The organism is Bartonella sp. CM31XJBT (genome assembly GCF_028618555.1).
GTDB lineage: Bacteria > Pseudomonadota > Alphaproteobacteria > Rhizobiales > Rhizobiaceae > Bartonella.
The window spans coordinates 1-57,671 of record NZ_JAQITD010000008.1 but is presented as its reverse complement, the minus strand read 5'-3'; the positions used below and the strand labels follow the sequence as shown (position 1 = coordinate 57,671).

The window sequence follows — 57,671 nt, the reverse complement described above, 5'->3', positions numbered from 1 at the left end:
TGATCATAACCATGACCAATCTGTGTAATCTCTTTGTGAACCGTTGCACGCGGTAAACCAATAACCGAAAACAAAGGTGCATCTTCACGCGCAGCAGCCCAATCCAATGCGCTTCCCTGTGGATCAACATCAATAAGCAATACCCGTGCACCGGTACGGGCAAAACTGGCCGCAAGATTAACACTCAACGTCGTTTTTCCGACACCTCCCTTTTGATTCAAAAGTCCAATAATCATTTATTACGCCTTTCAGCATTATCGTTTTTACGATTATACAGAAAGTAATAAAAGAAACAAGCATCCAATACGTGCAAAATAACCATTTCTCCTATTTTTAGGATAAATAACAATAGCCCGCAATTTTTTATAATATTCTTTTAGCATGAGCAAAAACATTATGAAGATGATATTCTTGAAAAGAACAAAATAAATTTAAAAGAGGCATGCTCTTCTTCCCCCTCCCTAAAACGAAGATTCTTAAATCCATGTCGATCTGTAAACAATGCGCTGTAAATGATCCAGCTTCTTATTTTGCGCCGGCCTTTTGGGCTTCTCCCTTCATGCTATCCACTTAATACAACTCTACAAGCAAGCTCCACTCTGAATATACAACAAACTATAAGGAGAATTCATTGTTTTGCACGTTGAATGAGAGAGCCGAAATCAGGAAGATTCTCTCATTTCATGCCTCTTATATTAAATTAATCAAAATCATATCTCTTGTACGTACAAGCAGGGCTGGCGTGTGGGCAAGAACTGTACAAAAAAGGATTTAAAATGCTTCTTATGCAGAATCTCCAGTACCAAGAACTATTACAATATTGGGGGCTGGCAAATATAATAGGTGCCGACTTCCTTCTTCATAAGCGTAAAAAGGGTGGTGATCCATGAATTTTATACTCTTTGACGCTCGACAGAGTAAAATGGGCTTAAGAGAAATAAGGGTGCCTCTAGCAAGCGCGTAAACAAGCAACACAATGAAATGTCTATGTTTAGTAAACACTATAGATTATCCATAAAGACCAAACATCCGTCTTTCATAAATCGCATAACGAACATGTTGCGGAGTGAGATATTTTGCATCTTATAGCTCATTTTTCCCAAATAGATTTTCTCGACAAAAAGAATATTTTTGTTAAGATGCCACTGAAAAACTTACCTTCATTATGTTCTTTCTATATACCAGACCAGAGGGTATCGTGAAGATCATGCAATTGGGAATAAACAAAAATGAATTTACAACAAATTGAACCTGATATTTTTATCAGCGCCCAACTTAGCATAGAAAATATCAAAACATTGGCACAAGCTGGTTTTAAAACAATTATCTGTAACCGCCCCGATCACGAAGAGCTCCATCAACCTGACTTTTCTAGCATTAAAACGGTCGCAAATGAATATGGCATAAAAGCCTATCACATTCCCATTTCTCCTCCAACTATAGAAAAGTCAGCTGTTGAAGCCATGCAAACAATTTTAAAAACAGCCTCTCTGCCTCTTCTTGCCTATTGCCATCACGGAGCACGCTCGCTGCATCTTTATCGTTTAGCGCGTCTTTAAACAGAGGGTTCGCACACTTCCTCCTCGCCTTAAAAGACGAAAATTCTTAAATACACATCGATTTGTAAAAAACAATCTGTCAATAATCTTTGTCTTGCGCCTTTCCCTTGGCTTGCCACTTCATAAAACTCTACAAGCAAGCTTTGCTCCTCAATATACAACAAGCATGCACACCCGACGCCATAAAAATGCGTGAAAATTCATATGATGATCAAAGAAAATTATTTTCACCTCACTTTTTATCACTGCTCCACCTTCTTTTTCTCTTCCTTTACCAATACGAGCTCATTCGTACGCCACAGACACCTAAAACGACAGTAAAACCACTAAGAAAACCCCATATTCCGAATAAAAGGCGTGCAGAGTATTTTATAAAAAAAGCCGTAAGCCATAATCTATGATTAACTACAACATATTGATTTATAACAATTAATTATTTTGCACGTTGAATGATAAATCCTAATACCGTAAGATTCTCTCAAGTCTATTTATAGTGAAGCAATCAAAAGCGTGTTTCTTGCATGTCACAAGCAGGAAGTATTCGTGTGAAATAAAACGAGTTAAGAACAAACTCTCATAAACGCTCTCAAATAGCCAAGACTGTACAAAACTGAAGGCTTGTCAATATAACGGATGGTGTCGGATTGCTCTTTTATTAGGCATAAAGATGATAGCGCTCAACGAAGCTTGCACGATACCATTCATGAGAGCCATCATGAAAATGAATATGGGAAGCGTTGAGAGATATTTCTTCAAAAGAAGCGCATAAATTAGCAAAACAAGGATATTCCAGTATTTTATTTTACCTGTGGGGCGTGATATCCTATTCAAAGAACAACAAAAGCCTGAAGCTGTTATTTTCATGATTTAAGAGATATTGCTCTGGACCCTTTTGAAAGTAGCAAAGCCGAATTTAAAAAAGACTGTCATCTGGACTGATTTTCCCCTTTATAACTTCATATTTTTTCCCAATAAGGCTGTAAACCGGTTTCAGAGATTACGCAAATGGATAATGCAATAGGGCTATCCTCATCTAGCATACAAAAGCTGTAACAGCAGGGAGAGCACTAAAGCGCTTTAATCTTTGTCTCAAACATACTGCTCGCGTTGGGGATCGCTAAAGAAAAAGTTTTATAAGAAAAACAACACGATAAAGTCACGAATAGACCGAACATAGATTGGAAAGATGTTCTAACTTTTATCCAATATTTCTATCAAAAAACAACAAAACATTATTGGCTTTGTGTTTTCATATCCTTACAAGACTGTCTTTCCTTTTCATTATAGGCGTTACATTTGTGAAAGACAAAGGAAATATATGGATAGTTTTTAACTTGAAAATCTGAAAGATTGACGTGTTACGACAACAAAATTGTGCCTTTATCCATCAAAAGCATTAGAAATTTTGAAACAAATACACCTGCTTTCTCGCAATGATTTCTTTTATCTACAATCAATCGCAGTCTCCTTAATATGCATTCCCCATCACAATATACAAGAGAAACGAAACTTAAAGCATTTTCCAGCAGCTTCATTCTCGTTTACGTGATTGGTTAGCACGAAAACTGCTGCTGAGCACTAAATCTTCTTCACAAGACTCGACAAACAAAACTTTTGTAAAAATATTCATTACATAATACAAAATATCACATGCGTAAGGTTACACGAACCAACTCTCATCATAAACGATGATACGGCATAAATGACATAATAAGCCAAATTAGAAAAAAGAAACAATAAACTTTTAAAATAAAAAAAGTCATCAATTAAATTTTATCAAACTATAAGCTTAAAATCGCAAGAAGTTTTAAAAACAGCCTTTCTCCTTCTTCACGTCTATTATTGCTAAATAGGCTGGTTGCTTATTCTTTACTGCATCTTTTATGATGAGTTTTAACGTATCAGAAAGAAACAAGCAGTAAAGTTTTGAATGACAACAAAAACCATAAAGTTAACTTTGAAAAAAATGATGCCAAAATCAGATCTTCAGATATTCGATTCTCCCTCTCAACAACGGAAAAAACATATATTCCACGATGTTTTGGAATATATGTTTGTGATTATAATCACTTTAAGTGCTATTTTTACAGCTCTTCTCTCTTTTTCAGATCAGTTTAGGACATATTTTTAAAAGTAAGCAGCCTATCCAACGTTGATAATGGTTGTACTGTCTTTAAAATTTCTTTTGCTTTTTTTTCATCACGATGCATTTGCGCAATCAAAGGTTCAAGCCCATCAAATTTTTCTTGTCCTCGCAAAAACTGGAAAAAAGAAACGGTACAGCTTTCCCCATAAAGGTCGTCGTTAAAGTCAAACAAATAGGTTTCCAAAAGGGGAGCACCATCTTTAACAACCGTTGGACGACAACCAAAGCTTGCAACACCATCATACAAAACACCGTTCGCACGACGCAAACGTACCGCATAAACACCATGAGCCAAACGAACTTGGGGAGGCAACATTTGATTAGCGGTAGGAAATCCCAAAAGACGTCCAAGTTTTTCACCTTGAATAATATTGGAGCGTATCCGATAGTGATACCCTAATAAATGGGCTGCTTTGTCCACTTCCCCTTGTGAGAGAAGTTGCCGAATAAAACTAGAAGAAATGATCAAAGGTTGTGAATCTTGAGAACGAGAAACGCAAGAAACTTGCACAACCTCAAATCCATATTTCTCTCCCCTTTGGCAAAGAAGATGTACATTTCCGCTTTTCTGATGACCAAATTGAAAATTTTCGCCTGTCACCACAACTGAAACATCAAAAACTTCCTTTAAAAACGACTTGATAAATTCGTCCGCTGAAAGAGCGGCAAACTGTGCATCAAACGGCTGTTCAATCACGCAGTCAAAGCCAAGGGTTTTAAAAATTTCAGCTTTTTCAGCTGCCTCTGTCAAACGATAGACAGGAGCTGAATGTTGAAAAAAACTTCTTGGATGGGGTTCAAAGGTTAAAACAACTGCTGGTTTCTTTTTTATACGGGCGAAATCAAGCGCTTTTTGCAACACCACCTGATGTCCGCAATGAACACCATCAAAATTTCCAAGTGCCAACACTGCTCCCCGCCAAGCCGAGGGAAACATATGAATTCCCTGAAGACGCAAAAAATTAGTCATTACTGAAGTGCCCACATGATTGCTTGTGGTTTATAACCATGACGTTCAAGAAAAGAATGCAAAGCTTGCTTATCAACCACACCATTTTGCGTATAATCATAATGATGAATCCCCCCCATAATATAAAGGGCATCAAGACCAAAATGAGCCGCCCCCTTAATATCCGTTAAAAGACCATCACCAATAGCTAAAACTTGACTTTTTTCTACTGTTCCCCGTACTTTTTGAAGTTTTTCAAAGGCACATTCATAAATAGGCGCGTGAGGTTTTCCAGCAATGCGCACCTCCCCCCCTAATTGTTGATAAAGACGAGCCAATGCACCAGCGCACCAAAATTCTTTATTTCCATAATGGACAATCACATCTGGGTTCGCACAAATAAAAGGTAAATTCCGCGACCGCATGCGACGAAACATCTCCTCATAAGCAGAGGGTTCTTCGTCAAAATCCTCAAGAAAACCGCTACAGACGACAACAGAAGCCTCCCATTCTTCAACAAATTCACACTCTAACCCTTCAAACAGCACCAAATCATGCTGTGGACCAATGAAAAAAACTTTACGCGGAGCAGTCAGAATAAGATCGCGCGTTACATCCCCTGAAGTGATAATGGCATCATAATAGTCGCTATGAACATTCATACTTTGTAATTGAGCAGCAACATCTTCCCGTAGCCGAGGAGAATTGGTCAATAAAATGACAGTTTTTCCCATTTGTCGGATTTTATACAACGCCTTCAACGCTGGTTCAAATGCATGTACACCGTTATGCACAACACCCCACACATCACAAAAAACAGCATCATAATGCGCTATAATAGTCTCAATATGGGTAACTTCATTCATGGTGCACCTATCTCTATTTGTCATTTAAAGCTGTCTTTTACTTCAAAATTACTTACCGAAAGATAATACTTGTGTCATCTGCTTTCTCAAACCATATCCCAACTTTTTATCGTCTATAGAGATCATAAGAAATGATAAAATAACTAAGTTATCATTAAGTTGTGCAAAATTCTAAAATGCTTGATAGCAAAAGCTTATCATTCCCCAATGCTCATTTTTCTCATAAAAATTTTAATTCTAACAACAACGACGTTGGTAGAGTTTTTTATCTAAAATACTCAAATTCTTCACTGAGAAAATAAACGTATCCCCCTCTTAAAAACATGCATCATGAGAAAGCCCAATATATTTTCTCATTTCAAATCTGTTTATATTGAATCAATCAAAACTATTGACTTGCACATTATAAGCGGAGAGCCTACAGATAAAAACACGTGAAGAAAGAAAAAATAGCTCTTATGCTCCCTTTCAAAGGCAAAAACTGTCGTAATATTTTGAACTGGCCGAGAGTATATGCCGTCCGAGCATCTTTTTTTCAATATAGCTTTTATCCCATTCATAGAGGCTTTTACACTACACACTTTACGAAGCACCATTGTAAAATAGGCGCTAACATTGAGAAATATCTTCTTAAAAAAATGTGTGAATATACAACAATCAGATCTATAATGTTTTGAGTTTATTTTGCATGAGGGCTCTTTACTCATAAAAGCTTTCCCCTATCATCATGATATCTCAGACGCATCAAAACAAGCCATTTTGGTATTGGTTAAGAGCAACACCGTAAGCGGTGCCTTGAGCTTAAAAACCAAGGTTTACCTTCGTAAAATGCATATCTGATGTCATGCGTTTAGTAAGCAAACCTTAAAAGTTTGAAAGGCAAACAACCTCTCATTTGGAAAAATCTTGTCCGTCTCAAGAAAAACTATTTTTATTGCCAATCTCCTAAAATTACTTTATGAGTCAGAAAGTGTCTTGGTCGCATACGCAACGACCAATAGGGATTAAAAGCCTGAAAACTCAAACATGAATTGACCCCGCTTTGCGGGTATCCCGGAATTCCGGGAGATTTTGCTATGTCCAAGTTCTTCTCAGCACTAAAAGCAAAATGCTGATTTGAGTTGAGTACTTTTAACTCCCGGAATACTCATGCGAGGGCGCTCGCAACCGGTGGGGGAAAAATGCAAGCTCCAAATCTTAATATTGATCTTTTTGTAGGCAAAAAGATTCGCTTTAGGCGAAAAATGCTAAAAATGTCTCAAAAAACATTAGGGCATTATTTAGGTGTCACTTTCCAACAAATCCAGAAATATGAAAAAGGCTTAAATCGCGTGAGCGCAGGACGTTTAAAGGAAATTTCCGATATTTTGAATGTTCCACTTGCCTTTTTTTTACACTGATATCATCAAAAAAGACAACACCCCGTACCATTATGATGAAATCGCCTCGAGCAAAGAGGAATATTTGCTTTTAAAAAGTTTTAGAGTCCTCACATCTGTCAAACAGAAAGCGATTTTAAACTTAATTTGTGATTAAAATTAAAACGCTTTAAAAGCATAGCTATAGGGTGCTACACGCCCTATTCTTAGCTTTCTCCCCACACGCCAAGATGCCCCCCTCCTTAAACCGGTTGATGAATAATCCGCCTTCTCAAAAATAGCTCCTTCTCAGATTCCCATTTCATATGGTTCCTTTCACAAAATTATACAAGCAAGCCCTCCCTTGAATATTCATCACACTCTCTCATCAAAACACCCCATGTATAAAGTCTTATGTCTTATATCACCACACCCGCAAACGATAGCGTTTTACAGCACAACAGAATAAGCATTTATCCGTATTTAAAGGAGCTACCTTTTCGCTATGGACGCTCTCTTTATTTTAGATGATGTGCATTAATATACCTGCTATAAAGACTTAGTATCTGTTATAAAGTTTTAAAGGCATATTTTTCCTTTAAAATCTCAATGCTACAGCAACTCCATCATAAGGCAACATGTTGATTTATAATGAGTATTCATTATTGTACATGTTAAATGAGAATCCAGAATATCGTAAGATTCTTTCATTTCAAATCTGTTCCATGTTGAATCAACCAAAACTATATCTCTTGCAGGTTACAAGTGGGAAGAGGCGTATGGATAAAAACTATTAAGTAAGAATTAAAAATGCCTCTAATGAACCGTCTCAAGTACCAAGAGCTGTAAGCAACACCCACAAGCTGACAAACTGTGTCATGTTGCAAGGCTTACTCCGTTATGAAGCGTAAAGATGGGGGGCTCAATGGATTTACCCTTATACCCCTTTACGAACAGCGTCGCAAAATAGGCTTGGATACCTTGAGAGATATTTCTATAAGACAATGTATCTAGTTCTCTCATGATCATAATCCTCAATCTGATAAAGTTGAAACAAACAATAGGATTGCGAATATGATTTAGGGAGCTCATCTGAAAGATGAAAAATGATAAAAAATTCCGCTATAACAATTGAAGAAGCGAGCATTCGTTGAGCCGTAACTTCTTTATTTTAGAATTTTTATATCACACTTTACTGTTGAGATGCATGACCACTGTCTGTAACATCAAGCTTTGGCGAGAAAAACATTTCAGTATCTGCTTGTAAGACATTTTGACAGTTTTTAGATTCCTTAACAGCTTGTCCTGAAAAAAAACACTTCATTCCCCATTCTTCTTTTAATTTTGCATCTTTTTTAAAATCTTCTACGCTATAGTTTTTTTCACACCCCACGACGAATAATAGAGCCGTGCATAATAAAATAATTTTTTTTCATTTTATCCCTCTTTAAATATCTTATCTGTTAATATCATCCCCCCAAATGAGGGTTGAATTTTCACACTGTATGAGAATACAGCCTCACTATCACTGACTTGCTTTCAAAGTGAACACTCTGAGTAAAATAACGCAAAGAAGAGCTCACAATAGCTATCATATGAGTTTTCATAAAATACAATGAGAAGGAAAGAGCCCAAACTAAACACAAATGACGAAATCAGAAGACGCATTAATGCTTTTGTCCAACTAATTTCAAATAGTTACATTGCAATAAGCATCGCCCCTAGCCCTATAGAAAGCCTATGAGCATTATAATACTTAAGTCTCACGATCATTGAACCACAAAGCCATAACAAAAAAGTATGAGCTCTTTTTACCTATTTGTATGTTGATTATTGTTCCCCCATCGAATGCTTAAATAGAAACGTTTTACGGTACATAGAAAACAATCAACAAGGCAAATCATTTTTACGAAGATTTCTTCGTGTAGAGTCTACTTGAAATCCATCCATCTTTTAGAAATCTGAATTTAGAAGCAGATAATTATGAAAGCTTTTCAAGGAATGCAACAGATTGATCACTTTTAAAGAAGTAAAAAACGTGATCCAATCCTGAAGATAAAATTCTGATGAAGAAAACTTTTGCTAGGAATTCTTTTAAGGCATTGTAAAATATTCTATCAGTTATATCAAACGTTATCCCATTTTGGGGGCTGTTCATTTTTCACTTTTTCAACTTCGCTCTAGAAATCCGTTTCTTGAGCGTTTTTTATCGTCTCACTTTCTCCTTCAAACACAAATACTCAAAAATGCTTTGCCACCAACAATGAAGTTTTCCTGCTTGTATAAAACACATAAGTAAAAATAGAAGAGCGATTTTGAGAGCAAACCTCCCTGAAAAAGGAAGTATCATCCATTTACTTCATAAACGAAAATAATCTCACGGTTTATTCAAATTTGCTCTATGGTTTGGTACAATTTTATTGATAAAGCTTTCTCTATAAAGATTTAAGTAAATATGTTCGTTAAAACCAATCACGGACTTGCAAAGGGGTTGTAAGATCCATTATCTCTCCGCCATTTTAAAGGTTCAGTGAAATCACTTGACCAAAGACCAATCTTGTTGCCACGTGCTTTTTCTTCCGCATGATGATACTGGGCTGGAATAGGATTTTTTCCCTCTTTTGAGAGTACCAACATACCTTCTGTAAGACCTGCCTCAGCTAAATCAACCCCTTGAACAAAACATTGCGCATAATAAACACCATTGTGCATCAAAGCCTGTTTACAGGATAAATCCTGCCCAAGTGTTTTGGTGACAAGCCAAGCCATTGTAACCACACCACAGGGCCATTCTTGATCATTTAATCTTGCTTTTTGACGGGGTGCACATGTGTCTACACCATAAAGATGAATATCACGGATGATATGTGATCGCCAAGATTGTGCAGAAGGCGTCAGTAATTTAAATGTAACCCCACTTGTAACAGAAGCCTTACCATGAAAAACAACAGCATTATTTGCAACATCGTTTAATGAAACACTCTTCTGCAAATCGAGATCTGATTCATTTTTTTCTAATTGCTGTTTGGTGATAGATTTACCCAACTTTTTTTCTTCTCGATAGAGATCGACAATATCTTGTATATCTTGCGTCTCAAATGTCTTAAGAATGCTGAAATCCATTTTATCTTTATATTGGCTTAATCCCCACACTATGGAACCCATAATGTAAACAATAACAATCAATTTAAATAGCATTTCTTAACACGCTCGCTCAAAAAATTCATTGTTTTTCTATCCTTTCACATTATTTATCAGCAATCCCCTTGTTTTTAAAGAAAAAAATCAAATATCTGTGTTGCATATTAACTACACTTTGTAAAGAATAATATTCCTTCTTGCATTGTTTTAATATTGTTGTTTTTACAAATGAGTACAACTTAAAATTGCCATTTTCATGTAGCACAATCTCAATTTGAAAAGACTTCTGTCTCTTTAAGAAGAAGAGCTTGAGAGTGAACAGATCCACGATCAAAGCTTTAAAAACAAACAAATGAGGAGAATTAAACTGTCATCAAATGACAACACTCTCCAGTTTGTTAGAGGCAATGGAATGTCGACATATGAACAAATATTATTTGTTAAAGAGAGGTAAAATGACAGATAATAGATTCCAAAACATCATTTTTATCGTGACCATGCTGCTTTTTACGGCAGTTTTTGTATCTGATCTTTCTTATGCTGCTCCTGCTGCTAGTGGAGGTGGTTTCGGGAATCTTGATGGTGTTTTAGGCAACATTGTCGCAATGATGACGGGTGCAACGGCAAAGCTTATTGCAATTATATGTGTTGCTGCTGTGGGGATTGGTTGGATGTACGGCTTTATTGACTTACGCAAAGCAGCTTACTGTGTTCTGGGGATTGCTATTGTTTTTGGTGCCCCTGCTCTCGTTGGTAAATTAGCGGGCACAACATAAATGAACGAAGATACTCTTTTCCTTGCCTGTACGCGCCCAGCCATGTTTGCTGGTGTTACAATGGAAGCGATGGCGCTTAATGTCATGGCGACATCCATTCTTTTCATTTTGACCAGTGATTTTACCATGTTTGGTCTTGGGATTGGGATGCACTTTATTTTGCGAGAAGTGACAAAGTATGATCACAACCAATTTCGCGTATTATTTGCATGGCTCAATACCCGAGGAAAACAAAAAAACCTCAACAGATGGGGAGGAGGTTCGACCTCCCCTTTACGCCTTATCCGCACTTATAAGGAACTAAGCTGAAGGAACGAAGCCGGTGAAACAGATGTCAATAATGAAACGGGAAACTTTGCCTGAAGAATATATTCCCTATATACGCTACATCAACCAACATGTCGTTGCTTTAAATTCACGTTGTTTAATGGTTGTGTTGGCTGTTGAGGGTATAAATTTTGACACTGCGGATATTGATCAATTAAATTCTTTACACAACCAATTAAACACCCTTTTAAAAAATATCGCAGACGAACGGCTTGCTTTATATTCTCACATCATCCGCCGCCGTGAAACGATATACCCAGAAGGTCATTTTCTTTCATCTTTTGCAACAACATTAGATGAAAAATATAAAAAGAAAATGGTTTCGCAAGAACTGTATAGAAATGATTTGTTTATTTCACTGCTTTGGAATCCGGCAGCGGATAAAACAGAAAAGCTGGTTTCATTTTTTCAGCGCTTGAGCAAAGCGAAGAAAACACAATCTGAACCCGATGAGGAAGCTATTCGTAAACTCGAAGAGTTAAGTCAAGATCTTATGCAAGGTTTGGAAGAATATGAAGTCCGTCTGCTATCAATCTATGAACATGAAGGACTTTTATTTTCCGAACAAAGTGAATTTCTCCACCAGTTGGTAGGGGGAAGACGTGAGCGTATTCCTCTCACATTTGGAACTATTGCTTCAACAATTTACTCAGATCGTGTTATTTTTGGGAAAGAAATTATCGAAATTCGCCATGAAAGCAATGAACGCTTTGTGGGCATGTTTGGATGGAAAGAGTATCCTTCTAAAACACGCCCAGGTATGACTGATGGTCTGCTTACGGTGCCATTTGAATTCATTTTAACACAATCCTTTGTCTTTAAAAGTAAGGCAGCCGCCAGTGCGATTATGAGCCGCAAACAAAATCAAATGATCAATGCAGCTGATCGTGCTAGCTCACAAATCGATGCACTAGATGAAGCGCTAGATGATTTAGAATCAAACCGTTTTGTTTTGGGAGAACACCACATTTCTTTAGCTGTTTTTGCTGATCATCCCAAAATATTGTCTGAAAACTTATCAAAAGCACGTTCCCATTTAACCAATGGAGGAGCGGTGATTGCCAGAGAAGATTTAGGATTGGAAGCAGCATGGTGGGCACAGCTTCCTGGAAACTTTAGCTATCGGGCGCGTTCAGGCGCCATTACTAGCAGAAACTTTGCCGCTTTATCGCCTTTCCATTCTTTTCCCGTTGGCAAACTGAAAGATAATGTTTGGGGAGCTGCTGTCGCATTGCTAAAAACACAGGCTGGTTCACCTTACTATTTTAATTTTCATTATGGCGATCTTGGAAACACGTTTGTTTGTGGTCCATCGGGATCCGGTAAAACAGTGATTGTTAATTTTCTTCTTGCACAATTACAAAAACACAATCCAACAATGGTTTTTTTTGATAAAGATCAAGGAGCAGAGATTTTTGTACGGGCTGGAGGAGGGAAATACAAACCTTTAAAAAACGGGCAGCCCACGGGTATTGCTCCCTTAAAGGGCATGGAATACACCGAAAAAAATAAAATCTTTCTTCGTAATTGGATCTTAAAGCTGGTAAGCGCTGAAGGGCAAATCGTAACAGAAGAAGAGCGACAAGATATCGCCAAAGCTATTGATTCCTTAGAAAACTTACCCCCAACCCAGCGCTCTCTTGGTGCACTTCAACTGTTTTTTGACAACACATCCAAAGAAGGGATTGCCATACGGCTGCAACGCTGGATTAGAGGCAATGATTTAGGATGGGTTTTTGATAATGATCAAGATGATCTCAATTTAAATGCGCAATTCATTGGATATGATATGACCGATTTCTTAGACAATGAAGAAATTCGGCGTCCCTTAATGATGTATCTCTTTCACCGCATTCTTGATTTGATTGATGGGCGGCGCATCATTATTGTCGTTGATGAATTCTGGAAAGCTTTGGAAGATGATTCATTCAAAGCTTTTGCTCAAGATCGGCTAAAAACAATCCGTAAACAAAATGGCATGATGCTCTTTGCAACACAAAGCCCTAAAGATGCTTTGAACTCAACAATCGCGCACACAATTATTGAGCAGTGCCCCACTCAAATATTTTTTCCAAATCAAAAAGCAAATTATAATGATTATGTCGAAGCTTTCAAACTTACTGAGCGTGAATTTGAACTGATACAGTCAGAATTAAGCAGAGAATCCCGTCGTTTTCTCGTCAAACAGGGGCAAAGTTCCGTTGTTGCAGAACTTAACTTACGTGGAATGAATGATGAGATCGCCGTTTTAAGCGGCACAACAAAAAACATTGAACTCATGAATGAAATTATCAACGAATATGGAGCTGACCCTGACAAATGGCTGCCCATATTTTATCAAAGGAGAAAAAATCAATGAAAAAATATGGCTTAGTTACACTGTTATCTTTTTCTTTTATTTCTCATGCAATATCACAAACGACACCCGATGCGGAGGAATATTATAAACAAGCACTCGAGAACACACAAAAATTAAATACTGCAAAATCAGAAACAGCTGAAAGCATTTATAAAAGTGCAACAGATACTGCAAAAAAAATTAAAGAAATAAGTAATCAACTTGAAAATATTAAATCAAAACCAGACACAAAACCCGAAGAATTGCAAGCCCTTCGACAAGAGATTCAAGTAAAGCTTTCTCTTCTTCAAGCAGGTCTTCAAGTAAGTTCTTTAAAACTTCAGTCTCTCGATATGATTCAAGCAAGAGATACGAAAACAAAAGATGAATTACGTGAAGAAAAGGAACAACAAAAGCATAAACATCTTGAGGCACAATTAAAAGAAAAAGAAAAACAATTAAAAGAAAAACTTGAAAGTACGAATACAAATGTCAGACTTTAGTTTTTCTCCCTTTGAAAGCGTTTCTGGGTATATTTTAAAACCCTTAGATAATGTGATGGACACAACGGTGAGTGGGCTATCTTCTGCTATTTCAGCGCCCTTAAATCTCGCTGCAATCATTTTTATCTTTCTTTATGGCTATAATGTTATGACAGGTCGCGTTGCGCTTTCCATGCATAGTCTTCTCAATAATGTTGTTAAAATCGTTGTTGTTACAACAATGGCAACGAATGCGGATACATTTAATACTTACGTCAAGGATATTTTCTTCAAAGATTTATCCAACGCTATTGGGAATGCGCTTAACAGCAATCCTGCAAGCTCCAATGTTTTTGATTATATTTTGTTAAAGGCAAGTTCGCGCTATCAAGAAGTCTTATACAATGCTTGGTTTTTTGAAAAGATCATTGTGGGTCTTCTTGGTTCTATCATGCTTCTCGCGGTTATTCTTTTTTGTATAGGTGGTTTTATTGTGCAAATGTTTGCACAAGTTGCACTCGTCATGATTATAGGTCTTGGTCCTCTATTCATTAGTTTGTATTTGTTCAATGCAACGCGAAAATACTCCGATGCATGGATTACAACTTTGATCAATTTTACCATTTTACAAGTTCTCGTGATCATGCTTGGAACCATTATATGTCAAGTTATCCTCCAGGTTCTCAAAGTTTCATATGAATCAATCTATGTTCTTTTCCCCCCTGTCATCGTCATTTCGATCATAGGGGTTATTATCTTCCGTGCGCTTCCCGGTATTGCAACAGCGCTGGCCTCTGGCGGACCATACTTTAACACTGCTGTCTCTTCAGGAGGACAGGTTTTCACAATGCTTGCCAATAGTGCAAGAGCGAGTGGGAATGCAATAAAAAGTGCCACTTTACAAATCTCAGGAGCTGCCGGTAAAGGTGCGGCAGGTGCGGCGGCAAAAGCAGGAAGATCCGGAGGTGGACGTGGTCGATTTTAAGATAAAGCACCTCTTTAAAAGAATAAGCATTTTTGTTTTTGCCTTGCGTGCGCCCTTTGGCGCACGCACCATGATCTTTTTCCATGAAAGATCTAGCATCTTGGGTCTTACAACAAAACCAATCAAAATCTTGCATCATATAAATTTGTAAAAATGTTCAGAATAAAGGCTCTCATGCATTGTATTCCAAGATATTTGTGAGTTCAAAAAATGAAACGAAAAATAACTTTTGTTATGGTCCTAACAATCGCTCTTACTGGTTGTGCCTCTTTGAGTGGCCCTAAAAAACCACCACGCTGTAATGGCAAACATACACGTGCTTTAAATAAAGATAAGTGGAATTGGGACAATAAAAACGTTGTCCACTCAGAAAAGAGCGTAAAGCCTGTTACCACTCCCATCATTCTCAATACTTTGGAAAGTGAAAAGGTAACAGCCAATTTGGCACTCAATTCAGCTTTATTAAAGCCGGTTATTCATGAAGCACGATCTGATAAAAAAGTGGAGGTTATGCGTGAAAAGTGATGCCCTTGAAGAATATATAAAAGAAGCGCGCTCATTTGACATTGATCGCATGCATAGCATGCGCGTGCGGATGAAAATTTCCATGGCTTTAACAGTGCTTTTGGGATTGATGACGATTGCGCTGGCTTTAGCTGTCGCAGCTTTGACGCCTTTGAAAACAGTAGAGCCTTTTGTTATCCGCGTTGATAACTCAACAGGCATTATTGATACTGTAAGCGCCCTAAAAGAATCCCCTAACGACTATGATGAAGCGATAACGCGTTATTTTGCCAGCCAATATGTTCGTGCTCGTGAAGGTTTTCAAGCATCCGAAGCAGAAAACAATTTTCGCTTAGTTTCTCTTTTATCTTCTCCAAAAGAACAAAACCGTTTTGCAAAATGGTACGCGGGCAATAATCCAGAAAGTCCGCAAAATATTTATCATAACATGATTGCTACGGTCACCATCAAATCAATCTCTTTTATAAGCAAAGATCTTATCCAAGTTCGTTACTATAAAACGATCAGAGACTTTAATGAAAAAGAAAATATTTCCCATTGGATTTCAATCTTAAATTTTTCCTACGTGAACGCACACATTTCAACGTCTGATCGTCTTATCAACCCTCTTGGTTTTCAAGTATCGGAATATAGATCTGATCCAGAGGTGATAAAATGATCAGACTTTTACAAACAATCTCTTTAATTTTTACGATCACTTTCAGCTTTCACACAGTTCTCTCACTTGCAGAAACAGCGCCTGTCAGTGCACGTAAAGATAACCGCATCAGATTTGTCAATTATGACCCCTACAACGTCGTACAAATCATTGGCTCCATTCGCTCTTCGGTTCAACTAGAATTTGCCGTTGATGAAGAAGTAACCTATGTAGGAATTGGAAATTCGGTTGCTTGGCAAGTTGCTCCGGCTGGACACTTTGTTTTTCTCAAACCACGTGAAGTCCAACCTGTGACCAATTTACAAATTGTCACAAGCCGCCAAGATGGAACACAACGCTCTTATCAATTCGAGCTACAAGTCCGTGAAGGTGATGTTTCAGCCGGCAATGAGACGTATTTCTTGGTAAAGTTTCGTTACCCAGAAGATGAAGCATTACGTAAGAAATTAGCCGAAGCAGAAAAAGAAAAACAACGTGAAGAAAACTTTGTCAATGATATTTTAAATATCCATGAAGATTTTGGACCACGCAATTGGGCTTATGAAGCCCAAGGCTCTTCCCTTATTGAACCCGCTTCTGTCTATGATAATGGGAAAACAACAACCTTTATCTTTTTAGGCAACATTGAAATCCCTGCCATTTACATTGTATCGCCTGATGGGCAAGAAGCGCTTATTCCCAAATCCATTAAAGGCAACAAAGTTATTGTTCATGCAACAGGTGCACAATTCACGTTACGACGTGGGAATGAAGTATTGTGCATCTTTAATAAAAGGTTCGTACCAGAAGGAATTAATCCTGAAACAGGTACGACATCACCATCTGTACAACGTAAAATGAACCTAGGAAGCAGCCATGAATAACACCGTGGATGAAAAAAGCATTAATGATCGCGATACAATAAAAAATGCTCAAGGGAAAAGTCAACAGAACAATGTGGGGAAAGCTATTGCTCTTATTATTCTTTTCAGTGTCTGTCTTTATTTAGCCTATTCAACACTTGTTACAGACAAAAAACAACCAATTGAATCTTCAAAAGAAGGAAACGTTATAAAACAAACAGAGCTTTTTCGCCCTGCAAAGCCTACCCCTCCCCCCTTTGAACAGCCTCAACGAAATAACGCTCTATTACCAAAAGTCGAGCTACCAACACCAAACATCAATCAATTAAATTCTGATAACTCACTGCTGGAAGCAGCACAACGTGCTCCTGTATTAGCTTATGCAAGTACACAACAAGGCAAAATAGATTCACAAACAAATAATGGTGTTTTGCCTCACCAACTTGAAAGCAAACCTGATGAAATAACACAACGTTTTAATCATCTTCTTAAACCTACAGTGCTTGAAGGTATTCGTGCTTCAACCCTTGGCAATCGAAACTACATCATCGCGATGGGAACGTCTATCCCTTGTATTTTAGAAACAGCCATAAACAGTGATCAACAAGGTTTTGCCAGTTGTATTGTTTCCAGAGATATCTTATCAGACAATGGTCGTGTTGTCCTTCTTGATAAAGGCACCCAAATTGTTGGTGAATATCGCGCCGGATTGAAAAAAGGCCAAACACGTCTCTTTGTACTATGGAATAGAGCAAAAACCCCCAATGGTATCATTATATCCTTAGCTTCACCGGCAACGGATGCTTTAGGGCGTTCTGGTATGGATGGAGATATTGATAACCATTGGCTTGAGAGGATTGGGTCTGCGCTTCTTGTATCACTAATAAAAGATGTAACACACTATGCCAATAAACGTTTATCAAAAAAACAGGAAAAAGAAGAAACTGAAACAGTCTCTTCAGGACAAAACATCGCAAACATTCTCGTAGAAAATTACGCCAATATTCCTCCAACATTATCCAAAAACCAAGGGGAAATGGTGAATATCTTTGTTGCCCGCGATTTAGATTTTTCCAGCGTTTATAAATTGAAAGTCATCGAAAACAAAAAACAGATTATCAATCGAGCTGTTTCAAGAAACTTTTACAAAAATTCGGCGGTAACTTTAGAATGAACTCAAACTTACATACCATGAGCGATGAAACCGTTGCGATTGTTCTCACAAAACTTGAACCCATCAGTACTTTTTTGAAAGATGATAGTCTCTTTGAAATTGTTATCAATCGTCCCTATCAAGTAATGACTGAAGGGTTTGATGGATGGAAAACAATAGAAGCTCCGGCTCTCTCTTTTAATGAGCTTATGGGGATTGCGAAAGTTGTCGCATCCTATTCCAAGCAAAACATATCGGACAAAAACCCAATATTATCTGCAACGCTACCAGGCAATGAGCGTATTCAAATTGTCATTCCGCCCGCTGTCGAAAAAGACACGATTAGTATGACAATTCGTAAACCGTCATCGCAGAGTTTTTCTCTCGAAGAGCTCGCAAATAAGGGCCTCTTCTCGCTATGTGAACGGGTATCTTTCACGCCCTTGCATGACTATCATTCTCGTTTTAACGAACTCAAAATCATCGAGCATAACTTAGCTCATGCCTACTGTAATAAAGACTTTGTCTCCTTTTTAAATCAAGCTGTAGAATGCCAAAAAAATATTTTAATTGCGGGAAAAACCGGTTCGGGTAAAACAACATTATCAAAAGCATTAATCGCAAAAATCCCTCAAGAAGAGCGTATTATCACCATCGAAGACACACAAGAATTGGTGATACCACACCCTAACCATGTCTCAATGTTCTATTCAAAAGATGGACAAGGCTTAGCCTCCGTTGGCCCCAAAGAGTTGCTTGAATCATCTTTACGGATGCGTCCTGATCGTATTCTTTTGCAAGAACTTCGAGATGGTACAGCCTTTTATTATATCCGCAATGTCAATTCAGGTCATCCAGGCTCCATTACAACGGTTCATGCCTCAACAGCCCTTGCAGCCTTTGAGCAGATGACCCTTTTGGTCAAAGAAAGTGAAGGCGGTGGTGATTTAGAACGTGATGATATTCGAGGACTGTTGATTTCAATGATTGATATCATCATCCAATGCAAACGGATTGAAGGAAAATTTAAAGTCACAGAAATTTATTACGATCCCTTCAAACAACGAAACATCTTTGGAGGGGACTAAAGGAAGATCACACCGGCTGCCAAAGGCTCTTTTAAAGAAACGATTGCAAATAAAAGGAAAAATGCGTGAAAACCAAAGAAACAGAAAACAGAGAAAATCTTTTATCGATGACAGAAGAAGAATTGAAAAAACGCCGTGAAGCCGTTGAAGCAGCCATCAGCACCCATGCAATAGAGGGAATAGCGCTTCATTCCAAAACGTTGAAAATTTTAGAAGAATACGCAAAGGGGAATATTTCACTCGAGGAATTTAATACTCTTATGGACAACACGACATTATAAGGAAGCTACAATGCCAAAAGAAAAATTAAAAAAAACAGATGTGACATCCACAGTGCCTTCCCCTGAACATTATATGTATCCTAAAAGCAAAACATTAAAAAATAAATATGGAATAACAAACCTTGACGCTTTTACGGCAAGATGTGCGCATGATTCAGCAAAAGCGATGGTTAATCTGCGTGAAGCCCCCTTACCAGAAAAGTTTGATAGCTCCTATCTATGCCTTATTCATCAATGTCTATTTGAAAATACCTTTGAATGGGCTGGACAAACCCGCAATGTTCCCTTTACATTTGAAGATGGTACTACTGCCGTCGCTCCAGTAATGAAAAAAATAACAAATTTTGCAGTCGGTAGCGAATTACAAGAAGGTTTACAAAAATTAGATCAAACGCTTGCCGAAAAAAATAATTTGCAGGATTTATCATGCAAAGAATTTGCTTATGAAGCAGCCAAAATATTTGCCTCTCTCAACTATACACACCCCTTTAGAGAAGGCAACGGACGTACACAACGGATCTTTTTTGAAAATCTTGCCAAAGCCGCAGGGCATCAGCTTGATTTTTCACTGGTTACAAAAGAACGCATGTTGGTTGCTAGTGTTGCAGCAATACAAAATGACAATCTAGAACCAATGCAACATCTGTTTGACGATATCTCTAATCCCAATAAAATACCTCTTTTAAAGGAATTCATGAGCAACACGAAAGAACTTGGGCGTAGTGTGAATGATCGCCCTGTTATGGTCACAAAGGAAGGTGAAACCTACACGGGCACCTATAGAGGTGCTGGTCTTAACAGCTTTGCCTGCAATGTAAAAGGAGCTTACATTATCGGCAATAAAGAACATCTCACACCAGAACAACTCAAAACATTAAAACCCGGTGATAAATTTACCTTTACCGTTCCCGAAACAAAAGAGCTTGAAAGCATTCTCATTCCAGAAGAGAAATTAGCCCCTTTGACAAAAAATGAAACGGCCCAAATGGTTGCAGAAGATGCCTGTGTCCACGTAAGCCTAAAACAGGTCCAGAAACTGTCAAAAATTGTTTATGGTAATACAAAAACATTAGACAAACAGATGGTAGAAATCATCAAAAATCCAAGCTTAGGCCAACAGCTCGCCAACAAGATTGAAAGGGCACCGAGCTCTGTTTCTCGTCTTGCAGGTTTCAGTTTATGTGGACTACAAAATCAGGCACGTGCAAACGCTAAAAATCATATTGGTATGCTCTGTACTGCCGTTGCAAATTTCGCGTATGCTGTAAAATATGCTGAAAAGGAAATCACGCAAGAACATGCAACAGAACAAAGTCGCCTTGCAAAAACAATAGAAATGCCAAGTCAAAGCTTGCAAGATCTCTTCGCCTTGCCAAAAGAATTACAGCAGGAAGCTTTAGCAAAAAATCCTTTATGTCAAAAAGAGCTTAGCAACTTTGTAAAAAAGATCAACACCCGTCTTTCACCAAATGAACATAAAGCAGTTCAAAATAATGATTATGAAACACTGGCTCAAAGCATTGGTGTATCAGAAAATAAAGCCAAACAAATTACACAAATTATTAAGCAAACCAAAGAAGTACATCAGCAAGCACAAATATGCACAATGCGCCATTCCAAAGCATTCGCTATGGCCTGCTAAGAATGGATAAAACCTTCCTCCTTGATGAGAAAGGCTCATAAACGAAAACTGTTTGGCGTTATCTGCACCTTTGCAAAAAGAGATGAGAGTTAATATCACGTACCTGAAAAAGAGCATTTCGCAACATATTCTGATAGAATTGAGAGTAAAATACAATGAAATATACCAAAACACAAATGGTACTTATTTTAACACCAATCGCTTTAGGTGCTTTAACGATATTCCTTGTCCCTCATTTTTTACTGTTAATAACAAATGGACTAAAGAGCGATCAAATTTATTGGACTCTTCGTTCTGAGCCTTTATTAGTCTTAGCACTAACGGCTGCTGTTTCATTGTTGTATAGTCTGTCGCAAAAACTGCACTTACGTAAAATAATCACTTTTGTCTCCGTTGTTTTTTTTGGAACAACTGCTCTTTACTATATTGGTGGTGAAATAAAACGTTTAAGTCCCTATGTTGGCCAACAAGGAATAACGTGGAGCTATGCGCTTCAATTCATGGACCCCATGGTTGTCTTTGGCATCATCATTGGTGGTTTTCTTTCCATCATTCAATTCATAACAACCTCTCCACCTAAAAATAAGGTCAAGCGTGCAAAAAAAGGTGTTTTTGGTGAGGCCTCTTGGATGAATTTAAGAGAGGCAGCAAAAATCTTTCCTGCCAATGGGCAAATTGTTGTGGGTGAAAGATACCGTGTTGATCAAGATAATGTGTGCAAAATTCCCTTTGCGCCTGGCAATAAAACAACATGGGGAAAGGGGGGAACAGCCCCTTTGCTAACCTTTAATCTTGATTTTGGTTCAACTCATATGATCTTTTTTGCTGGTTCTGGTGGCTATAAAACCACAAGTACAGTAGTTCCTACGTGTTTAACCTATCCAGGGTCTATTGTTTGTCTTGATCCTTCAACAGAAGTTGCCCCAATGGTCAAATTTGCGCGTCAAAAGATGGGGAATAGAAATGTCATTGTTCTCGATCCCAATTCATTTTTAACAAAAAATTTTAATGTCATCGATTGGCTTTTAGACGACAGCGTACCACGCACACAACGCGAAGCGAATATTGTAAGCTTTTCCAAGTTGCTCCTTACAGATAAAAAATCAGACAATTCTTCAGCAGAATATTTCTCGACACAAGCCCATAATTTATTAACAGCTCTTCTTGCTCACGTTGTATTTTCTGATGAATATGAAGACAGCGAACGCAATTTAAAAACATTGCGTGGCATTCTCTCTCAATCAGAAACAGCTGTTGTTAATCAATTACGCATGATTCAAGAAACAACACCTTCTCCTTTTATTCGTGAAATGGTTGGTATTTTTACAGAAATGGCAGAACAAACCTTTTCAGGAGTCTATACAACCGCCTCAAAAGACACCCAATGGCTTTCTTTGTCCAATTACGCAGATCTTGTCTGCGGAGATGATTTTTTTTCCTCAGATATTGCAAATGGCAATACAGATGTTTTTCTCAATCTCCCCGCAAGCATTTTAAACAGTTATCCAGCTATTGGACGTGTGATTATTGGCGCCTTTCTCAATGCCATGGTTACAGCAGACGGTAACTATAAAAAGCGTGTTTTATTTGTCTTAGATGAAGTTGATCTTCTAGGCTATATGAATATTTTAGAAGAAGCACGCGATCGTGGACGTAAATACGGTACATCCTTAATGCTTTTTTATCAATCCTCTGGTCAGTTGGTCAATCACTTTGGAGAAGCCGGAGCACGCTCATGGTTTGAAAGCTGCTCTTTTGTCAGCTATGCTGCCATTAAAGACCTCCAAACAGCCAAAGACATTTCAGAACGCTGTGGCCAAATGACCGTTGAAGTCACCGGAACAAGCAAATCAAGAGGCTTATCCTTAGGAAAGAGTTCATACAACGTCAATTACCAACAAAGAGCCCTGATTTTACCCCATGAAGTTATTCAAGAAATGCGTCAAGATGAACAAATTATTCTTATGCAAGGACACCCCCCTTTGCGATGTGGTCGCGCCATTTATTTCAGAAGAAAAGAAATGTTAGCCGCAGCTGCAAAAAACCGCTTTGCCCCACAAAAGAAAAACTAACCTCCTATTATGAGATCTTGACTATGAAAAGAACAACCACAAAAACAACATAGATTTCTATTTTTTAAAAACCCGTTAACAAAAAGTTTTTGAACGCTTCCTCACACATATAAGGAAAACATGATAAAAAAATCCGTGTTTTTTCCTTTTTGTATTTTGTGTATCGTTTTACCAGCGCCCATCATCTTTATAAAAATACCACCCCCTCAAATCACCTATAACTAAACCAACATCTCCACTTGGGAAAGTCTGCAAATACATTCCTACAAAGCTTTTTGTGTATAATTTATCCCCTACAAACAACCAAAAACATTTCACAACGCTAATCCCCAATATCAAGACTTAAGAAAAACAAAAGATTGATCTTTGAGACAAGAACTCTCAAAACACCCACACTCAAGAACATCGATTTTTTCCCAAAAAACATTTAAGATATACATCAAAATGAATAAATCATTCTTATACAAGCTTTTCCCCCTTTACGATATCATAAAGTGTTCTATTTTAGTGATAAAGCGCTGAAAAAGGCTTTTCTCCCAACCAAAGAAAGAGTTTTCTCTCTTATGGATCTTAGAGCAGCGCAATACAATAAGAGCAACAATACAAAATAAAAAACATTTTGTTGCAAAAATACACAAACAAGATGTTCGTATGGCAAGATATTCATATGGAGCAGTAAGAAAAACATAATGGAGAAAAATTCTTGATAACTGCTTTTACCCATAGATTCACCAATCTGAGTACTGTGTATGAAAAGTACCAGCACCATCCGCTAACCAAGAGCGATCGCACCCGCCATATCCACGCCCCTCATCAAAGCGCTCTTGCAAACAACTTTGTTAAAGGAAAAAAACAACAATTTTAAGCAACATTTTTCTTTTTGACCTCTTCCTTACACCTCAAAGAACGAAGATTTTACCCAAAGTCAATTTGTAGAAAATTCATTTTCTAACTACTCATGGGATTCATATCAAGGCCCTCAATACCAGTATTTTACAGCACAAGGTAATAAACAAAGGAACCATCAGAAAAACTTTTCAAAAATAAATGAAAAAAGAAAATAGGCATGAAAACAATCATAACAGAACATTTTGCATCTCTTACACCAAAAACCTTTCAAAAGTATCACAAAACGATTGCTACAACTATCTATACACTAGAGGGAAAAGTGCTTTCTCTCATAACAACCAAAATCTCAAAAGAATACGCGAAGGGGAATTTTTCACATGCAGCGTTTAAGACGCTCATCAACCACCACCCTACCTACTTAGGAGAGATTATATGTTAGAGCAAAATTATCTATATAAAGGTACCCCAACACTCAAAAATAAATATGGCATAAAAGACCCCAAAAAACTGTATGAACGCTGTGCTCATGATACCGCCAGAGAAGCCGTCAATTTTCGCCACGAACCACTTCCACAAAAATTTGATGCTTCCTATCTAAAACTAATCCACTGGAGCCTCTTCCACAAAACTTTTGAATGGGCTGGAAAAACCCGCGATACATCCTTTACATTTGAAGACGGCACCACTGCCCATATGCCGGCGATGCGTCCCAAAGGTTATGAAGTTCCTTTTGCTATCGGACCGCAGATTCAAAAACAACTAAAACAACTCGAAAAAACACTTAATGAGAAGAACAATTTAAAAGGTTTATCGCGCCAAGAATTTGCTGAAAATGCCGCAGAAGTTTTTATGGCGCTCGAGCACGCACATCCTTTTAGAAAAGGGAATGGGCGCGTCAATCGAATGTTTATGGAAAAACTTGGACAAGCCGCAGGACATACCATTGACTTTTCTTTCATCACAAAAGGACGCATGACAGCAGCTTGTATTGAAGCCGTGCAATATGGCAATCCCCAACCGATGAAAGATCTTTTTGAAGATATCACACATCCGCAAAAATCCCTTGTTTTAAAAGAATTCATCTCCCAAATGAGAAACGCGGGACTGGATGAAATTAACAATCGTGTTGTTGTTGCAACAAAAGAAGATGTAACCTACGAAGGCGTCTTTAGAGGTTTTTCAGCAGAAGGTTTTGTCATGGAAGTAGAGGGTGCTTTCGTCGTCGGCCACAAAGATGATCTCCCCCCAGAACTCGTCAAAACATTACAAAACGGTACTCGCCTCTGCTTTCAAAAAAACAACGTTCAAAATGTAAAAGAAATATTGATCCCAAAAGAAACATTAGAATCTCTCACCCATGAAGAGTTATTCACAAAGATTTCAAATGACGCTTATGTTGAAGCATGCCGAAAAGAAATCAAAAATTTATCAAAACTCGTTTATGGTAAAATCCACGCCTTAAATACAAAAATAGATATCTTAACGGCTGATCCAAGCTTAGGAAATCAATTTGCTGATGAAATTTTACAAAACCCTCAATCAATTTCTAAACTTGCAGGGAGAAAAATACTTGACATGAAAAGCCCAAATCGCAGACTGGCGGAACAAACTGCTCCACAACTCAGCCAAGCCCTTAAAAATTATGCCACAATAACACAACAAACAAAAGAAGAAATTTTAGAGCAACATCAAAGAGAACAAAATCGACTGAGTCACACTGTCGAAACACCTGGAAAAAATTTACAAAACCTTTTTACCTTACCAAGAGAACAACAAAAGGAAGCTTTATTGCATTCTCCAACACTACGACAAGAACTCCATCACTTTTCGCGCCAACTACACAATCGTCTATCCTCAGAAGAGCGTAAAGCCATACAAGAAAAAGATCATACCAGACTAGCGTGCCTCCTTGGGACATCGGAAAGCAAAGCAAAAGAAATTGCGAATACTGTAAAGAACACCCAAGAAGCACAATGTCAAGCCCGCAGCTTGAAAGTTAGTCGCTCTTCATCGCTTGCTCTTACCGGCTAAAAAGCGTGAACTTTTACCTTCCAACTAACTCTTAACGCAAATCATTTTATCTCCATTACGCTCACCAATTGTTTTAAAATGGTACAAAAAATAGTCCTAAAAATGAATCCTGTAATTTGATGTAACTTATTGATAATATTTCATAAAAAAACTGTATAAAAGACATAAATGTCCACTATATATCAATATGAATAGCGCGAAATCTTTGGAGGTCATTTAATTTGATATCTTACCTTATCCTAAAGTTGTTATCAAAAAATGGGGAATGCGCCAAAGAGGTTTTCTAAAAATATTGAAAGGAAACAGCCATGAAAAAAAGTCACCCACAACCAGCCCCCCAGAACCCACAACCCCAGAGCCAAGACCCCCTCTACGCCAAGGTTAATAAACCACCCAAAGAACAGCGCAACCCACAACACTATACACTTCAACAACCACCAGAAACGGTCTTTGCTCCCAAAAAGCCACTTGACCAACAAAACCTAGGATCTCCTAATGTAGAAGACCTCTACGCAAAGGTTAATAAACCACCCAAAGAACAGCGCAACCAACAACAATACACACTTCAACAACCAGCAGAAACGATCTATGCTCCCCAACAGCCACTAGGAAATCCCTATGACAGACTTGGTGGAAGACCAAGTGATGGGCGACGCACCAACAGACTCGTAGACCCCTATAAAATAACGGACTTGGAAGCGCAAGGTTGGCAAACACCCTATGACACAATTGGTGGAGGAGCACAGGGTGGAGGACACCGCCAAGAACCGGAACATCTCTATGCAGAGCTTGAGTTTGGTGAACGTGGTGAGCTCTCTCCCCAAAGACCACTCGAATCTGTCTATACAACGGTTGGCATGGGGGCTGAAGGCGGGCAAGAGTCTGAACAACTAGAAAATCCCATCTATCAAGGCGTTGGAGGAGGCAGAATCTCTCCTCCCAGAACCCAAAAAGATGTGGTTACAACAAGGCTTTTAAAAAACGTAGACTTTCAATATGGTGTGAGAGAAACGCAAGAGTGGTGCAGAGTTGTTTATGGTAACGAACATGCTTTGAATGACCACCTTGCTAAAATTCTTGACGATCCTCAAAATGCAGAGCAAATCTTATGGGGCCTTGCAGAAAATCCTGAAAGCGCTGGTAAGCTTGCAGGTCACAAAATACTTGGTGTAAAGTCTCCAAGCCGCAGAGAAGCTGAAGAGAGTTTTTCTCCCCTTTGCTCAGCTCTTGAGAGGCATATACATACGGCACAAAAGCTCCATAAACAGTTTACACGGGAGCATGAAAGAGAAAGAGGTCAAAGACAAGAAAGTCCAGAAAGAGAAGCAGAACACAGACACCACCATCATCATCGTCATGCAAGAGGACAAGAACAAAATAGTCCAGAGCACAGCCCACAAAGACAAAGACATGGAGAAAAAGGAATGGCTTTTGCCATGTAAGTGGACATAAACGTAAAAACAGATAGTTTTTGTTTTTCATGTAATTTTTTTCAGTGAGTTTCTTGGCGCAAATCATTTTATCGTGATTGCGCCAAGAGTTGTTTTAGAATGTTACAAAAAATAGTTCTAAAAGTGGATCCTGTAATTTATTGTAACTTATTGATAAAATTTCATAAAAAAACTGTATAAAAGACATAAATGTTCATTACATATCAATATTGAATAGCGCAGAATCTTTGGCGGTCATTCGGTTGGATATCTTCCTTTATATAAAAGTTATCAAAACTAAAAGTGGGGAATGCACCAAAGAGGTTTTCTAAAAATATTGAAAGGAAATATGTATGAAAAAACATCATCCACATCCTTCTGCAAATCCAGAAGCCCTCTATGCAACAGTTAATAAACCAAACAGAGGAAACCAGCGCGGACCAAAACCAGAAGAAGACGTTCTATACGCAACTGTTAGCAGTGTTTCTCCTTCAAGAGGGAGACATCCTGATCGGGGAAGAGAAAGTTCTGAAACCGATTACACAAAGGTTGCTCCCCCAAGACGCGAAGAGGAAGTTACATACGCATCAGTGAGCAGCGTTACCCCTTCTTCAAGAGGTAAACATCAAAGGACAGAAGATCCTGAAACCGACTATACAACGGTTGCTCCGCACCAAAGAGGAAAGCCTTCATCTTCCCTCACAGCTGATCAAATAAGTGTCATGCTTTTAAAAAATCCACACGTCCAAGCACATGCAGAAGAAGTCATACACTGGAGTAAAATTGTTTATGGCGATGATACGATTTTCCAGCAGCACTTGCAAGGAATACTTACAGATCCCACTAAAGGAAAAGACCTTTCAAATCAACTTGCTGAAAATCCTGAATCTATACATAAACTTGCTGGCCGCTCCACACTTGGCTTAAAAAATCAAACACGCAAAGCAGCTGAAGATGGTTTTAGATCGCTCGTTGATGCCGTTGATGGTTATACGAAAGCTGTACAAGACGCAGCAACAAGACTATCGCAAACCCCTCTAGCGGAACAAAGACGCCGTCAAGAAAATTCTCAGCAAGTTGAGAGACACCATCATCGTTATCATCATCATCACACAAGAGGACAAGAACAAAATAGTCCAGAGCACAGCCCTCAACGACAAAGACATGGAGAAAAAGGAATGGCTTATGCCATGTAAGGGGGCATAAACATAAAAACAGATAGTTTTTGTTTTTCATTTAATCTTTTTTTTCAGTGAGTTTCTTGGCGCAAATCGTTTCATCGCGATTGCGCCAAGAGTTGTTTTAGAATGTTACAAAAAATAGCCCTAAAAATGGCGCCTGTAATTCACGACGACTATTGATAACTTATTGATAATATTTCACAAAAAAACTGTATAAAAGACACAAATGTCCATTAAGCTGATTGCAAATAGCGCAGATCTTTGGAAGCTCATTCAGCTCGATATTTCTTTTGTCTCAAAGCGATCCAAGCATAAAAGGCAAGAATGCACCAAAGAGGTTTTCTAAAACAATTTTTGAAAGGAAACATGCATGAAAAAAAACCACCCTCATCCTTTTCCATCCTCTTCAATACAAGAACTTATAAAGCTCTATGAACAAGCAGCGGCAGAGGTCTCAGGCGCAGCCCCCCTTCCTAAAGAAACGCCTTCAAAAAGCAAAAGACTGTCATCCATACCGGAAGAAGATGAGGAAAGACAATCTCTTTTAAGCGAAGAAACTGTACATGCATCAACAAATCCAACAGCTTCGTTAACAAGAGGCAGCTCTACCAAAAGGCAGCAAAAAACTGAAACGACACACTCAACAGTTCCTTCACAAGTTACCCAAAGGACAACAAGAGTTCTCTCAGAGGAAGAAATCATTCTATTGCTTCCACACCATTCATTGGTTCGAACCTATCAAGAAGAAATCCAACGTTTATCCGCAAGTGCCTATGGTAACCCAAACATTTTGCAAGAAAAAATACAGGAAATTCAAATAAATCCCGCTGCAGGAGAAGAGCTCTCATGGCGCATGGCAGCCTATCCTGAAAGTATTGCTAAACTTTCCGGCACCAGCGCGTTGGGCTTTAAAAATCGAGTGCGTAGACAAGCGGAAGAGAGTTATTCCACTCTCAGTATCACCATTGATTGTTATACAGAAGCTGTAAAACAGGCAAGAGAGAACCTCTTACAATCTCCAGAGCAAGAACTCAAAAACTATGAACGCTTTATGGGGAAGGAAGCCGTCGCTAAACTTCTACAAAAACCAGATCAACGTGAAAAAGCAACGCTTTCAGAAGTAGAAATTTCTACCCAAATTCACCAACATTCAAAAGTCAAAAGACACCATGCCCAAATCCAATATTGGTGCGGTGTTGTTTTTGGCAACAAAAACATTTTGCAATCACAAGTGGAAACACTTTTCCAAAACCCTGAAACAATAGAAGCACTCGCACAGCAACTTGTCGGAAATCCTCAATCTTTTCACAAGTACGCTGGTCGTAACTTTTGTGGCTTTAAAAATCAAGCACGCAGGCATGCTGAAGCTGGTCTTTCTCACCTCATTGACGCCACTGACAATTATGCAACGGCTGTAACACAAGTAAGAGAGAGCATTTCACAAACCGAGCAGACAAAACAAGAACACAATGAAGCATCTTCTGAGAGATCGCAAAACTTGCATCAACAACAAAGCGTCTCACAGTCTGCTCAACGCCCCGAGCCTTCAATAGTAACGCATGAAGAAGCAACAACCTCTACGCAACAAAGAGAAACAGATATTCGTCCTCGCAAAACTATCGCCCCAAAAGCGATGGCTTTTGCCAGCTAAACAGGACATAAGTTTTCACATTAAATCTAACATCTTGGCGCAACACAGAACAGGGGTGTTTGCGCCAAGAAAGCCCCATCTTGTGAAACCATTCAGTTTCATATCTGCTCTCGTAAAGACCGAGTAAAAAAGCATAAAACAGAATAAAAACCAACGTACGTTTTTAAATAGTATTTAAAAACAATATTGGAAGAGTTTGAAAGGAACATGCATGAAAAAAAGAAATCCCTCCCCTTTTATCACCGAAATGATGGAAAAATTTCAACAACCGGCTGAACAATCCCCCACCAGAACCCCTCCTTCCCAAGTTTCTCAAAATTTGCCAAAACCAACTGTAGAAAAACGCCCAGAAAATTTATCACACCACCCAAAGGTTGCGCCACCGCCCCCCCCCCGCATGAGAGCAAACACTCAAACCAGCACAATGCCCTCCAGCGCTAAAATCCCCAGCACCAAAACCCAAGAGATACCTCCTCTCCAAACAAAAGTAGCTCCGCCCAAACCCCCACGCACAAAAGAAAATCTACAACCCAGCTCACAAATCCAAGAACGCTCCTCTCCGCACACAAAAACGCCTCCACAAAGACCACCACGTGCAAAAGATAGAGAACAAAACAAAACAACAGCTCAAGAGAGAGAACACCTCTATGCAACGCCTACTTCGCAAACACCCCCACGCATGAGGGAAAAAGCACAAACCGGCACAAAAATCCCCAGCTCACAAATCCAAGAAAACTCCTCTCCGCACACAAAAGCAGCTCCACAAAGACCACCACGTGCAAAAGATAGAGAACAAAACAAAACAACGGTTCAAGAGAGAGAACACCTCTATGCAACGCCTACTTCGCAAACATCGCCACGCATGAGAGACAGAGTGCAAAACGGTACAAAAATCCAAAATCCTGAAACATACGACCCAAGTGTTAGACCCAAAACACCATCACATATGAAAGTCAGACAGCAAAGCAGTTCATCATCACAAGACAGTGGAACATATGCCGTCCCTCCTTCAAGAAAACCGCTCCGTATGGGAAACAGAAAACAAAGCGATACTATCGTCCCAAAACCTGCCTCTCCACACACAGCAATTGAACAACCAAAACCGTCTCACGGACAAAAATCATCTATTAATACAATGGAAAGAGAGCTGTTACTCGTAGCATATCAAGAAGAAATACGATTTTTGTGCGAAAAGGTTTATGGCAACAGGCTTATTTTAGAAGAAAGAATAGAAGCAATCAAAGAAAACCCCAATATGGGAGAACAGCTCTTATGGGATATTACAGAACAGCCTAAGTCTATTTCTAAGCTTGCTGGTAGAAAAGTTCTCGGCATAAAAAATAACGCGCGCAAACAAGCTGAAGAAACTCTTCCTACCCTATGTGCTGCTATTAACGGTTATATGTATACTTCAAAATATACAAAAAGTGAAAATATTTCACAAGGTTCTCACACGGAACAACAACATCAGCGACAAGCACAAGAGAAAGATCCAATAAATCAACATTTACAAAATTCGCTCAATTCAGAAAAGAAAATAAAGCCTCTCTCAAATCAGGAAATTGCCCGCAGAGTTCAACAAGATCCATCGGTTCAATATGGTCAAAGAGAGATCCAATATTGGTGCCAAATTGTTTATGATGATCCATTTATTTTACAATATAGAATGGAAGATATGCACAAAATTCCAGAGATGGGAGAAGAGCTTGTATTTCAAATTGAAAAGGATTCTACATTTTTTGCTCCACTTGCTGGTAGAAAAACCCTTGGCATAAAAAACGGAGCACGCAAAGCCGCTGAAGAAAATATCCCTACCCTTTGTACCGCCATTAAGGACTATGCTGATACAATAAAACAGTTAAGAGAAACCATTGTGCAAAACCATCAGGAAGAACAACAAAAACGTCATCAACCACTTACCGATCTCGATAAAAAATTACAAAAGCAGCAAAGCTTATCGCAGCCCCCGAAGCTGCCTGAACGCTCAACAGTAAAGCGGCATCAAGAAGTTGCAGAAACTTGTAGACAAGAAGACCAGCCGCATATTCGACAGCGCAGAGCCGAAGCATCAAAAGCTATAGCTTTGTCGTAATAAATCTCCCAATTGTTGGCTTTTCATACAAAACTTTGGTGCAATTATCTTGCCAAGATTGCATCAAAGACGGTGTATAAAATACAGAAAACTTTGAATAAGACACCCCATTATTTTACAGAATTCATTGATAAAATTTCACGATAATACTTCATAAAAATTACACACTTTAACTTTGTTCCATGATTAACTTTGCTCCATGCGAATAAGGTCAATTTTTTCAATCATTCAAATAGGCATTCTTCTTTAAAGAAAACACCATAAAATAATAAAAGGCAAAAAATATAAAAAAGCTTTCAAAAAATAATGTTAACATTTGAAAGGAAATATGCATGAAAGAAAATACAGAACATTATGCCTCTTCCTCACAGGAAAAATTGCAAGAACAACACTCTGCAATTAGTGCAGCCATTTCTAAGCAAATCAATAAAGCATCGCAGAATTTCTTTTATCCCAATAGCAAGGTGCTTAAAAATAAATACCGCATCAAAGAGCAAGAAATATTAAAAGAACGATGTTGTGATGATGTAAAGAAAGAAATGATAAAACTGCGTCAAGAACCTCTACCTGAGCAGTTTAATTCCTCCTATCTAAAATATCTTCATCAACGCCTCTTTTCCCGTGCATTTGAATGGGCCGGACAAACACGCGAAGAGCCTTTTACATTTGAAGATGGTACTGTTGCTTCTATGCCCATTTTGAAAAGAAAAGAATTTACAAAACCTTTTGCGATTGGCAGAAAAATACAGAAGGGACTAGAAAAGTTAGATAAAACGCTTTCTGAAAAGAATAATTTACAAGGCTTAACGCGCGAAGAATTCGTTGAACAAGCCGCTGGAATAATGATAGATTTGCACCACTTGCATCCTTTCAGAGAGGGCAATAGACGCACAAAGAGACTGTTTGTTGAAAAACTCGCTCAAGCAGCAGGACATGAGCTAGACTTTTCTCTTGTGAGCAAAAAACGTAAAGACTTTGTCCGCGCCGCTGCCATGGAACATGGCGATCCAGAGCCTATGAAGCATCTGCTTGAGGATATCTCAAATCCAGAAAAATTGCTCATTTTACAAGAATTTACCAACTCTATGAGAAAGCTTGGATTGGATGAAAAAAATTATTATCTCACTGTCGTCGCAAAAGAAGGAGAAACCTATCATGGTACCTACAGAGGCAGTGGACCCAATGGCTTCATGCTTGATGCCAACGGGATTTTCATCTTAGGAAATAAAAAAGATCTCACCCCAGAGCAAATACAGACATTAAAAATCGGTGACGCCCTCTCCTTTACAGCGCCCAAAACTCAAAACCCAGAAAAAAACATTGCTTCCAGAAAAAAAAGAGCCGTTCTCACAAACGATGAAATAACTGAAAAGAGCAAAGACAACGCATCCATTCAAACAAAGAAAAAAGAAAAAGCCCATTTTTCACCATGGAGTGCCCCTCATGCTTTACATGACAGCATTGAAGTTATGCCCGAAAATTTGCAAGAACAAGAACAAATGACCAAACCAATTGCTCAATCTGCTTCCTCTATGAGGCAAATGCAAAAAGATTTCCAAAAAAACATTTTACAGACCAGCAATACAGCGACAAATAATCCAATATCTGTCCAAATGACAAAGGAAAAACGCTCTGATCATCAAGAAAGAATGAAACAGCCCCCAAAAAAAGCAATGGCATACTGGGACACTGGTACAAAAAAAACGGACACCGTCCCTCTCACCTTACAGGAGAAATTATCCTCATCGCCTCAAACCGAAGAAAATAAGACAATGTACCGTAATTTCTTTTGCCCTAATAGTATCACCTTAAAAAATAAATATGGAATAAACGACTATAAAAAATTAAAAGTGCAATGTGCCCATGATACAACAAAAGCAATCATTCATCTACGCCAAGAAGCGCCACCGCAAAAACTAACTTCCACATATCTCCAATATATTCATCACACCCTATTTAAAAATACTTTTGAATGGGCCGGACAAACACGCGAAAAACCATTTACATTTGAAGATGGTACCGTTGCTTATATGCCAATGATGAAAAAAGCTGGGATTTCTTTTGCCTCAGCAAAACAGATACAAGAGGGACTAGAAAATTTAGATAAAATACTTGCTGAAACGAATAGTTTAAAAGGCTTAACCCGCGAAACATTTATTGAACATGTCACTGAAATGTTGATACAGCTCAACTATACACATCCTTTCAGAGAAGGCAATGGACGCACGCAACGGACGTTTTTTGAAAAACTTGGGCAAGTTGCTGGCCACACACTCGACTTTTCTCTTGTAACAGAAAAACGTATGAATCTTGCCAGCATTGCATCGCTAAAACATAACGATAAAGAAGAGATGAAGCATCTGCTTGAAGATATCTCAAATCCAGAAAAAATACTTATTTTAAAAGAATTCATGGACAATATGAAACATATCGGATTTGAGAGTCTTCATAATCATCTTATTATAACAGCAAAAGAAGGTCATACCTATAAAGGCTTCTACAGAGGCAGTGGACCCAATGGCTTCATGCTTGATGCCAACGGGATTTTCATCTTGGGAAATAAAAAAGATCTCACCCCAGAGCAAATACAGACATTAAAAATCGGTGACGCCCTCTCCTTTACAGCACCAAAAGTTCAAAACCAGCAAGAAGTGCTTATCCCCGCACAAACAATAGCCCCCCTTACCAACAATGAAATTGCCACAAGGATAAAAAACAACGCATCCATTCAAGCAAGAAGAAAAGAAATAGAAACTTTGTGCCAAATCATTTATGGCAATCGTCATATTTTGCAGGAAAGAATTGAGATGATCCATGAAAATCATACTGAAGGAGAACAGCTCACCTATCAAATTACCACCTCTCCCCAATCTATTTCTAAGCTTTCTGGTAGCAATGTATTTGGCATAAAAAACAACGCGCGTGCCCATGCTGAAGCAAATATTTTGCCCCTCTGTAGAGCCATTGATCGTTATATCAATATTTTTAAACAAACAGAAAGAGACATTCTCCATACCCATCATGTAAAACAAAGGCGGTGTGAACAGTCGGTAAAAATTCCTGAGGCTTGGATGAAAAATCTCTTTTCCTTGTCAAAAGCACAACAGCAAGAAACTTTATCAAACTCTCCTGAATTAAGGGGGGAGATAAGGACTTATATCAAAAAAATCAATGAGCGCTTATCCTCAAGCGAGCATGAAGCTATAAAGGAAAATAATCCTGAAAAACTTGCGAAGAGTCTTGGTACATCAACCGTTAAAGCAAAAGAGATTATGGAAATAATCAAGCAGATAAAAGAGATAGAACAGCATATACAACCCATGTATTTTTATAACCATAAATTCGATGAGCGCTTAGCACTAAACCAGTATCAATCTATAAAGAAAAATAATGAAAAAAAATGTTCCAACACTCTCGATAAAGAAGCAATTAAAGTGCAAAAAATGACAGAAAACGTCAATCAGAGTCCTAAAAGACAAGAAAATATTCAACCTCACAAAACAGAGCACGCAAAAGCGATGGCAATGAATATCTAAAAGGTTCATAAACTTTAACTTTTTTACCCTCTCTGGTGAAAATGATAGCCTTTACCCCCCCTGCCTTCATCGGCAAATCAATCGACCTCAACGAGAATGGAAACCATGAGAGAGCAATTTTATCTTATTTTCTCAGATGTTATCCTCATCAACTGTGAAAAGAAACCTGAACAGGAAAAATAAAAGGATCAATCATTTTTGAAAATGATAATTAATCACTTTCATTACCTGTCGTGCTAAAAACAGACAAAATGCTGTTGAAAGATCACGTCTTCCTATCCTTTTGTTTATGTAATCTCTAAAACGAAAAGGCAGCCAAATTTGGAGAGAACATAAAGCCATAAAAGTGAAAACCAATCACCAGCTTTACCATCCCCTTTTAGCTCAACCTTACGACTTTTTAAAACATCTAAAGCGCTGTTTTTTAAATAATGGAAATTGCACATTGTTTCATGCTTTTATTTTATTTGCGTTCTTTAAATAGGGTCATGCCCCTCACGTAAAACAGTAAGGTATTGGGTTGCATTATTCACGACATCAAAACATAAAGAGAAATTATCATTATATATGCTTATATGTCTCTTAAAACTGTTATGATATTTCTCCCATATTTCAGTTTGAAAAAGAAATTTTAATTATTTTATGGCAACAATAAAAATTTTAATGCAACAGTAAACAAGGAGCATAAAAAAGTCTTCAAGCACCATTGTTGACAGAGAGATAAACACCGTCGTAAAACGCTTTCCAAAAGTATCCTTGATTAGGATAGAGATCAGATTTTTACGATTTAAAACGGTTTATTTCTCCTGTCATCGCTTCTCTTTTACAACAAAGTTGATATATCTTTATGACATTGATTAAAAAAATTGCAACAGTTGCTTCCGGAACCCTTATGAGCCGTATTTTTGGCTTCGTACGCGAAATGCTTATGGCAGCAGCCCTAGGGACAGGTCCTGTTTCTGATGCCTTTAACGCTGCTTTTCGTTTTCCCAACACATTTCGTCGTTTTTTTGCTGAAGGTGCCTTTAACGCTGCTTTCATTCCTCTTTTTGCAAAAAAAATCACTGAAGAAGGTCACGAAACGGCATGCAAATTTGCAGAAGAAGTCTTTGGCGTTCTCTTTTCGCTGCTCTTACTGTTAACGATTGCGATGGAACTGAGTATGCCTTTTTTGGTACGAACCATTATTGCCCCAGGTTTTACCGAAGATGCAACAAAATTTAACGCTACCATTCACTTTACTGCAATCATGTTTCCCTATTTAACCTGCATGTCGCTTGCTGCCATGATGGGGGGCATGCTTAATGCTCTGCGACGCTATTTTATTGCCGCCATTGCCCCACTCTTTTTAAACATTATTCTGATTGGTGTGCTTGCCTATGCTTGGATCTATAAACTTGACGCTTGGCATATCGGCTTAAATCTCTCTTGGGGTGTATTAGCAGCAGGGCTTCTTCAACTCACCTTAATTGCCCTTGCTTTGCGTCAAAGTGGAATGAAAATTTCCTTCCGCCAGCCCCATTTAAGTCCTAATGTTCGCAAGCTATTAACTTTAGCATTCCCAGCAGCCATTACGGGTGGCATCACACAAATCAATTTGCTCATTAATACCAACATTGCTTCTAGTCAATCGGGTGCTGTCTCTTCTTTGATGTACGCTGATCGTCTTTACCAATTGCCTTTAGGCGTAATCGCCATTGCCGTTGCAACCGTTCTTTTACCAGAATTAACACGCGCTTTGCGGAGCAAAAAGCATAAAGAAACCCACCATTTACAAAATCGCTCTATTGAATTAACATTGTTGTTAACACTTCCAGCATCCATCGCTTTTTTGCTGCTCTCCACTCCCATTGTCAGTTTGCTCTTTGAGCGAGGACAATTTACCAGTCAATCAACACACCATGTTGCACAATTACTGGAGCTTTATGGATTAGGACTTCCAGCTTTTGTTCTTATTAAGGTCTTTATTCCTAATTTTTTTGCCCATGAAGATACCAAAACACCGATGATTTTTACAGGTATTTGCGTTTTCATCAATATCAGTCTCGCCTTAACATTATTTCCTATTCTATCTGCACGAGGCATTGTTATTGCTGAAATTACCTCTGGATGGGCCAACACACTGTTGCTGTGGAGTGTCCTTATCAAACGCGGTTATTGGAAATACGACTTCCAACTGATAAAGCGAATATTATGTCTCATGATGGCAACTCTTTTGAGTGCACTAGCCCTCTATTACGGATTGAATGTGTTTGGTTTTTTGTCTTTTCCTTTATCCTCACAAGCATCATTTTTCTTGCGCGCGATCACCTTAGCTGGGATCATGATTGGCATATTTTTGATCTATTTTAGTGCCTATTTTTTATTCAACACCCGTTCCTTTTTTCACACGCTTAAAAATTTGAAAAAACGCTCATAATATCTATACTTTGTCAAAAACAATAAAATGAATAACCTTAATTGAAGAAAGAGCACTCCTATGGATACCTTCACACCACTTGTCTTTTCCGGCGTACAACCGAGTGGTCATTTACATCTTGGCAATTATCTTGGAGCCATTCAGCGTTGGGTTGAACTGCAAAACTCTCATCACTGCCTCTATTGTGTTGTGGACATGCATGCGCTCACAGTTAACCCAGATCCCCTTACTTTAAGCGAATCCACCAGAACAGTGACAGCAGCCTTTTTAGCCTGCGGTATTGATCCTCAAAAACACATTATTTTTAACCAATCACGTGTTTTTCAACATGCTGAACTCGCCTGGATTTTTAATTGTGTTGCCCGTATTGGCTGGCTTCAACGCATGACACAATTTAAAGATAAAGCAGGAAAAGATCGCGAAAAAGTATCCCTAGGGCTTTTTGCCTATCCCACTTTGATGGCCGCTGATATTTTAGTCTATCGTGCAACGCATGTTCCAGTAGGCGAAGATCAAAAACAGCATGTTGAACTCACACGCGATATTGCACAAAAATTTAACAACGACTATGCACAGCGTATTGCCGAATTAAATTTTGGTATCTCTATGCAAACAGATGAAGAAAAAAGACAAGGCTTTTTTCCCCTCCCAGAGGCGCTTATTGGAACAACAGCCACACGCGTTATGTCTTTGCGCGATGGGACGAAAAAAATGTCAAAATCAGATCCTTCAGATTTTTCACGCATTAATTTGACCGATGATGCTGATCTTATCGCAAAAAAAATACGCAAAGCCAAAACGGATTCGGCTCCTCTTCCCGATACCCTCACCGCTTTAAAAGAACGACCAGAAGTGGACAACCTGCTTGGTATTTATGCTGCCTTTGCCAAAGTTAGCAAAGAAAAGATTCTTTTAGAATTTTCTGGTCAACAATTTTCGCATTTTAAAACAGCTCTAGCCGACCTTGTTGTCCATAAGCTTGCCCCTATAACAGAAGAATTACGTCGACTTCATCAAGAAAGTGATTATATCGACTCTGTTTTGCATGATGGCGCTAAACGTGCTAGTATGCTCGCAGAAGAAAATATGAAAAAAATTCGTGAAATTATTGGATTTTTGCACGATACATAAAAATAATAAAACTAAAAACTGTAGAGAGCAAAAAAATCGTTTGTACAAAATAGAGAAAGTGCATGATTTCCAAACCCAAAAATCCGAAAAAAGAACCAAAGAAAAAAAACTTAGTCATTATCGATGAAACACCAGAGTGTCGGCGTGCCGTTGCGTTTGCCGCACAACATGCCCAAAACACCAGTAGAACATTGGTATTACTTTGTGTCGTTGATAGTGTAGAATTTCAACATTTTCTGGGTGTAAACAACGTTATGCGCACAGAATCAAAGCAAAGTGCTCATAAAATATTAGGAGACATTGCCAGTGAAGTCCGCACCACCCATGCGCTTGAAACAGAAATAGTGGTGCGTGAAGGAAAAAAAATTGATGAGATTTCCAAACTGATCGACGAAGATAAAAGGATTGCACTAATTGTTTTAGCAGCCAGTGGACATACAGAAGGACCAGGACCCCTTGTTCAATTAATCGGGAATAAAGGAACAGCTTTTTCAATCCCTGTCATTGTTATTCCTAGCAATCTTGCCGATGAAGATATTAGATCTATTGCCTAAAAAATATAATATTCTACAATGTAAGATCTTCCCAATCCTTCATTATAAAAGGAGAGTCTATGTTTATTCAAACTGAAACCACCCCAAACCCTGCAACTCTTAAATTCTTGCCAGGACGCGTGGTTCTTTCTGAGGGCGTATTAGAATTTCGTGACCCTGAAGAAGCAGCTAAAAACTCACCTTTGGCGGCTAAACTGTTTAATATTCCCAATATCAATGGTGTTTTCTTAGGCTATGATTTTATCACCGTAAGCAAAAAAGAAGGGGAATGGCAACATCTCAAGCCCGTCATTTTAGGCACAATCATGGAACATTTTCTATCCAATGAGCCAGTGATCACCACCAACGCTACAACACAAGCACAAACCCATGCCCTTAACGAAGAATTTTATGACGAAAAAGATGCTGATATTGTCTTAACCATTAAAGATCTGCTTGAAACGCGTATCCGCCCAGCGGTTGCCAATGATGGTGGAGACATTACTTTTCGCGGATTTGAAAATGGTATTGTTTATCTCAATATGCGGGGCTCCTGCGCTGGATGTCCCTCTTCAACGGCAACTCTCAAACATGGTATTGAAAACCTTTTACGTCATTTTATCCCTGAAGTTTTAGGCGTTGAAGCCATGCCACAATAAATATTGACTTCAATAGATAAAATAACCACACCGATTGCCCCTCTTCAACAGTGCTCAAACATGGAATGTAAAGATCTTACGTCATTTTATTCCTGAAATTTTAGAAGTAAGCTATGCAGCCATAAAGATAGAGTACTGTTAAAAAAATCTGTCCAATAATGATACCTTCACTCACCTTTCACCTCCACATATGCCTTAAAAAGATTTCAAAGCCCCCTTTAAGAAGCATAAGTTATTTCAACAAACCAATCGTACACAGAAGTACAATGCATGGGTGTGCACTTTAAATTTATTTTGTTTTATAATCTTGTCATGCAATTTTAACGAGGAAAACACGACCTCGTTAAAAAAAAGAAAACCCAAAAAAGAAAACATTGTAAGATAGAGTGCTCATTTGCTCTATCTTTCTCAGTGCTTCCAACGACAAATCACGCAAAATACTCCTTGTAGCAAGCCGGCACCATCATCATATCTGCCAGCCCCTAATGATGCGACAGCTCTTTCATTAAGACGATTCATAAGAGTCATTTTAATCCTTTCTTTCCTCATTTTTACCCACACACCAGCCCCGCTTGTGGTGTGCAAGCAAGTGATTTTAATTGATTCAACATGAAACAGATTTGAAATGAGAGAATCCCACGTTATTCGGGGTTCTAATTCAATATGAATAACGCTAATTTACTATTATAAATCAATATGTTGTTTCAGCCACTCGACAAAGATCACATTTTGCAACTTGCAATGAGAATTCTGACATTCTTCTTATTTCAATTCTGTTTTTATTGCATCAATCAAAATCGTCCGCTTACACAGCACAAACTGGATAATAACAAAAACTATTTTTAATAGCTCTTATGTACACTTTTATAAGAGACTGTTGCAGTACTAAGAGCTGGAAAATGCATGGCAATAAGACCTTATCAAGATCATAGCGTCCTTTTTCCATTCTTAAAATCAAGAATTCCCCCCCTATCATTTTCAATCTCATTTCCATAAACATGACGCAAAAATATAACTACCTGTAAAAAATAAATACATTGAAGCCAGATCTATTATGGTTGTTTGAGAAATTATCTGATACAAAAAATGAGAATATTTTTTCAATTCAGCAGGAATAAGTTTGTCTACTTTACGGTATTGTTCTTCTCATAAAGCGCATACTTTTATTGTTGCTTGTGAGTCAACATCCAGTCCCCCATAACCGCATATTAAAAGAAAAAGACAGAGTCGCTATTTCTCTGCGATACATGGCTTTGCAATAAAGGAAAACATATTGCTTCTATCTGATTGGTGTAATCTATGAAACAAGAAAAGAAGCCACTGGAGGAAAATATGCCCAATTAGAGAAAAATGTAAAAATAGAAAACCAACGAAATCCAAAAATAATTGCAAGAAGATAAATGCTTAAACTTTTTTCACAAACTCCGACTTTAAACTCATCTGACCAATCCCTGGAATTTTGCAATCAATATTATGATCTCCATCCACCAAGCGAATATTCTTTACCTTCGTCCCCCCTTTTAAAACAGATGAAGCGCCTTTTACTTTCAGATCTTTTATCACCATAACGGTATCTCCGTTTGTTAAAATCTGACCATTGGCATCATAAACAGTATTGGCAAGAACCGTATCATCGTTTTTTTGCGGCCATTCATGTGCGCATTCAGGACACACAAAATTTTCACCATCTTCATAAGTATAAAGACAATCACAACGAGGACATTTGGGATATTGGGTCATAAATTCCCCTTATTAAAAGAAAAATCATTCATTATGACTGGTCATAATGCAAGAAGTGCTTATTGTCCATTATTTTAGAAAAACATTTCCCTTTGTTTCAATCCTCATCTGCCAACTGTGTTCATGAATGCTATCATCACACACCATACATGAGTTTATAAAAATGATTGATCATTATATAACTTAAATGAGCGCCCGCATATCATAAAATTTACTCACTTCATTCTCTCTAATAAATTAATCAAAATCATTTTCTTATACATCAGCAATACAATTAACGAATGAATAAAAACGCTTCCAAAGAGCTAAAAACTGAGAAACAAGAAAATGATAGCCTCAACTTGACCTTTTATTTAAGTAAAGCATTCATAATGTTAGAGAACAAACTAATTTATGATCATAGTTAATGGTTTTGTATATTGAATGAGAGCCGATAAATAAGCTGAGATTCTCTCAACCCCTTTTACATTGAAACAACCAAAGCCTTTTGTTTGCATGTTACAAGTAGGAAAATCCGTGTAAAACGATTATCCAAAATACTAAACACTCTCAAATATAAGAGCCAACATTGAAAGCGGGCAAAGTGAATGATGGTGCCGTCTTACTCTCTCATAAGCGTAAAAATGATGCTGCTCAATGGATGGCCGGTTATCCCTTTCAAAGCAACACGCATAAGATACGTTTTTAGCGTCTTGAGAGAGAAGCTTCTTTAAAACAAACATATGAAATGTGCAACAATGATCGTATTTTATTTTGCATGAGAAACATTCCCCTATTAAACAAAAATTTCTATCAAGCCATTGAGCAAACCCATTGGACATAAATTCCCCGATTATGCTCGATTATAATTTCCTACAGCATTTAGTTTTAAGAAGCCCGCAGTTTTAGGAATCCGATTGATATGGAAAGGTGGAAAAAACAAGTCTCGCCTAAAAATAGAGTTAAGCTCTGGCTTATGCACATAAAATCACGCCCCTAAAATCACATCCATGTGATCAATCATCATACCTTTACAAAAAAACATTCCAATGATCTTAGGTGATAATATCAGGACGATCTCGCCCCAATGCTTGTTGTATGTTTAACAGTTTTAGTGCCACCTGTTGCAAAGGTTGGAGAACTTCTTGCGGATTAAAATTGTGTTTGCGCGGATCACTTTCATACTGTTCAAAATAAAGTCGTAAAGTAGCACCTAGCGTCCCTGTTCCCGACAAACGAACCACCAACCGTGCTCCATTCTCGAAAAAAATACGGATACCTTGCCGCGTGCTAACGCTCTGATCAACAGGATCATGATATGTAAAATCATCTGCTTTTTTGACGAAAAATCCAGCAATTTCAGTTCCTGCATGTGGTAAGTGCGCACGCAAATGCTCTAGTAATGCCAAAGCTTTATCTGCTTCGACTTCTTCATAATCATGCCGTAACGTGTAAAAACGCCCATAGGTGGACCAATGCTGTTGAACAATCTGTGCGACAGTTTTTTCTGTTACCGCTAAAAGATTTAACCAAAATAGGACAGCCCATAAACCATCTTTTTCGCGGATGTGATGAGAGCCCGTTCCAAAGCTTTCTTCACCACAAAAGGTTACTTTCCCCGCATCCAAAAGGGTTCCAAAAAACTTCCATCCCGTTGGCGTTTCAAAAAAGTTTAATCCGTGTTTTTCCGCAACTAAATCAGCAGCACGCCCCGTTGGCATAGAACGCGCTATCCCTACAACACCTTTTCGATATCCTTTAATAAGGTGTGCATGTTCAGCCATAATAGCCAAAGAATCCGAAGGCGAGACAAATTGCCCACGACCAATAATGAGGTTACGATCTCCATCACCATCAGAGGCTGCGCCAAGATCTGGTCCTTGCTCTGACATCAATAAATCATAAAGAGCCTTGGCATAAACCAAATTGGGATCTGGATGACCGCCTCCAAAATCTGGCAAAGGAATACCATTAACCACTGTCCCTTCAGAAAATCCTAAGCATTTTTCAAAAATTTCATGAGCATAAGGCCCTGTTACCGCATGCATGGCATCAAACCGTAAAGTAAGACCTCGAGCAACGGCCTTAGCAATACAGTCAAAATCAAAAAGCTCCTGCATCAAAGCAACATAATCAGCGACAGGATCGATAATATCAATCCGCATGGCTCCCATAAAGACCGTACCTTGCCTATCTAAATCAATATCTGGTGCTTCAAGAATTTTATAAAAGGAAAGACGTTGCGATGTTGCAAAAATAGCATCACATAAAGAATTAGGAGCCGGTCCACCATTGGAAACATTGTATTTGATACCACAATCTCCCTCTGGACCACCAGGATTATGGCTTGCAGAAAGAATAAGTCCACCATGGGCATGAGTTTTACGAATAAGATGCGAAACAGCAGGTGTAGAAAGAATACCGCCCCTTCCCATTTTAACACAAAAAACACCATGCGCCGCCGCCATCTTCAACACAATCTGAAGAAGAGTACGATTAAAAGTGCGCCCATCCCCCCCAAGAATCAACATTTTTCCTTCAAGAGGCCCAATGTTATCAAAAAGAGACTGTATAAAGTTTTCTACATAATGGGGTTGTTGAAAAACAGACACTTTTTTGCGCAAACCAGACGTTCCCGGTTTTTGCCCCTCAAAAGCCGTGGTTAAAACTGTCTTTATGGTCATATCAATACCTTTATATGATTTCCTATAATTTTAAGGTGAAGAGTATCCAAAGTCGACCATTAATTCTACTTGACGGAAGTGTGAAATATTTGCACACTCGTTAGAAGTAAGAATTTTTAAAGAAGCCCTTTTGTTTAAAACGCTTTTTGCCATATGTTTTTAAATACGAAGGCTGTTTTAAAACAAAATTTTCGTAAAAGAATACAGGAGCATCATGATGATGAAAAAAACAGTTCCCAATGTAACATTCCACACACGCGTACGCGATGAATCAATGGCTGGAGACAATCCTTATCGGTGGCAAGAAGTTAACAGCGATGCTTACTTTAAAGGAAAGCGTGTTATTCTTTTTTCTCTTCCTGGAGCTTTTACCCCTACTTGCTCAACCTTTCAGCTGCCTGACTTTGAAAAACTCTATGATGAATTTAAACAAGCTGGTATTGATGAAATTTATTGCCTTTCCGTCAATGATGCTTTTGTCATGAATGCTTGGGGAAAAACACAAAATATCAAAAACGTGAAATTAATTCCCGATGGCTCTGGTGAATTCACACGCAAAATGGGTATGCTGGTTGCAAAAGACAATGTTGGTTTCGGCATGCGATCATGGCGCTATGCTGCCGTTATTAATGATGGTGTGGTTGAGAAATGGTTTGAAGAAGCAGGTTTTTCAGATAATTGTGCAACAGATCCTTATGAAGTTTCTTCACCACAAAATGTTTTAAAAGCCTTGAAAAGCTAATCCAGCCCAAAAATTATCCATTTAAACAAAATTTTACGACACAAACCTTCCTCCTCCGGAAATTTGTGTCGTTTATTTTTTGCAACATCTATTTGTCAAGGCGAACACTATAAGTTGATTGTGCTTTTTCAGTGAAAAAATATTCCAGCAATAATTTTTTCAATAAATATTTCACGTTTTAACGGCTTTGCAAAAGCTTGGAAAATTTCCAGTAAAAAAAATCCAAACCAATCATCGTGCTAAAAGAATAAAAAGCTAAAAACTGTTGCACACGATCAAAAAATGAGAATGCAATTGCGAAATGTGCAAATTCATGCAAAAACTCTCTCAGAAACATCAAGAGCTAACGTATCGATGAAATATGCAAGAACAATGTAAATTTCTCATATTGAGAAAAACTTTGTGTCAAACAATAATTTGATTTATAAGGATAATTTATCATTTCGCATATTGAATGAGAGAAGCTGAATACCATAAGATTGTTTTATTTTATCCCTTCTTATATCAAATCCCTTAAAACTATTTTCTTGCTCATTAGCACGTGGAATTGGCATATGAATAAACGATAAAAAAGAGTAAACGTGCATCTCGTAAACGCTCTCAAACACAAAAACTATGAACATCATTACTGCAAGATTCACAATAGCATCAAGAAAGAAAATACAGATCAAACATTTGTTTGAAGAGGCGCACAGTTCAAATTACCCCATGTCTCATAAAAAGAAGTAAATATGACATAAAAACTGCTCTGCATAAAAAACCGTTCATGAAGAATATTAAATCAAAACAAAACCCGCAAACATTCCAATCCACATACCATAAACGGACTCATTGCTGTTCTCATAGCCATTTATTCTAAGCTTTTATTTTTCTCTAAGAGAGAAACGATTAAAGAAGGCGTTTATTGGGATATTCTACCATAAAATGTGTTTTCATTTCTTCCTCTTCTATCTCTTCCTCTTCATCGAACTCAAAATCTTCATCACATTCAGGAAGACCAAAAATATCTGGATTAATGAAATAACAATCTTTTTTTGTCCCCTTCGCTACAATTTTATTTGTTTCTAATTCTTTGATACCTTCTTTAAAACTTTCAAAATCAAGATATTCTGGTTCTTGAATTGAAAGATCGCAAGTCAAAAATTCCTCAAGAATATCATGATCCAATGTTATCTGATCAAACCATAAATCCACATCATCTTCATCTGACATTTTCCCTACTTGCCACAACATCACCAAAAATGCTTTCATACCACTAAATGATAGCCCAAAAATCATACGCCGGCTATCGGACGCTCCTGAAAAGGTAATTTGCGGAAGATTTTCAAATCCGAAGTTTGAAGGAGGGAGTTTAAATGATTTTCCAATATTCTCAGGTCTTTCAAGAATAAAGGGATTTCGTTCATAGAGCACGGTAAAATCATATTGGGCCATTTTCATTTCTCCATTAAAGAATTGATTTTATTGAAATAATGCACATTATCAGTCAGTTACCATTATGGCAGCTTACAATTCATCCAAACATGCTCCTGTAAAAAATTGTTCGATTTAAGTCATTCCATTGTTTTTTGAAGCTTAAAAAGTCTTTTAGGATAAAACGCTCTCGTTCTCCCTTCTTTTGCAATAATGCTAGATTTTGTAATGTCCAAGAAGAGAACATCAAAGAATTTGATGCTCATAGATGAGAATTCAAAGATGAAGCCAATATGAACTGTCAATATTTTTATAAACTTTTGGGAAAGTATTCCCTAAACCTCTTGAGTTCCTCAATTTTTTTGTTCACCAAGATGTTATCATCGCATCCTCAGAAGGACACGTTTTTAGTAAATGGAGCTTATTTACCTCTTAAAAAAATTCTCTTTTATGCCATACCAGCTCAAAAAACGCGATTTTAAACGCATACGTAAGTCCGCCTAAACAAGAAAAGTACAGATTTTAAAAATTGAATCTCAAATTTCCAGAATACTTCAAGCTATCGCTTCTATAAACCTTTTATCATTATCGTTTTTGGACTGCTAAAATATCTTGTACTGTTTGAACCAAATTCTCTTCATCAACCGTCACTTGTGCTGGTCGACTTTCACGCCATGTTTGATTATCTTTGATCTCATGAGATAAACGCGCCCCTTCAATCAAATCTTTAATCTGTATTTTTCCACTCTCACGTTCTTGTGAACCTTGGATCACCACACAAGGCGCTTGACGTCGATCTGCATATTTCATCTGCGCTTTTATCCCCGATGCCCCCAAATAGAGCTCAGCACGAATTCCCGCATCACGCAACTGCATCACCATTTTTTGATAGCGCGCAACTGCCTCTGGTTCTTTATCCATCATCAACACCACAACGGGTCCTGTTGTCTCCTTCATAGGCAACTTTCCAAGATTTTGCAAAGCAGCAATCAAACGCGAAACCCCGATTGAAAAACCTGTTGCCGGAATATTTTCACCACGAAAGCGTGCCACCAATCCGTCATAGCGCCCGCCACCACCAACAGAACCAAAAACAACTTTTTGCCCATCATCATTGAGAACATCAAAAAGCAATGCCGCCTCAAAAACAGGTCCCGTATAATACTCTAATCCACGAACCACCGAAGGGTCAATTTTAATGCGATTGTGATAACCATTAGCGACAAAAATTGCTTGCATTTCTTCAAGCTCGCGAACGCCTTCAAGCCCCTGAGCACTCTGACCAACGACTTGTCTGAGAGCCTCAAGCGTTTCTTCTGCCGTTTTCGCGTTTACAGTCAGTAAGGAAAGAATACACTCAATCTCTTTATCCTTAAGCTCTGCCCCTTTTGTAAAGTCACCACTTTCATCCAAACGCCCCTTGCTCAAGAGCAAACGCACGCCTTCAGGACCAAATTTATCCAGTTTATCCATTGCCCGAAGAACAGTTAAGCGTCTTTCAATCTGCTCCCTTTCCCCCAAACCAATCAACTCTAAAACACTTTCCAGAATTTTTCGGTTATTCAAGCGAATGGCATAATCATGCTGGTGAATGCCTAATTTTTCCAAACTATCCGCTGCCATCATACAAATTTCGGCATCAGCTGCAACGGTTGGTGTTCCAACAATATCCGCATCAAACTGCATAAATTGCCGAAACCGCCCTGGACCTGGTTTTTCATTGCGAAAAACAAAGCCAAGACGATAACTGCGATAAGGCTTTGGTAACGTTTCAAAATTCTCAGCAAAATAACGAGCAAGAGGCGCCGTTAGATCATAGCGCAAAGACATCCATTGCTCATCATCATCTTGTAGGGAAAAAACGCCCGCATTGGGACGATCTTCATCCGGTAAAAACTTGCCCAACACATCCGTATATTCAAAAATCGGTGTTTCCAATGCTTCGAAGCCGTAAAGTTCATAAACTTCACGAATTTGCGCAATCATAGTTTCAGCGGCATACAACTGTGCACTTGTACGATCAACAAAACCACGGGGTAAACGGGCTTTGGTTTTTTCTTGTTTTGATGACATGTTTTTCTCTAACAACAATATGTATTCACAGATAATGTTTGTCTATCTTATAGAAACAAACGCTGCAATAACTTTATCAACTGGAAACTGGTAACAATATGCATAAGCTTTTGCTTTTAAAAGATGTAAACCTTTATCCTTAAGGCAATCTGCTGAAAATATTTGCACTTTCAATAAGAGCATAGCCTCTTGCTCAACATGAAATGCCCGCTTAACATTCAATGAAAAGACATCCATGCTTTTTGAAAGAAATCACAAAGCAACTGCTGATTCTGGATAAACTGGAAGCCCCCTCCTAAAAAGCCTTCTTTCTCAGAACTTTTCAGATTGATTACAGATGCAAAAATCCTCAAGATATCAGTGTGCTTTGCGCTTGTTCTACAAAATGATTGATAACATTTTTTAAATCAACACTATTTCGTCCAGCATCTGTAATAGAGCGTGATACAGAGGGAATAACATTCTGCCAAAGTCTTTGTGGAAACTGCTGAGTCAATTGTGTTATTGTTCCCCCTTGAGCCCCAATGCCAGGAACGAGAAACAGACTATTTTTTAACTGCTCGATTGTATCTTTTGCTTCAGATCCCAATGTCGCTCCAATCACTGCCCCAATAGGCCCAATATAATGATATTGACTTGAAGATTGGCTATTATATTCAAAAATACGCTGCGCCAAATGAGCAGAAACCGTTTGATCACCAATAAGCGCATTTCGTATTTGTTTCCCCTCTGGATTAGAAGACTGAACAACCACAAAAACCCCTGCTCCTGTTTCTTCTGCAACTTTTATCAGAGGAATAAGAGCATCAAATCCTAAAAAGGGATTGACAGTTATGGCATCAGCTTTGAACGCACTACTTGGACCCAGCCAAGCTTTACCATAAGCCTCAGCAGTAGAGCCAATATCCCCTCTTTTCGTATCAACGAGAACCAACAAACCTTGTGCCTGCGCATTTTCAATAAGTTCTTTGAGAATTTGAAGCCCTTCCACTCCATATAGCTCAAAAAATGCTGCTTGAGGCTTTATCATCCCCACTTTACCCATAACCGCTGTTAAGAGGATATCGCAAAAATCTTTTAGACCTTTATAATCACAGCTTAAATTCCATGATTGCAAAACTTTATGGCTCGGATCAAAACCAATACAAAGTGGTCCATAGATTTCACGATTTTTAAAAAAAGTTGAACAAAACATTTTATATCCTAACAAGGTCTCTCTTTAAACTTTTTGATACAATCAAAAAGAAAAGCATTTGTCAAAAGAATACAATAGCGAAAACACAAAGAAAGGGCTCTCTATATAAAATGTGCTTTTATTTATGAAACATAAATATATTCCCATTCGTAACGCTTATCACATGTTTATCGACCAAGACGTTGTCATGAGACAAAAATTCTAATTTATGAAAGAATATAAACAAAAAAGCATCCATATTATAATGAACGTATAAAGCCTAATAGCGTGCCTTGTCGTTTCCATGCCCTTTTTTATGATCAACAAAAACTCTCTATGAACGCGCTTTAAACAAGAGTTTAAAAAGAAAATGCCTTGCCATGATGATCTCGATCTTAACTTTAGATTTTTCCTATCCCTTTTTGGCGGCTCTTTATCCCTTTTGGAACATAATTGGCAAAAAGACATTGTATCTCCAGCATATTCAAGGAGATAAAACATGGAAACTCGCATTCCTGAAGACACACCATTTAATACGAATTTTCTAGGAGAAACATCTCTAGAAGAAAAGTATCCATTCTTTCACACACCCATTTCATGGTCCGCAATCTTTGCGGGACTGGTGAGCGCCCTTGCCACCTCAATCTGCCTCTCTTTTCTGGTAGCAGCGTTAGGCTTAAGCCAAATGGATTTCACCTCTTCAACCCCATTGGAAGGCTCTTTCCTCTCCTTTGGCGTAGGTTCTGTTATCGTTACACTGATTAGCCTAGCCTTAGGAGGCTTTGTTGCTGGACGTTTTGCTGAAACCTCAGGGACGCTTCATGGCTTTCTCACTTGGGCTCTCATAACATTGCTGATGACCCTCCAAGCCATCCATGTGGTTTCTAGTACAGCAAAGATAGGAGCTAAAACGGCTCTAGAAAACAGCTCCACGATCCAACAAACCGTAGACAGCCTCAAAACCAATATTTCCCCTATACTTGCAAAATTAAACAGCGAAAGTGTTGAAAAGTTTTTTGCAAAAAACAGTGACAATGGCATCAATTTTGATCAACTTTCGAGTGAATTGCGCACCCTTCTTAATAAAAGCGACATTCCTGCTCTCAACCCTGATCGTTTAAAACAAACCTATCAAGCTGCACTCAACGATATTGGTTCTGCAATAACAGCTTTCAAAAATGATCCTTCTCACTATCGCACCACTTTAAAAAATCTTGGTGAGCGCCTGTCTGATCGCGTAGAAGATCTCACGGAAAAATTTGATCAAAGTGATATCATCAAAGCCCTCATGACCGATGGCATGTCCCGTGCTGATGCACAAACAGCAGTAAACCGTGCCGTTCAACTCTATCAAAGTGCAGAGGAAAAAACTGAAAAGGCGATAAAAGCGCTTGAAGAACGGGCAGAAACACTCTCGGATAATCTTGAAGATACAATCAAGGCTGCCCAAAACACTGCAACTAAAGCCACAAAAACAGCCTCTAATATGGGATGGTGGGGATTTTTAGGCAGTCTGATAGGCGCCATTATTTCCAGTGTTTTTGGCTATTATGGTTATAGAAGCCGTAAGGACACTTTCATGCTTTAAAACGTCTACCTTTAAAGCAAATACATAAAAAGCTGCACGCATAGTGCAGCTTTTTTGCAAAATTTTCTTGATTTTTCATGCTTTTCAACACAACAAGAATTTTTAAAATCCACGTGAAGCTTTTATAATCGTGAGAAACAAGCTTCAAAATAAAAGATTTTTTTCAATAATTCTATTTTTTTATGTTTTTCCTTTAAAAAACTTCTTAAATGAAGTGTTGACTCCATCGATTATATATATGCCATTACAGCATAACAAATATGCGGCTCTTGCTCTATTTTTTCCATTTAAGCCAAACGAATTTCGCAAAAAAATATTTCTCTACGATCAACAACTTTTCTCAATGTGGAAAACATATCAATCTTACATCTCATGTAAGAGGGAGCATTATGCGGTTAACATTTCATCCACACACAATATGAGAGAATAAGTTGAATTCTCTGATACAAAGGGAATACCAACCTACCAAATTATCTATTCTCAACAAAGCAACACTCTCACCACTTCAATACCAGTATTTTAGTTTGAGGATACGAACACAATTTACATTCTAGATTAAATGTATCAAATAAATAATGAACATAAAATCTATGAATAAACAATGGTTTAACTTTACATGCTTCAAACAAAGGACAAAATTCTATAATCATGCGTTATTAATTCTTTTGTAAATATTTTTATCAGATATCAAAAATCGTACCATTGCTTTCAATACAAGAAACCGACATAAAAAGTTTCATATTGAATGACCAAATAGTTTTTTTACAAATTGCGACATTAGAGCAAAAGCTTCATTGGCTAATTATACGAAAAAATAAAATAGAAAATGCATTTTAATAAATATAAAAGCAAATTTTTTTATAAAAGAATATGTAAAAAACCATAGATCACCTTATGATCATGTTATTTATGATTCAGATATTGAGTTTAGTTTTGCACAATCGTTTGAAAAAAACGATGAGATTAAAGTTTATGCGCAACTGCCTAAATGGTTTAAAATTGATACACCTCTTGGATCATATACTCCCGATTGGGCTGTATTATTTGAGCAAGATGGGCAAGAAAAACTGTATTTTGTTGTGGAAAGCAAAGGAAGTATTTTCGAAGACATGTTGCGCGATCTGGAAAAAGCAAAAATCCATTGCGGTCATGAACATTTCAAAGCTTTGGGAGAAAATACCCAATATATTGTTTCTGATAATTATGAAACTTTTATCGATCAAGCACTTCAAAAAGATACCATAACAACTTGAAAAAATGTTTGGGCTATGGAAACAACCCTCCCCTGTTGTTTATAAAATGCACCTTTTTCCTACTCTATAATTTACAAGCCCTTCCTTATAACCGATTTTAATCTTTATTAAACAATCAAGAGATTGTCGAATATTTTCCAGAAAGGGCTGCACATTTAAGAAAAGAAAATTATAAACTATTGAGAATACATTTGACACCCAAACAATCATTTAAGCATAAAAAATGATATATAAACAAACATTGGATTTTTAAGTCAATAATTTGATTTATAAAGATTTTCACATTTTCCATGTTAAATAATAAATGCAAATGGAGCAGGCATGCACGTCTCGTGTAGGTTCTGCTTTTGCTCTCATGCAAAGTGAATTGACAGAAAACAGACTCCTCGATAAACTCATCAAAATCAGCTTAACTGATGGCTTCATTTTGGAGGAAGAGGGGTTTGTACACAAGAGAAGCATTTGGGGACCATCAGCACTTCCAATCACATTCATTCCAATATCAAAACCGCAGACATCACAAACACGTGTTAATTTTTAAAAGTCTGTGAATGGGGCGCAACCAATGTTTTAAAGAACATCTGTAGGGAGCACGATCATGCAAAAGATAGATTCCTATACAAAAACAGAACGGTATGTCATATATACCGTCATTATTTCCAGCATACTTCCTCTGCTGGACGGAAGCATTGTTAATGTCATCCTTCCTAACCTTGCGCATTATTTTTCCGTGGAAGAAAATAATATACAATGGATTGTAATATCCTATTTTCTAGCCACCGTGCCAGGACTACTGATGGCAGCTTTTGTGCAAGGAAGAATAGGTATCAAAAGCACTTGGTTTCTTGCAAGCTTCATTTTTATGCTTGGATCACTGGGGGTAGGATTAAGCTATAGTTTTCCAACTATTATATCTGCCCGTATCGTTCAAGGTTTTGGGACCGGTCTTTTGCTACCCCTTAGCCAAACCATCATTGCCTTACAATTTGGACAGACACGAGTGCGCCAAGCCATGGGCACCATAGCCGTACCAACAGTTTTCGCTCCTGCCTTTGGTCCGCTGGTGGGCGCCTCACTTGCTCAGTATGTCTCTTGGCGTTTGTTATTTTTTATTAATATTCCGCTTATTTTATTGGCACTCACCCTTGGAGCAAAACATTTAAAGAACAACGAAACAACAAAAACAAAATTTAACTTATTTACATTTTTAGCGTTTTCCACATCGCTTCTTTCGTTTTTTTACCTCACAGAAGCCAGAAACATCAATAACAAAAACCACTTATATATCCTAGCACTTATAGCGGTGATATCTCTCATATTATTCATTGTTTCTAATCAGAAAGCAAAAAACAAATTAATCGTCTTTAGCGGATTTCAAAATGCGCGCTATACATTACTCATGATCATGGGGCTTGTTGCTTCATTTCTTTTTTATAGCTTCCTCGTTTATTTCCCACTAGCCATTGCCATGGAACAAGCCCATGAAAATAGCCTTCTCATCATCGGTGCCCTCCTTGCTCTGCAAGGGGTAGGAGCATGGATCGGAAGGAAATTTATTTACCAGAAATGGAAAGAAAAATCTCCCTTTTTCATGATAGGAATTGGTTTAGTGATATCAAGCCTTGGGTTATTATGCTTCGGCTATAATATAAGCATGGATGGACTTGGATTCTTGCTAAGAGGCATAGGACTTGGCATCGCCACCATTGTCTGCCTTTCCGCCCCCATCCAATATGTCAACAGTTTATACGTCAAAGATACAGCCGTTATCACACGCATATTACAGCAAATAGGTGGTGCCTTAGGGGGTATATTCGCTGGCTTTTTGATCCATTCTCTGACAGAAGAATACTTGTCCTTAAACCAAACATATATCGTATTCTTCATATTCTCTATCGCTGCATTTTTACTGTTTTGCCTAGCCCTCCTCTTATCGCGTAAAGAGAAGAATTCCGATTTATGATATGCTTTATTTGAACACCCTATCCATAACATTGGCAATGGCATATAAAATCATACAGCATTTACCACTTTTCGAGAAACCAACACACTGAGACCTTGACCACAGCCTTCATCATTTTTATGAAAGAACACTAAACCGATAAGCTCCTTAAGCTCTAAAATTGATCACCTCCAGTAACGTACGGTGTTTGTAATTTTATGATACCTCTGTGCTTTTAAATCCCTCTAAAAACCTCTTGAAATATGGGATTTTCTGATCAGACCTTTGCAAAGATCCACGAAATTAAGCACGCGTTTCAATGCGGAATAGTTCCATAAATGCGCTAACAGACGCCCTACCGCACCAGCATAGAATATAGAACCCCGCCCCCGAGCACGCCCCTATAAATGCTAATCATCTTCTATAACGCACCGCGATGTGGAAAATCGCACTGTATTGCAAACTTGATAATGTTATTCGCCCCTTTTCAAAGTCATTGAATCACTATGCTTTCATAACAGCAATAGGTCCAAATGAAACTGAAGAGACAAAAACAGCTGGTAAAGCAGCATCTTCTCTCCATTTCATTGTTAACTGTTATAAGAAATCTCCCCCACTTTAATAAAAAAGCCCTCTCTCATTGAGAGGGAAATTTTAAAAACATTGAAAATCATGATGCACGATGACAGACAGCAAACCATCTCTAAAAAGACTGTTTCTTGATTTTCACAGCGTACTCTTAGATTTCTCTAACATTTTCCTGCCTTTAGATTTTCCTTATAAAATTTACGGACAAAAGAAGCTTTTCAGAACTCTTTTACACATAACTTCATTGCTTCAAGCTCCCTTACAGACACGATAAACGCGTATATTTCCATCTACCAAGTATGCGAGCTTCACAGCGGATATAATGAAAACAGTCTTTTTATAGAAAACCGTAAGCTTTAACGGAATAAACGAGATTTTAAACTAGCCTCCCGCATTACTCATTACTCTATACCGGTTATGCAAATAAAGAGCCCCATCTACTTTTTCTGACAAGCAAAGAACACACACAACATTTAGTAACATGCCATTATTGAAATTCTTGTCACAAGACCTTCCGTTCAGGGATTATGCGCATTGCCTGCTTCCTTCTCTCCAATAAACAATCTGCCAATAAAGAATGCTATTACAGTTACGATAATACAAAATTATACTTCTGTTCTCATTCTATATTTTTCCAATTATCACGCATTATTCACCCCCTTCACTGCTTCACTGTTATAACAATGAAAGGAGAAAAAATTAAAACACAATATGGCATTTCTCTTTCACAAATCTTATATAAGCCACAAAATTGTTGCGCGACTTTCTAAGCAAGGTCAGGCAATAAAATCATACTCTAAAAACCACTCAACATACCACTTTTTGATATTACAAAGATACAAAATGCAATTATCGTCTCCGCAAACAATATCTCAGAAAAACAAAATCCCTCCTGCAACAATTAGGGCACTCTCTCAAATATTACCAAAGTACTATTGGCCAGAGAATTTGGATGCCTTATTCTTTTATACACCATCTGCTCCTCATGAGTACCTAAGTGATGATAAAGAAGTCACGATTAAGAAACGACTAGATACAATCAATGTAAAATGCAATGAACCGCTTGAAGTCCTTGGTCCCCTGCTTGGTGATTTTTTGGACAGCGAGTTTCATAAGTTAGTCGGATTCATATTTCAAGACATACCAGAAGACCAAATGCTACAACAGCTTAAAGAAGATCAACGTAAAATTTTAGAAACGTTAAAGAAAGATGGATTGGAATATCAGCGTGGAGGATATATTATCAAGAATGAGGTGACCTTCACACAAGAATTGCAAAAAGCTGGTCTCCTCTCGATGGAAGAGCTAAAAAAACTTATTGCAGAGAAAGAACTTTCAGCAGTAGAAATCGAAATAAATAGAGCATTAGAAAATATAGAAAAAGATCCAAGGGAGGCAGTTTTATTTGCAGCAAATCTGTTGGAAGCCTCTTGCAAAGCTTATCTCGACCACCATTCTATCCCATATGCAGAAAATGCCCATAATAAGCTGTACGCTTTATGGAAAGAAGTTGCTAAGAAGGCTAAGATTCATACTGACGATATAAAGAAAAAAAACTTAAAAAATCAAGATCTAGATAAAAATGACTTAAGAATGATCGCAACCGGTCTATCCAGAATCGTTAGTGGTACTATGAATTTAAGAAACAAGAAAAGTGCAGCGCATGGCCGCTCATTAAGGATTTTGAACTAATCAATCTCAAGCCTCGCCATGCGCGTTTAACTTTTAATGCCGCCCATTCCCTCTCAATTTATATCTTAGAGCTCATGGATCAGCCATAATAAAAAACCATATC

41 protein-coding genes and 2 pseudogenes (1 of these 43 running past the window's edge) are annotated in these 57,671 nt (G+C 38.1%); 30 read left to right on the top strand and 13 right to left on the bottom strand.

Annotated elements, in window-relative coordinates; genetic code table 11:
- A protein-coding gene (gene parA / locus PVV63_RS05175) for a ParA family partition ATPase (RefSeq protein ID WP_273790968.1) crosses the window boundary here: on the bottom strand, window positions 1–236 show its beginning. 394 nt of this gene lie to the left of the window's left edge; only the first 236 of its 630 coding nucleotides appear in the window; its start codon is at window positions 234–236; the stop codon falls past the left edge of the window.
- 993 nt (window positions 237–1,229) lie between these two features.
- Here parA and PVV63_RS05170 point away from each other — a divergent pair.
- The gene (locus PVV63_RS05170) at window positions 1,230–1,559 is read left to right on the top strand and encodes a TIGR01244 family sulfur transferase (protein ID WP_273790967.1); all 330 of its coding nucleotides are present in this window, start codon (window positions 1,230–1,232) and stop codon (window positions 1,557–1,559) included.
- Between the two features lie 2,114 nt (window positions 1,560–3,673).
- Here the strand turns inward: PVV63_RS05170 and PVV63_RS05165 are convergent.
- Together PVV63_RS05165 and PVV63_RS05160 are read right to left on the bottom strand one after the other, a co-directional pair.
- Complete coding sequence (locus tag PVV63_RS05165; RefSeq protein ID WP_273790966.1) at window positions 3,674–4,675, bottom strand: bifunctional riboflavin kinase/FAD synthetase; 1,002 nt, start codon at window positions 4,673–4,675, stop codon at window positions 3,674–3,676.
- The gene (locus PVV63_RS05160; RefSeq protein ID WP_273790965.1) at window positions 4,675–5,520 is read right to left on the bottom strand and encodes a TIGR01459 family HAD-type hydrolase; all 846 of its coding nucleotides are present in this window, start codon (window positions 5,518–5,520) and stop codon (window positions 4,675–4,677) included. The genes PVV63_RS05165 and PVV63_RS05160 overlap by 1 nt, the downstream gene beginning before the upstream one ends.
- A 1,181-nt stretch (window positions 5,521–6,701) precedes the next feature.
- On the opposite strand from PVV63_RS05160, the pseudogene PVV63_RS05155 reads away from it, so the two are divergent.
- Window positions 6,702–7,056: pseudogene (locus PVV63_RS05155) on the top strand (helix-turn-helix domain-containing protein).
- Window positions 7,057–7,754: 698 nt separating this feature from the next.
- Here the strand turns inward: PVV63_RS05155 and PVV63_RS05150 are convergent.
- The 3 genes from PVV63_RS05150 to PVV63_RS05140 all read right to left on the bottom strand — a co-directional run bounded on the left by PVV63_RS05150 (window position 7,755) and on the right by PVV63_RS05140 (window position 10,076).
- Window positions 7,755–7,901 (bottom strand): hypothetical protein, encoded by a 147-nt coding sequence (locus PVV63_RS05150; RefSeq protein WP_273790964.1) that lies wholly within the window; start codon window positions 7,899–7,901, stop codon window positions 7,755–7,757.
- 169 nt (window positions 7,902–8,070) lie between these two features.
- On the bottom strand, window positions 8,071–8,301 hold the full coding sequence (locus PVV63_RS05145; RefSeq protein WP_273790983.1) for an EexN family lipoprotein: 231 nt from the start codon (window positions 8,299–8,301) through the stop codon (window positions 8,071–8,073).
- A gap of 1,049 nt (window positions 8,302–9,350) precedes the next feature.
- A complete protein-coding gene (locus PVV63_RS05140; RefSeq protein ID WP_273790963.1) occupies window positions 9,351–10,076 on the bottom strand; it encodes a hypothetical protein in 726 nt (241 codons plus the stop codon).
- Between the two features lie 398 nt (window positions 10,077–10,474).
- Between PVV63_RS05140 and PVV63_RS05135 the strand changes: the two genes are divergently transcribed.
- The 19 genes from PVV63_RS05135 (at window position 10,475) to PVV63_RS05045 (ending at window position 35,958) form a co-directional block, all read left to right on the top strand.
- Entirely contained in the window at window positions 10,475–10,795 is a 321-nt protein-coding gene (locus PVV63_RS05135; protein WP_273790962.1) for a TrbC/VirB2 family protein, read from the top strand.
- Window positions 10,796–11,104, top strand: a complete 309-nt coding sequence (locus PVV63_RS05130; protein ID WP_212112790.1) for a type IV secretion system protein VirB3 — start codon at window positions 10,796–10,798, stop codon at window positions 11,102–11,104.
- A 22-nt stretch (window positions 11,105–11,126) separates the two neighbouring features.
- A complete protein-coding gene (locus PVV63_RS05125; RefSeq protein ID WP_273790961.1) occupies window positions 11,127–13,481 on the top strand; it encodes a VirB4 family type IV secretion/conjugal transfer ATPase in 2,355 nt (784 codons plus the stop codon).
- Window positions 13,478–13,963: a type IV secretion system protein VirB5 gene (locus PVV63_RS05120; protein ID WP_273790960.1), complete on the top strand. Its 486-nt coding sequence runs from the start codon at window positions 13,478–13,480 to the stop codon at window positions 13,961–13,963. The genes PVV63_RS05125 and PVV63_RS05120 overlap by 4 nt, the downstream gene beginning before the upstream one ends.
- Window positions 13,950–14,927 (top strand): type IV secretion system protein, encoded by a 978-nt coding sequence (locus tag PVV63_RS05115; RefSeq protein WP_273790982.1) that lies wholly within the window; start codon window positions 13,950–13,952, stop codon window positions 14,925–14,927. The genes PVV63_RS05120 and PVV63_RS05115 overlap by 14 nt, the downstream gene beginning before the upstream one ends.
- Before the next feature lie 210 nt (window positions 14,928–15,137).
- A complete protein-coding gene (locus PVV63_RS05110; protein WP_273790959.1) occupies window positions 15,138–15,452 on the top strand; it encodes a type IV secretion system protein VirB7 in 315 nt (104 codons plus the stop codon).
- Window positions 15,406–16,110: a virB8 family protein gene (locus PVV63_RS05105; RefSeq protein ID WP_273790958.1), complete on the top strand. Its 705-nt coding sequence runs from the start codon at window positions 15,406–15,408 to the stop codon at window positions 16,108–16,110. Before PVV63_RS05110 ends, PVV63_RS05105 begins: the two co-directional genes overlap by 47 nt.
- Complete coding sequence (gene virB9 / locus PVV63_RS05100) at window positions 16,107–16,973, top strand: P-type conjugative transfer protein VirB9 (protein ID WP_273790957.1); 867 nt, start codon at window positions 16,107–16,109, stop codon at window positions 16,971–16,973. Before PVV63_RS05105 ends, virB9 begins: the two co-directional genes overlap by 4 nt.
- On the top strand, window positions 16,966–18,126 hold the full coding sequence (gene virB10, locus PVV63_RS05095) for a type IV secretion system protein VirB10 (RefSeq protein WP_273790956.1): 1,161 nt from the start codon (window positions 16,966–16,968) through the stop codon (window positions 18,124–18,126). Before virB9 ends, virB10 begins: the two co-directional genes overlap by 8 nt.
- A complete protein-coding gene (gene virB11, locus PVV63_RS05090; RefSeq protein WP_273790955.1) occupies window positions 18,123–19,193 on the top strand; it encodes a P-type DNA transfer ATPase VirB11 in 1,071 nt (356 codons plus the stop codon). Before virB10 ends, virB11 begins: the two co-directional genes overlap by 4 nt.
- 107 nt (window positions 19,194–19,300) lie before the next feature.
- Window positions 19,301–19,474 carry an antitoxin VbhA family protein gene (locus PVV63_RS05085; protein WP_275065231.1) on the top strand — a complete coding sequence of 58 codons (174 nt, stop codon included), beginning with the start codon at window positions 19,301–19,303 and terminating at the stop codon, window positions 19,472–19,474.
- A gap of 10 nt (window positions 19,475–19,484) precedes the next feature.
- A complete protein-coding gene (locus PVV63_RS05080) occupies window positions 19,485–21,116 on the top strand; it encodes a BID domain-containing T4SS effector (RefSeq protein ID WP_273790953.1) in 1,632 nt (543 codons plus the stop codon).
- Window positions 21,117–21,271: 155 nt separating this feature from the next.
- Complete coding sequence (gene traG / locus PVV63_RS05075; RefSeq protein ID WP_273790952.1) at window positions 21,272–23,188, top strand: Ti-type conjugative transfer system protein TraG; 1,917 nt, start codon at window positions 21,272–21,274, stop codon at window positions 23,186–23,188.
- 1,281 nt (window positions 23,189–24,469) lie between these two features.
- Window positions 24,470–26,068 carry a BID domain-containing T4SS effector gene (locus PVV63_RS05070; RefSeq protein WP_273790951.1) on the top strand — a complete coding sequence of 533 codons (1,599 nt, stop codon included), beginning with the start codon at window positions 24,470–24,472 and terminating at the stop codon, window positions 26,066–26,068.
- Between the two features lie 308 nt (window positions 26,069–26,376).
- Window positions 26,377–27,510, top strand: coding sequence for a BID domain-containing T4SS effector (locus tag PVV63_RS05065; RefSeq protein ID WP_273790950.1), 1,134 nt, complete (start codon window positions 26,377–26,379; stop codon window positions 27,508–27,510).
- 341 nt (window positions 27,511–27,851) lie between these two features.
- Entirely contained in the window at window positions 27,852–28,694 is an 843-nt protein-coding gene (locus PVV63_RS05060) for a BID domain-containing T4SS effector (RefSeq protein ID WP_273790949.1), read from the top strand.
- Window positions 28,695–29,049: 355 nt separating this feature from the next.
- Window positions 29,050–30,330 carry a BID domain-containing T4SS effector gene (locus tag PVV63_RS05055; RefSeq protein WP_273790948.1) on the top strand — a complete coding sequence of 427 codons (1,281 nt, stop codon included), beginning with the start codon at window positions 29,050–29,052 and terminating at the stop codon, window positions 30,328–30,330.
- Between the two features lie 211 nt (window positions 30,331–30,541).
- Window positions 30,542–32,422: a BID domain-containing T4SS effector gene (locus PVV63_RS05050; RefSeq protein ID WP_273790947.1), complete on the top strand. Its 1,881-nt coding sequence runs from the start codon at window positions 30,542–30,544 to the stop codon at window positions 32,420–32,422.
- Window positions 32,423–32,754: 332 nt separating this feature from the next.
- A complete protein-coding gene (locus PVV63_RS05045; RefSeq protein WP_273790946.1) occupies window positions 32,755–35,958 on the top strand; it encodes a BID domain-containing T4SS effector in 3,204 nt (1,067 codons plus the stop codon).
- A 287-nt stretch (window positions 35,959–36,245) separates the two neighbouring features.
- On the opposite strand, the gene PVV63_RS05040 is transcribed toward PVV63_RS05045, so the two are convergent.
- Window positions 36,246–36,404, bottom strand: a complete 159-nt coding sequence (locus tag PVV63_RS05040; protein WP_273790945.1) for a hypothetical protein — start codon at window positions 36,402–36,404, stop codon at window positions 36,246–36,248.
- A 401-nt stretch (window positions 36,405–36,805) separates the two neighbouring features.
- On the opposite strand from PVV63_RS05040, the gene murJ reads away from it, so the two are divergent.
- From murJ to PVV63_RS05020, 4 genes are all read left to right on the top strand, one after another.
- Window positions 36,806–38,377 carry a murein biosynthesis integral membrane protein MurJ gene (murJ, locus tag PVV63_RS05035; protein ID WP_273790944.1) on the top strand — a complete coding sequence of 524 codons (1,572 nt, stop codon included), beginning with the start codon at window positions 36,806–36,808 and terminating at the stop codon, window positions 38,375–38,377.
- Window positions 38,378–38,437: 60 nt separating this feature from the next.
- Window positions 38,438–39,508 (top strand): tryptophan--tRNA ligase, encoded by a 1,071-nt coding sequence (gene trpS / locus PVV63_RS05030; protein ID WP_273790943.1) that lies wholly within the window; start codon window positions 38,438–38,440, stop codon window positions 39,506–39,508.
- Window positions 39,509–39,570: 62 nt separating this feature from the next.
- Window positions 39,571–40,062, top strand: a complete 492-nt coding sequence (locus PVV63_RS05025; protein WP_273790942.1) for a universal stress protein — start codon at window positions 39,571–39,573, stop codon at window positions 40,060–40,062.
- Between the two features lie 59 nt (window positions 40,063–40,121).
- Window positions 40,122–40,700: a NifU family protein gene (locus PVV63_RS05020; RefSeq protein ID WP_273790941.1), complete on the top strand. Its 579-nt coding sequence runs from the start codon at window positions 40,122–40,124 to the stop codon at window positions 40,698–40,700.
- A gap of 447 nt (window positions 40,701–41,147) precedes the next feature.
- Here PVV63_RS05020 and PVV63_RS05015 read toward each other — a convergent pair.
- The 3 genes and pseudogenes from PVV63_RS05015 to PVV63_RS05005 all read right to left on the bottom strand — a co-directional run.
- Window positions 41,148–41,228, bottom strand: a pseudogene (locus tag PVV63_RS05015) (DUF4102 domain-containing protein); the annotation flags it as partial.
- Window positions 41,229–42,104: 876 nt separating this feature from the next.
- Window positions 42,105–42,440 (bottom strand): zinc ribbon domain-containing protein YjdM, encoded by a 336-nt coding sequence (locus PVV63_RS05010; RefSeq protein ID WP_273790940.1) that lies wholly within the window; start codon window positions 42,438–42,440, stop codon window positions 42,105–42,107.
- A 1,034-nt stretch (window positions 42,441–43,474) separates the two neighbouring features.
- Window positions 43,475–45,103: an alpha-D-glucose phosphate-specific phosphoglucomutase gene (locus PVV63_RS05005; RefSeq protein WP_273790939.1), complete on the bottom strand. Its 1,629-nt coding sequence runs from the start codon at window positions 45,101–45,103 to the stop codon at window positions 43,475–43,477.
- Window positions 45,104–45,320: 217 nt separating this feature from the next.
- On the opposite strand from PVV63_RS05005, the gene PVV63_RS05000 reads away from it, so the two are divergent.
- Entirely contained in the window at window positions 45,321–45,845 is a 525-nt protein-coding gene (locus PVV63_RS05000) for a peroxiredoxin (protein WP_273790938.1), read from the top strand.
- Window positions 45,846–46,733: 888 nt separating this feature from the next.
- Here the strand turns inward: PVV63_RS05000 and PVV63_RS04995 are convergent.
- The 3 genes from PVV63_RS04995 to pyrF all read right to left on the bottom strand — a co-directional run bounded on the left by PVV63_RS04995 (window position 46,734) and on the right by pyrF (window position 50,526).
- On the bottom strand, window positions 46,734–47,279 hold the full coding sequence (locus PVV63_RS04995) for a replication protein (RefSeq protein ID WP_273790937.1): 546 nt from the start codon (window positions 47,277–47,279) through the stop codon (window positions 46,734–46,736).
- A 564-nt stretch (window positions 47,280–47,843) separates the two neighbouring features.
- Window positions 47,844–49,331, bottom strand: a complete 1,488-nt coding sequence (hisS, locus tag PVV63_RS04990; RefSeq protein ID WP_273790936.1) for a histidine--tRNA ligase — start codon at window positions 49,329–49,331, stop codon at window positions 47,844–47,846.
- Between the two features lie 349 nt (window positions 49,332–49,680).
- Window positions 49,681–50,526 (bottom strand): orotidine-5'-phosphate decarboxylase, encoded by an 846-nt coding sequence (pyrF, locus tag PVV63_RS04985; protein WP_273790935.1) that lies wholly within the window; start codon window positions 50,524–50,526, stop codon window positions 49,681–49,683.
- Between the two features lie 478 nt (window positions 50,527–51,004).
- Here pyrF and PVV63_RS04980 point away from each other — a divergent pair, with 478 nt between their 5' ends.
- The 4 genes from PVV63_RS04980 to PVV63_RS04965 all read left to right on the top strand — a co-directional run bounded on the left by PVV63_RS04980 (window position 51,005) and on the right by PVV63_RS04965 (window position 57,568).
- The gene (locus PVV63_RS04980; protein WP_273790934.1) at window positions 51,005–52,093 is read left to right on the top strand and encodes a DUF3792 domain-containing protein; all 1,089 of its coding nucleotides are present in this window, start codon (window positions 51,005–51,007) and stop codon (window positions 52,091–52,093) included.
- Window positions 52,094–52,923: 830 nt separating this feature from the next.
- Window positions 52,924–53,346 (top strand): hypothetical protein, encoded by a 423-nt coding sequence (locus tag PVV63_RS04975; protein WP_342753370.1) that lies wholly within the window; start codon window positions 52,924–52,926, stop codon window positions 53,344–53,346.
- 598 nt (window positions 53,347–53,944) lie between these two features.
- Window positions 53,945–55,309 carry an MFS transporter gene (locus PVV63_RS04970; RefSeq protein ID WP_273790933.1) on the top strand — a complete coding sequence of 455 codons (1,365 nt, stop codon included), beginning with the start codon at window positions 53,945–53,947 and terminating at the stop codon, window positions 55,307–55,309.
- 1,410 nt (window positions 55,310–56,719) lie between these two features.
- On the top strand, window positions 56,720–57,568 hold the full coding sequence (locus tag PVV63_RS04965) for an abortive infection family protein (RefSeq protein WP_273790932.1): 849 nt from the start codon (window positions 56,720–56,722) through the stop codon (window positions 57,566–57,568).
- The last annotated feature ends 103 nt before the right edge of the window (window positions 57,569–57,671 follow it).

Excerpts from the sequence above, each read along its gene's own strand:
- PVV63_RS05055 (WP_273790948.1), top strand. The coding sequence starts at position 29,050 with ATGAAAAAAAACCACCCTCATCCTTTTCCATCCTCTTCAATACAAGAA.
- PVV63_RS05085 (WP_275065231.1), top strand. The coding sequence starts at position 19,301 with ATGACAGAAGAAGAATTGAAAAAACGCCGTGAAGCCGTTGAAGCAGCC.
- PVV63_RS05150 (WP_273790964.1), bottom strand. The coding sequence starts at position 7,901 with ATGAGAGAACTAGATACATTGTCTTATAGAAATATCTCTCAAGGTATC.
- murJ (WP_273790944.1), top strand. The coding sequence starts at position 36,806 with ATGACATTGATTAAAAAAATTGCAACAGTTGCTTCCGGAACCCTTATG.
- PVV63_RS05120 (WP_273790960.1), top strand. The coding sequence starts at position 13,478 with ATGAAAAAATATGGCTTAGTTACACTGTTATCTTTTTCTTTTATTTCT.
- PVV63_RS04980 (WP_273790934.1), top strand. The coding sequence starts at position 51,005 with ATGGAAACTCGCATTCCTGAAGACACACCATTTAATACGAATTTTCTA.
- PVV63_RS05060 (WP_273790949.1), top strand. The coding sequence starts at position 27,852 with ATGAAAAAACATCATCCACATCCTTCTGCAAATCCAGAAGCCCTCTAT.
- PVV63_RS05010 (WP_273790940.1), bottom strand. The coding sequence starts at position 42,440 with ATGACCCAATATCCCAAATGTCCTCGTTGTGATTGTCTTTATACTTAT.
- PVV63_RS05040 (WP_273790945.1), bottom strand. The coding sequence starts at position 36,404 with ATGTGCAATTTCCATTATTTAAAAAACAGCGCTTTAGATGTTTTAAAA.
- PVV63_RS05160 (WP_273790965.1), bottom strand. The coding sequence starts at position 5,520 with ATGAATGAAGTTACCCATATTGAGACTATTATAGCGCATTATGATGCT.
- PVV63_RS05170 (WP_273790967.1), top strand. The coding sequence starts at position 1,230 with ATGAATTTACAACAAATTGAACCTGATATTTTTATCAGCGCCCAACTT.
- PVV63_RS05110 (WP_273790959.1), top strand. The coding sequence starts at position 15,138 with ATGAAACGAAAAATAACTTTTGTTATGGTCCTAACAATCGCTCTTACT.
- PVV63_RS05045 (WP_273790946.1), top strand. The coding sequence starts at position 32,755 with ATGAAAGAAAATACAGAACATTATGCCTCTTCCTCACAGGAAAAATTG.
- PVV63_RS05065 (WP_273790950.1), top strand. The coding sequence starts at position 26,377 with ATGAAAAAAAGTCACCCACAACCAGCCCCCCAGAACCCACAACCCCAG.
- hisS (WP_273790936.1), bottom strand. The coding sequence starts at position 49,331 with ATGTCATCAAAACAAGAAAAAACCAAAGCCCGTTTACCCCGTGGTTTT.
- PVV63_RS05135 (WP_273790962.1), top strand. The coding sequence starts at position 10,475 with ATGACAGATAATAGATTCCAAAACATCATTTTTATCGTGACCATGCTG.
- PVV63_RS05005 (WP_273790939.1), bottom strand. The coding sequence starts at position 45,103 with ATGACCATAAAGACAGTTTTAACCACGGCTTTTGAGGGGCAAAAACCG.
- PVV63_RS05050 (WP_273790947.1), top strand. The coding sequence starts at position 30,542 with ATGAAAAAAAGAAATCCCTCCCCTTTTATCACCGAAATGATGGAAAAA.
- virB10 (WP_273790956.1), top strand. The coding sequence starts at position 16,966 with ATGAATAACACCGTGGATGAAAAAAGCATTAATGATCGCGATACAATA.
- PVV63_RS05020 (WP_273790941.1), top strand. The coding sequence starts at position 40,122 with ATGTTTATTCAAACTGAAACCACCCCAAACCCTGCAACTCTTAAATTC.
- pyrF (WP_273790935.1), bottom strand. The coding sequence starts at position 50,526 with ATGTTTTGTTCAACTTTTTTTAAAAATCGTGAAATCTATGGACCACTT.
- PVV63_RS04965 (WP_273790932.1), top strand. The coding sequence starts at position 56,720 with ATGCAATTATCGTCTCCGCAAACAATATCTCAGAAAAACAAAATCCCT.
- virB11 (WP_273790955.1), top strand. The coding sequence starts at position 18,123 with ATGAACTCAAACTTACATACCATGAGCGATGAAACCGTTGCGATTGTT.
- PVV63_RS05070 (WP_273790951.1), top strand. The coding sequence starts at position 24,470 with ATGTTAGAGCAAAATTATCTATATAAAGGTACCCCAACACTCAAAAAT.
- PVV63_RS05025 (WP_273790942.1), top strand. The coding sequence starts at position 39,571 with ATGATTTCCAAACCCAAAAATCCGAAAAAAGAACCAAAGAAAAAAAAC.
- trpS (WP_273790943.1), top strand. The coding sequence starts at position 38,438 with ATGGATACCTTCACACCACTTGTCTTTTCCGGCGTACAACCGAGTGGT.
- PVV63_RS04970 (WP_273790933.1), top strand. The coding sequence starts at position 53,945 with ATGCAAAAGATAGATTCCTATACAAAAACAGAACGGTATGTCATATAT.
- virB9 (WP_273790957.1), top strand. The coding sequence starts at position 16,107 with ATGATCAGACTTTTACAAACAATCTCTTTAATTTTTACGATCACTTTC.
- PVV63_RS05140 (WP_273790963.1), bottom strand. The coding sequence starts at position 10,076 with ATGCTATTTAAATTGATTGTTATTGTTTACATTATGGGTTCCATAGTG.
- PVV63_RS05165 (WP_273790966.1), bottom strand. The coding sequence starts at position 4,675 with ATGACTAATTTTTTGCGTCTTCAGGGAATTCATATGTTTCCCTCGGCT.
- PVV63_RS04995 (WP_273790937.1), bottom strand. The coding sequence starts at position 47,279 with ATGGCCCAATATGATTTTACCGTGCTCTATGAACGAAATCCCTTTATT.
- PVV63_RS05080 (WP_273790953.1), top strand. The coding sequence starts at position 19,485 with ATGCCAAAAGAAAAATTAAAAAAAACAGATGTGACATCCACAGTGCCT.
- PVV63_RS05125 (WP_273790961.1), top strand. The coding sequence starts at position 11,127 with ATGTCAATAATGAAACGGGAAACTTTGCCTGAAGAATATATTCCCTAT.
- PVV63_RS05105 (WP_273790958.1), top strand. The coding sequence starts at position 15,406 with ATGAAGCACGATCTGATAAAAAAGTGGAGGTTATGCGTGAAAAGTGAT.
- PVV63_RS05000 (WP_273790938.1), top strand. The coding sequence starts at position 45,321 with ATGATGAAAAAAACAGTTCCCAATGTAACATTCCACACACGCGTACGC.
- traG (WP_273790952.1), top strand. The coding sequence starts at position 21,272 with ATGAAATATACCAAAACACAAATGGTACTTATTTTAACACCAATCGCT.
- PVV63_RS05130 (WP_212112790.1), top strand. The coding sequence starts at position 10,796 with ATGAACGAAGATACTCTTTTCCTTGCCTGTACGCGCCCAGCCATGTTT.
- PVV63_RS05115 (WP_273790982.1), top strand. The coding sequence starts at position 13,950 with ATGTCAGACTTTAGTTTTTCTCCCTTTGAAAGCGTTTCTGGGTATATT.